Annotated in this window: 53 protein-coding genes (2 of these 53 cut by a window edge); 47 read left to right on the forward strand and 6 right to left on the reverse strand. The window is 36.2% G+C overall.

All coding sequences use genetic code 11. The annotated features are described in order from the left end of the window. The 9 genes from typA to holA form a co-directional block, all read left to right on the forward strand. On the forward strand, positions 1 to 1,821 hold the 3' portion of the coding sequence (gene typA, locus EGT49_RS00290; protein ID WP_135370960.1) for a translational GTPase TypA. The gene continues 39 nt to the left of window position 1, outside the view; the window shows 1,821 of its 1,860 coding nt (coding positions 40–1,860); its start codon lies beyond the left edge, outside the window; the stop codon is at positions 1,819 to 1,821. 123 nt (positions 1,822 to 1,944) lie between these two features. Continuing rightward, entirely contained in the window at positions 1,945 to 3,123 is a 1,179-nt protein-coding gene (locus EGT49_RS00295) for an FtsW/RodA/SpoVE family cell cycle protein (RefSeq protein ID WP_135370961.1), read from the forward strand. A 4-nt stretch (positions 3,124 to 3,127) separates the two neighbouring features. Next, positions 3,128 to 3,397 carry a DUF2129 domain-containing protein gene (locus tag EGT49_RS00300; RefSeq protein ID WP_135370962.1) on the forward strand — a complete coding sequence of 90 codons (270 nt, stop codon included), beginning with the start codon at positions 3,128 to 3,130 and terminating at the stop codon, positions 3,395 to 3,397. Beyond that, positions 3,394 to 3,948, forward strand: a complete 555-nt coding sequence (gene rsmD / locus EGT49_RS00305) for a 16S rRNA (guanine(966)-N(2))-methyltransferase RsmD (protein WP_135370963.1) — start codon at positions 3,394 to 3,396, stop codon at positions 3,946 to 3,948. Before EGT49_RS00300 ends, rsmD begins: the two co-directional genes overlap by 4 nt. Before the next feature lies 1 nt (position 3,949). After that, the gene (gene coaD, locus EGT49_RS00310) at positions 3,950 to 4,441 is read left to right on the forward strand and encodes a pantetheine-phosphate adenylyltransferase (RefSeq protein ID WP_135370964.1); all 492 of its coding nucleotides are present in this window, start codon (positions 3,950 to 3,952) and stop codon (positions 4,439 to 4,441) included. 4 nt (positions 4,442 to 4,445) lie between these two features. Continuing rightward, a complete protein-coding gene (locus EGT49_RS00315) occupies positions 4,446 to 5,492 on the forward strand; it encodes a SepM family pheromone-processing serine protease (RefSeq protein WP_135370965.1) in 1,047 nt (348 codons plus the stop codon). 49 nt (positions 5,493 to 5,541) lie between these two features. Then, positions 5,542 to 6,135, forward strand: a complete 594-nt coding sequence (locus EGT49_RS00320; RefSeq protein ID WP_135370966.1) for a helix-hairpin-helix domain-containing protein — start codon at positions 5,542 to 5,544, stop codon at positions 6,133 to 6,135. A 1-nt stretch (position 6,136) separates the two neighbouring features. Beyond that, on the forward strand, positions 6,137 to 8,371 hold the full coding sequence (locus EGT49_RS00325) for a DNA internalization-related competence protein ComEC/Rec2 (protein ID WP_135370967.1): 2,235 nt from the start codon (positions 6,137 to 6,139) through the stop codon (positions 8,369 to 8,371). Next, positions 8,349 to 9,371 (forward strand): DNA polymerase III subunit delta, encoded by a 1,023-nt coding sequence (gene holA, locus EGT49_RS00330; RefSeq protein WP_246013763.1) that lies wholly within the window; start codon positions 8,349 to 8,351, stop codon positions 9,369 to 9,371. The genes EGT49_RS00325 and holA overlap by 23 nt, the downstream gene beginning before the upstream one ends. Positions 9,372 to 9,439: 68 nt before the next feature. On the opposite strand, the gene rpsT is transcribed toward holA, so the two are convergent. Next, a complete protein-coding gene (gene rpsT / locus EGT49_RS00335; RefSeq protein WP_135370969.1) occupies positions 9,440 to 9,688 on the reverse strand; it encodes a 30S ribosomal protein S20 in 249 nt (82 codons plus the stop codon). Positions 9,689 to 9,902: 214 nt separating this feature from the next. On the opposite strand from rpsT, the gene rpsO reads away from it, so the two are divergent. The 7 genes from rpsO to yihA all read left to right on the forward strand — a co-directional run bounded on the left by rpsO (position 9,903) and on the right by yihA (position 17,931). Beyond that, positions 9,903 to 10,172: a 30S ribosomal protein S15 gene (gene rpsO, locus EGT49_RS00340; RefSeq protein ID WP_135370970.1), complete on the forward strand. Its 270-nt coding sequence runs from the start codon at positions 9,903 to 9,905 to the stop codon at positions 10,170 to 10,172. A gap of 173 nt (positions 10,173 to 10,345) precedes the next feature. Then, entirely contained in the window at positions 10,346 to 12,043 is a 1,698-nt protein-coding gene (locus tag EGT49_RS00345; protein ID WP_135370971.1) for a ribonuclease J, read from the forward strand. A gap of 31 nt (positions 12,044 to 12,074) precedes the next feature. Then, positions 12,075 to 13,022, forward strand: coding sequence for a tetratricopeptide repeat protein (locus EGT49_RS00350; RefSeq protein WP_135370972.1), 948 nt, complete (start codon positions 12,075 to 12,077; stop codon positions 13,020 to 13,022). Positions 13,023 to 13,227: 205 nt separating this feature from the next. Next, the gene (tuf, locus tag EGT49_RS00355) at positions 13,228 to 14,418 is read left to right on the forward strand and encodes an elongation factor Tu (protein WP_135370973.1); all 1,191 of its coding nucleotides are present in this window, start codon (positions 13,228 to 13,230) and stop codon (positions 14,416 to 14,418) included. A 209-nt stretch (positions 14,419 to 14,627) separates the two neighbouring features. Then, positions 14,628 to 15,914 carry a trigger factor gene (gene tig / locus EGT49_RS00360; protein ID WP_135370974.1) on the forward strand — a complete coding sequence of 429 codons (1,287 nt, stop codon included), beginning with the start codon at positions 14,628 to 14,630 and terminating at the stop codon, positions 15,912 to 15,914. Positions 15,915 to 16,050: 136 nt separating this feature from the next. Next, positions 16,051 to 17,298: an ATP-dependent Clp protease ATP-binding subunit ClpX gene (clpX, locus tag EGT49_RS00365; protein ID WP_135370975.1), complete on the forward strand. Its 1,248-nt coding sequence runs from the start codon at positions 16,051 to 16,053 to the stop codon at positions 17,296 to 17,298. Positions 17,299 to 17,346: 48 nt separating this feature from the next. Then, on the forward strand, positions 17,347 to 17,931 hold the full coding sequence (yihA, locus tag EGT49_RS00370; protein ID WP_135370976.1) for a ribosome biogenesis GTP-binding protein YihA/YsxC: 585 nt from the start codon (positions 17,347 to 17,349) through the stop codon (positions 17,929 to 17,931). A gap of 151 nt (positions 17,932 to 18,082) precedes the next feature. On the opposite strand, the gene EGT49_RS00375 is transcribed toward yihA, so the two are convergent. Next, complete coding sequence (locus EGT49_RS00375; RefSeq protein WP_135370977.1) at positions 18,083 to 18,661, reverse strand: histidine phosphatase family protein; 579 nt, start codon at positions 18,659 to 18,661, stop codon at positions 18,083 to 18,085. Positions 18,662 to 18,988: 327 nt separating this feature from the next. Between EGT49_RS00375 and tyrS the strand changes: the two genes are divergently transcribed. The 7 genes from tyrS (at position 18,989) to EGT49_RS00410 (ending at position 26,117) form a co-directional block, all read left to right on the forward strand. Continuing rightward, positions 18,989 to 20,233 carry a tyrosine--tRNA ligase gene (gene tyrS / locus EGT49_RS00380; protein WP_135370978.1) on the forward strand — a complete coding sequence of 415 codons (1,245 nt, stop codon included), beginning with the start codon at positions 18,989 to 18,991 and terminating at the stop codon, positions 20,231 to 20,233. Between the two features lie 261 nt (positions 20,234 to 20,494). Further along, the gene (locus EGT49_RS00385) at positions 20,495 to 21,391 is read left to right on the forward strand and encodes an aspartate carbamoyltransferase catalytic subunit (protein WP_135370979.1); all 897 of its coding nucleotides are present in this window, start codon (positions 20,495 to 20,497) and stop codon (positions 21,389 to 21,391) included. A 3-nt stretch (positions 21,392 to 21,394) separates the two neighbouring features. Further along, on the forward strand, positions 21,395 to 22,663 hold the full coding sequence (locus EGT49_RS00390; protein ID WP_135370980.1) for a dihydroorotase: 1,269 nt from the start codon (positions 21,395 to 21,397) through the stop codon (positions 22,661 to 22,663). A gap of 12 nt (positions 22,664 to 22,675) precedes the next feature. Next, entirely contained in the window at positions 22,676 to 23,368 is a 693-nt protein-coding gene (gene pyrF, locus EGT49_RS00395) for an orotidine-5'-phosphate decarboxylase (protein WP_135370981.1), read from the forward strand. Next, a complete protein-coding gene (gene pyrE, locus EGT49_RS00400) occupies positions 23,368 to 24,003 on the forward strand; it encodes an orotate phosphoribosyltransferase (RefSeq protein ID WP_135370982.1) in 636 nt (211 codons plus the stop codon). Before pyrF ends, pyrE begins: the two co-directional genes overlap by 1 nt. Beyond that, the gene (locus tag EGT49_RS00405; RefSeq protein ID WP_135370983.1) at positions 24,003 to 25,151 is read left to right on the forward strand and encodes a quinone-dependent dihydroorotate dehydrogenase; all 1,149 of its coding nucleotides are present in this window, start codon (positions 24,003 to 24,005) and stop codon (positions 25,149 to 25,151) included. Before pyrE ends, EGT49_RS00405 begins: the two co-directional genes overlap by 1 nt. 132 nt (positions 25,152 to 25,283) lie before the next feature. Next, positions 25,284 to 26,117 (forward strand): Cof-type HAD-IIB family hydrolase, encoded by an 834-nt coding sequence (locus tag EGT49_RS00410; protein ID WP_135370984.1) that lies wholly within the window; start codon positions 25,284 to 25,286, stop codon positions 26,115 to 26,117. Position 26,118: 1 nt separating this feature from the next. Here EGT49_RS00410 and EGT49_RS00415 read toward each other — a convergent pair whose 3' ends face one another. Beyond that, positions 26,119 to 27,708, reverse strand: a complete 1,590-nt coding sequence (locus EGT49_RS00415; protein WP_135370985.1) for an L-lactate permease — start codon at positions 27,706 to 27,708, stop codon at positions 26,119 to 26,121. 513 nt (positions 27,709 to 28,221) lie between these two features. Here EGT49_RS00415 and EGT49_RS00420 point away from each other — a divergent pair. Both EGT49_RS00420 and EGT49_RS00425 read left to right on the forward strand, forming a co-directional pair. Continuing rightward, positions 28,222 to 28,572, forward strand: coding sequence for a PadR family transcriptional regulator (locus EGT49_RS00420; RefSeq protein WP_135370986.1), 351 nt, complete (start codon positions 28,222 to 28,224; stop codon positions 28,570 to 28,572). Then, a complete protein-coding gene (locus tag EGT49_RS00425; protein ID WP_167849705.1) occupies positions 28,565 to 29,905 on the forward strand; it encodes a DUF4097 family beta strand repeat-containing protein in 1,341 nt (446 codons plus the stop codon). The genes EGT49_RS00420 and EGT49_RS00425 overlap by 8 nt, the downstream gene beginning before the upstream one ends. Positions 29,906 to 29,964: 59 nt before the next feature. On the opposite strand, the gene EGT49_RS00430 is transcribed toward EGT49_RS00425, so the two are convergent. Next, positions 29,965 to 30,504 (reverse strand): hypothetical protein, encoded by a 540-nt coding sequence (locus EGT49_RS00430; RefSeq protein WP_135370988.1) that lies wholly within the window; start codon positions 30,502 to 30,504, stop codon positions 29,965 to 29,967. A gap of 153 nt (positions 30,505 to 30,657) precedes the next feature. On the opposite strand from EGT49_RS00430, the gene EGT49_RS00435 reads away from it, so the two are divergent. The 14 genes from EGT49_RS00435 (at position 30,658) to EGT49_RS00500 (ending at position 46,989) form a co-directional block, all read left to right on the forward strand. Then, positions 30,658 to 32,163: a YfcC family protein gene (locus EGT49_RS00435; RefSeq protein ID WP_135370989.1), complete on the forward strand. Its 1,506-nt coding sequence runs from the start codon at positions 30,658 to 30,660 to the stop codon at positions 32,161 to 32,163. 13 nt (positions 32,164 to 32,176) lie between these two features. Further along, positions 32,177 to 33,514 carry a M20 family metallopeptidase gene (locus EGT49_RS00440; RefSeq protein WP_135370990.1) on the forward strand — a complete coding sequence of 446 codons (1,338 nt, stop codon included), beginning with the start codon at positions 32,177 to 32,179 and terminating at the stop codon, positions 33,512 to 33,514. 175 nt (positions 33,515 to 33,689) lie between these two features. Then, entirely contained in the window at positions 33,690 to 34,994 is a 1,305-nt protein-coding gene (gene aroA / locus EGT49_RS00445; RefSeq protein WP_167849706.1) for a 3-phosphoshikimate 1-carboxyvinyltransferase, read from the forward strand. Between the two features lie 105 nt (positions 34,995 to 35,099). Beyond that, positions 35,100 to 35,918: a Cof-type HAD-IIB family hydrolase gene (locus EGT49_RS00450; protein WP_135370992.1), complete on the forward strand. Its 819-nt coding sequence runs from the start codon at positions 35,100 to 35,102 to the stop codon at positions 35,916 to 35,918. A gap of 224 nt (positions 35,919 to 36,142) precedes the next feature. Continuing rightward, positions 36,143 to 36,451, forward strand: coding sequence for a PTS sugar transporter subunit IIB (locus tag EGT49_RS00455; RefSeq protein WP_135370993.1), 309 nt, complete (start codon positions 36,143 to 36,145; stop codon positions 36,449 to 36,451). Between the two features lie 98 nt (positions 36,452 to 36,549). Beyond that, complete coding sequence (locus EGT49_RS00460; RefSeq protein ID WP_135370994.1) at positions 36,550 to 36,882, forward strand: PTS lactose/cellobiose transporter subunit IIA; 333 nt, start codon at positions 36,550 to 36,552, stop codon at positions 36,880 to 36,882. Between the two features lie 3 nt (positions 36,883 to 36,885). Continuing rightward, the gene (locus EGT49_RS00465; protein ID WP_135370995.1) at positions 36,886 to 38,331 is read left to right on the forward strand and encodes a 6-phospho-beta-glucosidase; all 1,446 of its coding nucleotides are present in this window, start codon (positions 36,886 to 36,888) and stop codon (positions 38,329 to 38,331) included. Between the two features lie 18 nt (positions 38,332 to 38,349). Further along, entirely contained in the window at positions 38,350 to 39,807 is a 1,458-nt protein-coding gene (locus EGT49_RS00470; RefSeq protein WP_135370996.1) for a 6-phospho-beta-glucosidase, read from the forward strand. A gap of 136 nt (positions 39,808 to 39,943) precedes the next feature. Then, positions 39,944 to 40,717 (forward strand): MurR/RpiR family transcriptional regulator, encoded by a 774-nt coding sequence (locus EGT49_RS00475; RefSeq protein WP_135370997.1) that lies wholly within the window; start codon positions 39,944 to 39,946, stop codon positions 40,715 to 40,717. 141 nt (positions 40,718 to 40,858) lie between these two features. Continuing rightward, positions 40,859 to 42,154: a PTS cellobiose transporter subunit IIC gene (gene celB, locus EGT49_RS00480; protein ID WP_135370998.1), complete on the forward strand. Its 1,296-nt coding sequence runs from the start codon at positions 40,859 to 40,861 to the stop codon at positions 42,152 to 42,154. 20 nt (positions 42,155 to 42,174) lie between these two features. Continuing rightward, positions 42,175 to 43,260 (forward strand): DUF871 domain-containing protein, encoded by a 1,086-nt coding sequence (locus EGT49_RS00485; protein ID WP_135370999.1) that lies wholly within the window; start codon positions 42,175 to 42,177, stop codon positions 43,258 to 43,260. A gap of 57 nt (positions 43,261 to 43,317) precedes the next feature. After that, entirely contained in the window at positions 43,318 to 44,478 is a 1,161-nt protein-coding gene (locus tag EGT49_RS00490; protein WP_135371000.1) for a GNAT family N-acetyltransferase, read from the forward strand. Between the two features lie 142 nt (positions 44,479 to 44,620). Next, positions 44,621 to 45,748 (forward strand): GGDEF domain-containing protein, encoded by a 1,128-nt coding sequence (locus EGT49_RS00495; RefSeq protein WP_135371001.1) that lies wholly within the window; start codon positions 44,621 to 44,623, stop codon positions 45,746 to 45,748. A 113-nt stretch (positions 45,749 to 45,861) separates the two neighbouring features. Continuing rightward, positions 45,862 to 46,989: a GGDEF domain-containing protein gene (locus EGT49_RS00500; protein WP_135371002.1), complete on the forward strand. Its 1,128-nt coding sequence runs from the start codon at positions 45,862 to 45,864 to the stop codon at positions 46,987 to 46,989. An 83-nt stretch (positions 46,990 to 47,072) separates the two neighbouring features. Here the strand turns inward: EGT49_RS00500 and EGT49_RS00505 are convergent, their stop codons facing one another. Continuing rightward, complete coding sequence (locus EGT49_RS00505; protein WP_135371003.1) at positions 47,073 to 48,416, reverse strand: uracil-xanthine permease family protein; 1,344 nt, start codon at positions 48,414 to 48,416, stop codon at positions 47,073 to 47,075. Then, positions 48,406 to 49,710: a guanine deaminase gene (guaD, locus tag EGT49_RS00510; protein WP_135371004.1), complete on the reverse strand. Its 1,305-nt coding sequence runs from the start codon at positions 49,708 to 49,710 to the stop codon at positions 48,406 to 48,408. The genes EGT49_RS00505 and guaD overlap by 11 nt, the downstream gene beginning before the upstream one ends. 392 nt (positions 49,711 to 50,102) lie before the next feature. Here guaD and EGT49_RS00515 point away from each other — a divergent pair, with 392 nt between their 5' ends. The 8 genes from EGT49_RS00515 to EGT49_RS00550 all read left to right on the forward strand — a co-directional run. Continuing rightward, positions 50,103 to 51,056, forward strand: coding sequence for a glycosylasparaginase (locus EGT49_RS00515; RefSeq protein WP_135371005.1), 954 nt, complete (start codon positions 50,103 to 50,105; stop codon positions 51,054 to 51,056). 12 nt (positions 51,057 to 51,068) lie between these two features. After that, on the forward strand, positions 51,069 to 51,785 hold the full coding sequence (locus EGT49_RS00520) for a GntR family transcriptional regulator, LSA1692 subfamily (RefSeq protein ID WP_135371006.1): 717 nt from the start codon (positions 51,069 to 51,071) through the stop codon (positions 51,783 to 51,785). Between the two features lie 17 nt (positions 51,786 to 51,802). Continuing rightward, the gene (locus EGT49_RS00525) at positions 51,803 to 53,107 is read left to right on the forward strand and encodes a Sapep family Mn(2+)-dependent dipeptidase (protein ID WP_135371007.1); all 1,305 of its coding nucleotides are present in this window, start codon (positions 51,803 to 51,805) and stop codon (positions 53,105 to 53,107) included. A gap of 45 nt (positions 53,108 to 53,152) precedes the next feature. Then, on the forward strand, positions 53,153 to 54,493 hold the full coding sequence (locus tag EGT49_RS00530; protein WP_135371008.1) for a PTS sugar transporter subunit IIC: 1,341 nt from the start codon (positions 53,153 to 53,155) through the stop codon (positions 54,491 to 54,493). A 13-nt stretch (positions 54,494 to 54,506) separates the two neighbouring features. Next, positions 54,507 to 55,028 (forward strand): GrdB-related putative oxidoreductase, encoded by a 522-nt coding sequence (locus tag EGT49_RS00535; protein ID WP_135371009.1) that lies wholly within the window; start codon positions 54,507 to 54,509, stop codon positions 55,026 to 55,028. Positions 55,029 to 55,048: 20 nt separating this feature from the next. After that, complete coding sequence (locus EGT49_RS00540) at positions 55,049 to 56,101, forward strand: M42 family metallopeptidase (RefSeq protein WP_135371010.1); 1,053 nt, start codon at positions 55,049 to 55,051, stop codon at positions 56,099 to 56,101. A 12-nt stretch (positions 56,102 to 56,113) separates the two neighbouring features. Continuing rightward, on the forward strand, positions 56,114 to 57,208 hold the full coding sequence (locus EGT49_RS00545) for a M42 family metallopeptidase (protein WP_135371011.1): 1,095 nt from the start codon (positions 56,114 to 56,116) through the stop codon (positions 57,206 to 57,208). Between the two features lie 89 nt (positions 57,209 to 57,297). After that, a protein-coding gene (locus tag EGT49_RS00550) for a Cof-type HAD-IIB family hydrolase (RefSeq protein WP_135371012.1) crosses the window boundary here: on the forward strand, positions 57,298 to 57,671 show its 5' end (the start). It continues 397 nt past the right edge of the window; the window shows 374 of its 771 coding nt (coding positions 1–374); its start codon is at positions 57,298 to 57,300; its stop codon lies beyond the right edge, outside the window.

A 57,671-nucleotide genomic window follows, 5' to 3' on the forward strand; every position in this document is an offset into this window, starting at 1 on the left:
ATTAGAAACATTGCTATCATTGCTCACGTTGACCACGGTAAAACTACATTAGTTAACGAAATGCTAAAACAATCAGATACGCTAGGAAAGCACTATGAGATCCAAGATCGTGCGCTTGATTCGAATGCTATTGAAAGAGAACGTGGTATCACAATCCTTTCTAAAAATACAGCTGTTGATTACAAGGGCAAGAAAATTAATATTTTGGATACACCAGGACACGCGGACTTCGGTGGTGAAGTTGAACGTATCATGAAGATGGTTGATGGTGTATTGTTGGTCGTTGATGCTTACGAAGGTACAATGCCTCAAACACGTTTTGTTTTGAAAAAAGCTTTGGAACAACACTTGACACCAATCGTTGTTATTAACAAGATTGATAGACCAGGTGCTCGTCCTGCTGAAGTTGTTGACGAAGTTCTTGAATTGTTCATCGAATTAGGTGCTGACGATTCACAACTAGACTTCCCAGTTATTTATGCTTCAGCTATCAACGGTACATCAAGTTACTCAGATGACCCTGCTGATCAAAAACATACTATGGATCCATTGTTCGACACAATTCTAAAGACTATTCCTGCACCAATCGATAATTCAGATGAACCATTGCAATTCCAAGTTGCTTTGCTTGATTATAATGATTACGTTGGTCGTATTGGTATCGGTCGTATCTTTAGAGGTAAGATCAAGGTTGGTGACAGTGTTACTGTTATGAAGCTTGATGGTTCAACTAAGAACTTCCGTGTAACTAAGTTGTTTGGTTTCATGGGCTTGAATCGTGTTGAAATCAATGAAGCTAAAGCCGGAGACTTGATTGCTGTTTCTGGTATGGAAGATATTTTCGTTGGTGAAACTGTTACACCAGTTGATCATCAAGAAGCACTTCCATTATTGCGTATCGATGAACCAACATTGAAGATGATGTTCTTGCAAAATAACTCACCATTCGCTGGTCGTGAAGGTACAGAAGTTACTGCTAGAAAGATCGAAGATCGTTTGAAGAAACAACTTCATACTGATGTTTCACTTAAAGTTGAAGATACTGACCAGGCTGGTGCTTGGATGGTTTCAGGACGTGGTGAACTTCACTTGTCAATCCTTGTTGAAGAAATGCGTCGTGAAGGCTTTGAATTACAACTTTCACGTCCAGAAGTTATTTACAAGGACGTTGATGGCAAGAAGTGTGAACCATATGAGGAAGTTACAATCGATACTCCTGATGAGTACGTTGGTTCAGTTATTGACTCAATGGCACAAAGAAAAGGCGATATGAAGAACATGGAGAGTACAGGTAACGGTCAAACAAGACTTATCTTCTCCGCTCCTTCACGTGGTTTGATCGGTTATGCTACAGAATTCTTATCAATGACTGGTGGTTATGGTATCTTTAACCACACATTCTCAGAATACAAGCCAGTTGTTAAGAACTGGAACCCAGGTAGAAGAACTGGTGCTTTGGTTTCAATCAACCAAGGTCAATCAACAACTTACTCACTACAATCTGTTGAAGATCGTGGTACATTGTTCATTGGTGCCGGTGTTGAAGTATACGAAGGTATGATCGTTGGTGAAAGTAGTCGTGATCAAGATATCGCTGTTACTGTTACTAAGGGTAAGAACCTTACAAATACTCGTGCTGCTGGTAAGGATCATGCTGCTGCTATCAAGACACCTAAGGATATGTCACTTGAACAATCAATCGAATTCCTAAACGAAGACGAACTTTGTGAAGTAACACCTAAGAGTGTCAGATTACGTAAGAAGATCTTGAACACAAACGAACGTAAGAAGTTTGATAAACAAAAGAAAAATACTAAGTAATAATTACTTTGAGTCAGGGGCTTGCCTCTGACTTTTTTTTTATGCCTAAAGTGCAATTGACACAAGTTTTTTCTGAGATTATTTGGTGGTATAATCTTATTATTAGATTTTAGGAGTTAAATTGTGAAAAAATTAAGAAAAATTGACTTATGGATTGTTATTCCATATATCCTGTTGTTAGGTATCGGAATCGTTATGGTTTATTCAGCCAGTTTTTACAATGCGTTGATGGTTGGAGCAAGTACAACGACTTATTTATTCAAACAATCTTTATTTGCCGTTGTAGGTTTAATCAGCTGCTTTTTTGTCTTTATTTTAAAAGCCAAAGTCTTCCGAAGTCGCCGTTTAGTTAAATGGTTATTGAGTCTTACACTTTTAGCTCTTATTTTTGTGTTAATACTGGGAGTAATCAAGCCTAGTACTAGAATCAATGGTGCGGCAGCGTGGATTCCCTTGGGATTTTTCAGTTTGCAACCACTGGAAATTGCTAAAGTAGTTTTGATTTTGTATTTATCAATGGTTTTGACTAACAAACAGGAACGAATTTTGGCCCATCAAGGACTAAGAGAAGTTGTTTCAGAAGTTCTGCCACCAATGTTGGTTGTTATCGCAATTGTCTTTCTGTTGATTTGTCAGCCTGATTATGGTGGGGCAATGGTAATCGTCTTGATTACCTTGATTCTTTTGGCGTCATCAACCATTCCGGGCAAATACATTCTTAGATTGAGCATTTCCCTAGTTGTGGGACTGGCATTAATGATTGGTGCCATCTTCATGGTTAATCCAACTTTCATTACGAAACGTTATCAATATCAACGAGTACTAGCAATGTTACATCCATTCCAGATGGAAAAGACGGCTGGTGCGCAATTGGTTAATTCATTTTACGCTATCAGTAATGGTGGTATCTTCGGGGTTGGTTTAGGAAACGGGATTCAAAAGAGAGGGTATTTACCAGAACCGCACACCGACTTTATTATTGCGGTTATCAGTGAGGAACTTGGTTTAGTAGGTGTAATTGTTGTTTTAGGTTTATTGGCAATCATTGTGATTCGAATTATCCAAATTGGCATTAGAGCTAAGAAAAATTATGATTCATTAGTTTGTTACGGAGTCGCAACTATGTTTATGACACAGATAATTTTAAATGTCGGCGGATCCATTGGGTTGGTACCACTGACTGGTGTTACTTTGCCATTTTTAAGTTATGGTGGTTCAAGTATGCTAATTTTATCTATCGCTTTAGGAATTGTTTTAAATCTCGACGCAACTAGAAAGTTTGAAAATATGAAAAAAAGGTGATTTTATGTTTAAAAAAGTAGAACGTCAAGCGCTCTACGTCTGGATGTACTCACTCAAATGGCGTAAAAAGTTACAGCGTTATGGCACAATCTACTATACTTCTCCTAAAATGAAGTATGTAATGATGTACGTGAACTCTAATCGAGTAGCGGAAGTTAGAAAAGAACTTAATTCAAAAAATTATGTTAAGCGAGTTTCTCTGGCACATCGCAAAGAGCTCGATGAACACTTTGTTTTAAAATCTTCTGAAAGTAAACGCGAGGAAAAAGAATGAAAGTAGTATCAGGCAAATTTCGCGGACTGAATTTAAAAGCAGTTCCCACCAATAATACGAGACCTACATCTGCAAAGGTTAAAGAGGCTGTCTTTAGTATGCTGACACCTTATATGGTTGACTCAGGAGTGGCTTTAGATTTGTTCGCGGGAACAGGTAGCTTAGGAATCGAAGCTGTCTCACGTGGCTTTGAACGTGCTTATTTAGTTGATAAAGCTTATAAGGCAATTAATACGATCAAGGAAAATGTTGAAAAGACCCGCGCAAAAGATCAATTTGTGGTTACGAAAGCTTCCGCGGTCGATGCATTAAAGAAATTCCAAAGTGATGGAGTTAAGTTTGATTTAGTCTTTTTGGATCCTCCTTATCGAATGAAGATCACAGAACAAATCATCAAAGATTTAGTCGAAAACGAACTCTTGAATCCAGGAGCAGTGATTGTTGACGAAACGGATTATGAAATTGATTTAAGTGACTTTGAAAGAATTGAGTTATTGAAAGAGAAAAGTTATAAAGATACTCGTGTGGCACTTTATCAGTACGGAGGTTAACATGTCAGAGAAAATTGGACTGTATGCTGGTAGTTTTGATCCAATCACCAATGGACATTTAGACATCATCAGACGAGCTGCAAAATTATTTGATAAATTATACGTTGCGCCTATGACGAATACTTCCAAGCATTATCTTTTTTCATATCAAGAGAAAAAGGCTTTAATAGAAGATGAAATCAAAGATTTGCCAAATGTTTTTGTGGTAGATGGCAAGTCGGAGCTTTCGACCAATTTAGCTGAGCAATTGGGTGCTAAATTTTTAGTTCGATCGATGCGAAATCCGGATGATTTTGGTTATGAATCGGGAGTGGCTTCGATCAATAAGGTATTGGATAAAAATATTGAAACGATATTTCTCCTCGCAAATGATAAGTATGCTACGATATCATCATCAATGATGAAGGAAGTAGCTAAATTTGGTGGAGATATTTCCGAATTCGTGCCTCAAAGTGTTGCTCTTGAATTGATAAATAAATTGCGGAAGGAATAGAATTTTGAGATTTAACAAAACTAGAAACAAAATCTTTGGTGCTATATTTATTTTTATTGTTGTCGTGGCATTCTTTTTTACACCAACTGGTTATTATCTAGAGGTACCAGGTAGTGCTGAAGATACTTCTCAATTTGTTAAAGTGGATGGTAAGCACGATACAAAGAAAGGTAGCTTATTATTGACTACTGTAGGAATCGTTACCGGAACACCTTTTACGATGTTAAAGTCCTTAGGTAATGATTTTGAGACGGTGTATTCCCAAGAAGAATTGATGGGAAATGAAAGTAATCAGGAGTACATGCAGGTTCAACAGTATTACATGAAGTCAGCAACTAACAACGCAATTCAAGCGGCTTATTCAAAGGCTAAAAAGCCGTTTACGAAGAAGTACTTGGGCGTTTATATTATGGACATCACTGATAATTCTGATTTTAAGAATAAATTAGCTGTGGGTGACACGATCACTGCCATTAATGATTTCAAATTTAAAAATGCTGATCAGTTTATCAATTATGTTAAGAAATTAAATAAGCATTCGACTGTTCGAATTGATTTCACGCGTGATGGTAAAAAGAAAACTGCTAGTGGTAAATTAGTCAAGTTGGCTGGAACTAAACGTCACGGTTTGGGAATCACTTTAACTGATAATACTGAGGCAAAAGGTACGCCAGCAACTAATATTAACGCTGGTGATATCGGTGGTCCTTCAGCTGGCCTGATGTTTACGCTACAAGTTTACTCACAGATCACTAATCAAAATCTAAAAGCAGGTCGAACGATTGCTGGAACGGGAACTATTGCTCCTGATGGCACCGTTGGTCCAATCGGTGGAATCGAAAAGAAGGTTTACGCTGCCTCAGCAATGGGAGCAACTGTCTTCTTTGCCCCAGATGATCCGGTTACGAAATTGATTAAAAAGTATGAACCAGGTTATGTAAATAACTATAATCTAGCTAAGCGAGCTGCTAAGAAGATTCACACCAAAATGAAGATCGTACCAGTCAAGAATCTCGACGATGCGATTAATTACTTAGAAAAGACAAAATAGTCCGATTCGGGCTATTTTTTTTGCGTAATTTTATTTGAGGTGATTGAAGATGGGAAAAATTTATCAATTATTCCAAAAAAATAAAGTTATCGTTTTGGGTATTTTAGTAGGATTAGTTTTTGTAGGTTATTTGGTTATAAATAAACGGCCAACTAATAATGAACCGGTTAAAACCCAAGTTTTAGCTGATAAGAAATCAGCTTCAAAGGAAGAAATAAAATCGGCTGAAAAAACTATTGTTGTAGACGTTCAAGGAGCGGTTAACAAGCCCGGAGTTTATCACTTAAAAGAGCGAACGATTGTTTTAGATGCTTTGCAAATGGCAGGAGGAACAAAGAATGACGCTGATTTAAAGCAAATTAACCAAGCTAAACGTTTAAAAGATCAGATGCAGATCTATGTACCTAATAAAACCGAAAAACGGTCAACTGGTTCTGGATCGGCTGAAAAAGAAGCGGTTAATATTAATACCGCCACGGTTGATGACTTTAAAAAAGTCACTGGAGTAGGTCCTAAAAAAGCCGAAAAGATTATTGCATTTCGTGAACAGCACGGTGATTTCAAGGATTTAAATGATTTGAAGAAAGTTTCCGGTTTTGGGGAGAAGACGATTGAAAAACTAAAAGATCAATTGACGGTTTAATATGAAAGGCAAATTAGTTTTTTTAACGCTATTTATTGCAACTCTGTTAGGATTCTTGACTGGTTCGAAAGTGATGTTAATTTTCTTGATTGTTTTAATAGTTAGAATACTTCTATTGAAAAATTGGTCGCTAGTTATTTGGTTATTGCTTTTGACATTTGTTTTTTCACTTCGATTGCAAATGTTTCAAAGGCCAGCTAAGCCAACAGAAGTTACACAAGCAGTCATTTTTTCAGATCAGTTTTCGGTTAATGGTGACAGCCTCAGCGGACAAATGCGTTTAAAGAAACAAGTAGTTCGCTTTAATTACCGATTAAAGAATCAAACTGAACAAAAAAGTTGGCAGAGTATGTCGGGAATGTACGCGGCAAAACTTAAAATTGAAGAGATAAAAGAATTCGATGGTCCAAGAAATCCAGCTGAATTTAATTTTAGTAAGTATTTAGCCAATAAGGGGATCTTTTACCAAGTTCGAGTCAGTGAATTTCAAGCAATTGAAAAAGTCGAAGCTACTACGTTAATTGATAAAATAAATGTTTTACGAACACAAATTATTCAAAAATTAACACGGCTGCCAAAGTGGCTGCGGATTCATGCTCAAAGTTTGATTGTTGGTTATACGCAGTCGTCCGACAAAGATTTTCTAAAAATCCTTAGTTCATTGGGAATAATTCATCTTTTTAGTTTATCGGGACTGCACGTGCTGATTATTTTGACGATTGTAACTAAATTGACCTCGTTATTGAAGATTCCCCGTGAGTGGGTGGAGACAGCAATGTTAATGATCTTGCCATGCTACGGGATGTTGGTTGGTTCGAAAAGTGGGATTTGGCGGGCAATCGTCTTAGTAATGGTTGGAATAATTGTGAGAAAATCAAAAATAGCTATCAGTCGGTTAGACCTTTTCAGTATTACGATGCTGATTTGCCTGTTTATTTATCCTTTTGCCATCATTGAAATGGGTGGTCAGTTGAGTTTTTTACTAGCTTTTGCAATTCTTTACTTATACAAAGAAAGTAATTTTTTTGAAGCGACTTTAAAAATGAATTTAGTCAGTTTACCGATTATTTGTTATTACACTTTCCAAGTAAACTGGTTAACGCTGTTAGTTAATTTGATCTTTATTCCAATTTTTTCTTATGTGATCTTACCAATTACCTTATTGTCAGCCTTCACAACCCGCTGGTCATTTTGGCAATTCATTAATGAAATTTTTGAAAAAATGTATTCTTTATTGGATTATTTTGCTAGCAATCCGAATTTCATGCTTATTACAGGTCAAATATCTAGTTGGTTTGTCATTATTTTGCTGACCATTAGTTTATTCTTGGTGGAGAGTAAAACAATCTTTAACAAGTATTTATGTCAGTACGTCATATTACTGTTAGTCTGTGTGGGCTTAAATAAGTTTCCGGTATTTGGTTCCGTGAATCTGATTGATGTCGGTCAGGGAGACAGTATTTTGATAATGACGCCTTTTTTAAGAAAGACTTATTTGATCGATACGGGCGGTAAGCTGCAGTTCAATTCAAAGCTTTGGGCCCAGCACGAGTCACTCAATCAGGTTGAGACCAGCACCATTCCATATTTGAGGTCTAAAGGAATTAGTCGAATTGATCGGTTGTTTTTATCGCATAAAGATCAAGATCATATTGGTAATTTGGAAACCTTGTTAGCTAAATTTCCGGTCAGTGAGGTTAATTTTGGCATTGGTCTCGAACAAAACAAGCGGATTCAAAACTTGATTAAAAAATATCCGCAGATTAAATTTGTTGCCAGAAAGCAAGGAGAGGTAATAAAAGATGCGATAGATTTTCAAGTCTTGTGGCCTAAGCAGAAGGGTTTAGGTGAGAATAAAGATTCTTTGACGCTTTTGACTAAAATTAAAGATAAGAATTGGCTGTTTACTGGTGATTTAGATGTGGCTTCTGAAAAAAAGATTTTGAAAGATTATCAGTTTAAAGTGGATTATTTAAAGTTAGGCCATCATGGATCAAAAACTTCAACTAGCGATGAATTATTGGCAGCTACAAAACCAAAATTAGGTTTTATTTCCGCAGGAGTCAATAATCGTTATGGGCATCCCAACAAAGAAACTTTAGAACGTTTAGAAAAGCATCAGGTCAAATATTTAAATACGGTTGAATATGGTATGATATTTTGGTATTATAATTTCTTCGATGACAAAGAAGAAATAACAACTTTTTTAAAGGGTGACTTGTTTGAGGATAATTGAATTAAAGAAAAATTTAAAACAGGGTAATTTGGATAATGTATACTTGGTGACTGGTCAGGAACAAGTATTTATTGAAGATATTCAAAAATCCTTTAAAGAAATTATGACACCAGAAGAAAGAGATATGAATTTTTCCAATTTTGATTTGGAAGAGGTTTCGTTAGCAGATGTCATTAATGAAGCTATTTCAGCACCATTTTTTGGTGAAAGAAGATTGGTTTTTGCCCAGAATCCGTATTTTTTAACTGCTGAAAGAGTTAAAAATGCTGTCGATCAAAATACTGACCTTTTATTGAAGTATATTCAAAATCCAACTCCATCGACCATCATGGTGATTTTTGCGACTTATGAGAAATTAGATGCTCGAAAAAAGCTTGTTAAACAACTAAAAAAGTCGGCGACGCCAATTGATGCTGGACAAATGGAAGGTCCACAATTGAATCGAGCTATTAAACAGAGTTTACAAAAGGATGGTTTTCAAATTGAACCCCAGGCTTTGGATCTGTTAGTCAACAAAACTAAATCAAATTATTCACTGATTGTTAATCAACTAGAGAAATTGAAGCTATATGCTCTGCAAACTAAGATGATCGATCAAAAAGCTGTTTCTGAATTAGTACCGCAGTCGTTGGAAGATAACGTTTTTGATTTGATGAATCAAATTTTACAAAAGAATGTTTATCAAGCAGAAGAATTGTATCGACAGTTTTTATTGCAAAAGATTGATCCAATTTTGTTAATTGCAATTTTGACTTCTCAAGTACGATTATTGATTCAAGTCAAAGTTTTAACAGAGAAGGGTTTGACTGAAGCCACGATTTCAAAAAACTTACGATTGCATCCGTATCGAGTAAAACTGTCACACCGACAAGCAAGATCTTTAAAATTGCAACAGTTGACGCAGATGTATCAAGATTTAGTGAACCTAGATTATCAGGTTAAGTCTGGTCAAGGGGATAAGGAACTGCTATTTGACCTCTTTATTGCCAAATTTGCATAGAAAAAAGGAGCCCAGTTAAACTGAGCTCCTTTTTAGCAAATAAAAAAGCAACCGTAAGGTTACTTAAATTAGTTTAATTTTGCAAGTCTTGACTTATCGCGAGCAGCTTTGTTAGCTTTGATTAGACCTTTTGCTTTAGCCATATCAATTGCACGAACTGCTGTTCTGAACATATCGTCCTTGTTGTCAGCATTGTTAGCTGCTGAAGTTTCAAAGTTCTTGATAGCTGAACGCATTGCGCTCTTTTGTGAATTGTTGCGAAGAGTAGCTTTGTTAGCTGTCTTTACACGTTTCATAGCTGATTTAATTTGTGGCATCAATTTCACCTCCGATTACCTAGTAAGCTTAAAACTCAATACATAGAATTATACATAAATAGCATTATCAATGCAATAAATTGTCGTTTTTTTTTCAGTATTGCAAAAATGTCCAAAATGTAGTAAATTAATTAAATGTGTTAACCATGCTCTGTTTGACGAATCACCAACGCAGACATAGTTTGGCTAAATATATAAGGAAAAGGTGAATGAAATGGCTATTTCAAAAGAAAAGAAAAACGAAATTATCAAGCAATATGCTCGTAAAGATGGAGACACAGGTTCTCCAGAAGTACAAATTGCTGTATTAACATATGATATTAATTCTCTAAACGATCACTTGAAAGTTAACAAGAAAGACCACCACTCATACGTTGGTCTATTGAAGAAGATTGGTCACCGTCGTAATCTTTTGGCTTACTTACGTAACAAAGATGTTCAACGTTACCGTGAATTGATCAAGTCACTTGGTCTACGTCGTTAATATCGACTAAAGAAGTTTCCAGCAATGGAGCTTCTTTTTTTTTGCTTAATTTTTAATAATCCGCTTTCGTATGGTAGAATAGCAGACAGGTATAGCTTAAATAGTCTTAAAAGACTTCAAAATCACAATAGAATATTATGATCTATGCTATTTTAATGAAATGAGAGATGAAAATGAGCAAAAAAATTAAAATAATTTTGTTAAGTGGCGTACGTGAAAACGGAAAGAATATGTACGCGGTAGAAGTAAATGATGAGATCTTTATCCTCGATATTGGCCTACAATATCCCGATAATGACTTGTACGGAATCGACGTTGTGGTTCCAGATATGACTTATATTAAGAAGAATATCGACAAAGTTGTTGGTATTTTCCTATCTCATGGACACGCTGATGCAATTGGAGCTTTGCCATATTTGATCAGTAACTATGATATTCCGGTCTTTGGTTCAGAGATGACAATTGAATTAGCCAAAATCGTTTGTTCAAATGATAATCGTAGTCGAAAATTCAATGATTTTCATGTAATTGATGAAACAACAGCAATCGATTTTGAACAAGCTTCAGTTTCTTTCTTTAAGACAACACATTCAATTCCTGGTTCTTTAGGAATTGTTATCAAAACTGATGAAGGACAAATCGTTTATACCGGCGATTTCAAGTTTGATCAGGCAGCTGTTCCAGTTTATAAAACTGACTATGGTCGAATCGCTAAAATTGGCAGTGAAAGAGTTCTTGCTTTATTGAGTGATTCAGCTAATGCCGAGTCTCCTTATGAAAATTCTAGTGAACGTGATATCTATGAATATATTTTAGATACCTTTAGTTATCACAATGGTCGCATTATCGTGGCTCAAGTTGCTTCAAATATTCAAAGAATGCAACAAATACTTGATGCTGCAGATAAGACAGGTCGCCACGTCTTTTTGTCCGGAACTGACGCTGAAAAAATCGTCAAGACGGCAATGAAATTAGGTTATTTAAAGATCAAGAATAAAGAGTTGCTCCTAAAGCCTAAAGATTTGAAGAGTTGTGACAAGAATAAATTAGTTGTCGTTGAAACTGGTAAGATGGGTGAACCAGTCAAGGTCTTACGGAAAATGGCAAATCCAGCTGCTAAGACAAAGTTCCAAATTGAAGAAGGCGATTTAGTCTTTATTGCAACCACGCCATCACACGCTATGGATACAACGGTTGCTAAGGCTCGTGATGCCATTTATCGTACTGGGGCAGAAGTTAAAGCTCTTAGTGACGATAAGCATTCTTCAGGTCATGCGAATAAGTCTGATTTGCAATTAATGATCAACTTGTTGAATCCAGAAAATGTTATTCCAATTCAAGGTGAATATCGTCTTTTGGACGCACATGCTAGAATTGCCCACGAAACTGGTATTCCATATCAAAACATTTTTCTAACTAAGAAGGGTGACGTCCTTAATTATGAAAATGGCCAATTTTATTTAGCCAAAGGTGTTGATGCTGGAGATACGATGATCGATGGTAAAGGTGTCGGTGATATCGGTAGCATTGTCTTGCGTGACCGTGAATTATTGGCTGAAGACGGCGTTTTCATTGCGGTAGCTACAATTGATCGTAAGAAGAAAAAAGTCGTTGCTAAGCCTAAAATAACGGCTCGTGGCTTTGTTTATATGCGTGCTAGTCGTGACTTGTTAAGCGAAAGTTCTGATATCATTGTCAAAACGATCGTTGACTACATGCAAAATAGCAAAGATTTCGATTGGTCTGATTTGAAACAAGGTGTTCGTGACAAGTTGAATCACTTCTTGTATGAACAAACAAATCGTCACCCGGTAATTCTTCCTGTCATTATGGAAGTTAACCAAAACAGACATCGTAAAGCTAAAAAATAAGTAACTAGTTCAAATATTGTTGAGGTATTGTATGAACGATTCAGATAATCTAAAAAGAATTATTGATGAAGCAGATGAGGCTTTTGAGCAAGGCAGTTGGTCTGAAGCGGTAGATTTATATACTCAAGCATATGCAATGCAGCAGTCATTCTCAATTAATAAGGGGTTGGCTGCTTCTTTGTTGAACCAACAAAGGCCAGGAGATGCCGAGGCAGTAATTTTAGATTATTTCAATTATTACCTCAGTGAAGTTGAAACGGCTAAGCTGGCTGTGGACATTATTTTAGAAAATAATGATTTTTTGTTGGCCAACCAAATGCTTAATTTTTATCAAGTTGAGGAATTGCCACATATCAAACCGGAATTTATTGATGAAGTGACTAAACGGATTGAAATTGCTCAGGATCGACACGAACGTTCTTTTAAACCTGAAAAAGAGAAATTAGAAAAACGAGTTTACTCGATCGTAACTGATGCGACACCAGATCAAATTCAATTGCTACGTAGTCTACGACAATTTACGAGGGATGATTATGTAAAAATCGCCAAGGTTTTATTAGTTAATCCGTTGCTACATCCACTTTTGAAGAGTGAAGTTTTGGAAAATTTATTGAAGCTCGGACTTGATGAAGAGCTCGATATAAATTTTTATGGTAAAAATAAAACTTGCAATCCAAGCAAGTTAATGCCTATTATGACAACTGATGTCTATTTGAAAATGTGCGACGAATTAGAAAAATTGCTATCGGATGATGACGAAGTACAGCTAGATAATTTCAAAGGAGAACTTTCTCTTTACGCTGCTTTTGTTTATCCGTTTGGTCATGAAATAATAAAAGAGCCGAGACTCTGGACAAATGCCATGCTTTTACGGTATGGTTTAGTGGATGAATCACAGATAAGTGATAATCAGGGGTTGGAAAACGTAAAAGAATGGTTAAAAAGGTTCGATGAACTAATAAATGCCTTTCAAGAGTGAAATATTTGAACTTTTTTCGGTTTGAGTATTTACAATTTCGTTTACTCCCCGTATAATCCAAAGAGTATATTTTTAGTCGGTGATTTGCGTTGAATTGATTTGCTTTCACCTCTGAAAGTAGTATAATTTTTCAGTAAAGAGTCGTCTAAAGAACATTTTCTTTGGATCAATCTTATGAAATGAAATTTTAGGAGGATTCTTTGTAATGGCAGAAAAAGAACATTATGAGAGAACAAAGCCCCATGTAAATATTGGGACAATTGGTCACGTTGACCACGGTAAGACTACTTTAACAGCAGCAATCACAAAGATCTTGGCTGACAAAGGTTTAGCTAAGGCTGAAGATTACGCTGATATCGATAAGGCCCCAGAAGAAAAGGAACGTGGGATTACTATCAACACAGCTCACGTTGAATACGAAACTGAAAAGCGTCACTATGCACATATCGATGCTCCAGGACACGCTGATTACGTTAAGAATATGATCACTGGTGCTGCACAAATGGATGGTGCCATCCTTGTTGTTGCTGCTACTGATGGTCCTATGCCACAAACTCGTGAACACATCTTGCTTGCTCGCCAAGTTGGTGTTGAATACATCGTTGTCTTCTTGAACAAGACTGACCTTGTTGATGACCCAGAACTAGTTGACCTAGTTGAGATGGAAGTTCGTGAACTTCTATCAGAATACGATTTCCCAGGGGATGACATTCCTGTAGTACGTGGTTCAGCTTTGAAGGCTCTTGAAGGAGACCCTGAAGAAGTTAAACATGTTGAAGAACTTCTTGATGTTGTTGATGAATACATCCCAACACCAGAACGTGATAATACAAAACCATTCATGATGCCTGTTGAAGATGTCTTCACTATCACTGGTCGTGGTACTGTTGCATCTGGTCGTATCGATCGTGGTGAAGTTAAGATCGGTGACGAAGTTGAAATTGTTGGTTTGAAGCCAGAAGTTGAAAAATCAACTGTTACTGGTCTAGAAATGTTCCGTAAGACATTGGATCTTGGTGAAGCTGGAGATAACGTTGGTATTTTACTACGTGGTATTAACCGTGACCAAGTTGAACGTGGACAAGTTCTTGCTAAACCAGGTTCAATCCAAACTCACAACAAGTTCAAGGGTGAAGTTTATATCATGAGTAAAGAAGAAGGTGGACGTCATACTCCATTCTTCTCAAACTACCGTCCACAATTCTACTTCCATACAACTGATGTTACTGGTGTTATTGAACTACCAGATGGTGTAGAAATGGTTATGCCTGGTGACCAAGTTACTTTCGAAGTTGACTTGATTGCTCCAGTTGCTATTGAAAATGGTACAAGATTTACTGTTCGTGAAGGTGGCCGTACTGTTGGTGCCGGAGTTGTTACAGAAATCTTAGACTAATTTCTAAGTGGTAATGATTAATAAAAAGAGTTGGTTAATCCAGCTCTTTTTTTTATGGCTGAAATGTTTAAAAATGCTGTAAAGTGTCATATAATATACAAATGATGTCTTAAAAACAGCTATTAATCACGTCGAATGTTTACAATATCACCATTTTAAGGTAATATTACAAAGTATGAGATTGTTGAAATACCGGAGGGATAATATAAATGTCTGCTAAGGCTAAATTTACAAAAAAAGAAAATAATACTGGTGAATTAAAATTTGAAATTGACCAAGATACAATTAAAAAAGGTTTAGATACTGCTTTTAATCGTGTTAAAAAGAGTTTGAACGTTCCTGGATTCAGAAAGGGAAGAGTTCCTCGTCAAATCTTCAACCGTATGTATGGTGAAGAAGCATTGTACGAAGATGCATTGAACGCTGTTTTACCAAATGCATATCAAGCTGCTGTTGACGAAACAAAAGTAGAACCTGTTGACCAACCACAAATCAGTGTTGAATCAATGGAAAAAGATCAACCTTGGGCAATCACAGCTACAATTACTGTTAAACCAGATGTAGAACTTGGTGATTACAAGGGTATCGAAGTTAAGAAGCAAAAGCGTAATGTTATGAAAGCTGACGTTGAAGAACGTCTAGAAAGCTTACGTAAACAACAAGCTGAATTGGTTCTTAAAGATGGTAAAGCTGAAAACGGCGATACTGTTATTATCGACTATGTAGGTTCAGTTGATGGTAAGGAATTCGATGGTGGTAGTGCTCAAAACTACTCACTAGAACTTGGTTCAGGTTCATTTATTCCTGGCTTCGAAGACGAATTAGTTGGTCATGCTGCTGGTGAAGATGTTGACGTTAACGTTACATTCCCAGAAGATTACCAAGCAAAAGAATTAGCTGGCAAGAAGGCTATCTTCAAGACAAAGATTCACGAAGTTAAGTCAAAAGAACTTCCAGAATTAGATGATGATTTTGCTAAGGATGTTGACGAAAACGTTGATACTCTTGAAGAATTGAAGACAAAACTTCATGACGAAATCAGAGATCAAAAGAAAGAAACTGCTGAAGAAAATATTCAAGAAGAAGCAATTTCTGGTGCAGTTAAGAATGCTAAGATCGATTCAATTCCACAAGCTATGATCGACACAGAAGTTGATAACCAATTGAACCAATACTTAGCAAACTTACGTCGTCAAGGTATTGATCCTAAGTTGTACTATCAAATGACAGGTACAGACGAAGCTAGTTTGAGAAAGCAATTTGCTAAGGATGCTGAAGAACGTGTTAAGACTGACTTAGTTATCGAAGCAATTGTTGCTAAAGAAAACATCAAACCTACTGAAGACGAAATCAAAGAAGAAGTTAAGTCACTTGCTGACGAATACAAGATGGAAGAATCAGCTGTTAGAAACGCACTTAGCGATGACATGTTAGCTCATGATATCGGTGCTAAGAAAGCTATCGAATTAATCGTTGATTCAGCTGTTGAAAAGTAGTAATTATTTGAATTAAAATATAGGAAGCCGCAAGGCTTCCTTTTTTTTAAAAGGTGGCTTCAAACTAATTACTTTACTAGCGTGTATTACAATGCTAGACTTTCAAAGTAATTGGAACTATTGAAGGAGAATAACTATGTTTGATAGTACAGAAAATACTGGCACGATTAGCTGTTCATTCTGTGGTAAAACACAAGATCAAGTAAAGAAAATTGTTGCTGGACCAGGTGTGTACATTTGTAACGAATGTATTGACTTGTGTAAAGAGATCATTGATGAAGAATTGAGTGATTCAACACCAATGGATCTAGATAACATTCCTACACCCGTAGAAATTAAAAATATTCTTGACGAATATGTGATTGGTCAAACTGATGCGAAGAGGGCGTTGTCAGTTGCCGTATACAATCACTATAAGAGAATTAACAAAATGGAACATCTTAAAGATGGTGAAACTGAATTACAAAAGAGTAATATTGCTTTGATTGGACCTACTGGTTCAGGTAAGACCTTCTTGGCTCAAACTTTAGCTCGTATTTTGAAAGTACCATTCGCCATTGCCGATGCTACAACTTTGACCGAAGCAGGTTACGTTGGTGAAGATGTCGAAAATATTCTTTTAAAACTTTTGCAAAATGCTGACTTCGATGTCGACAAGGCCGAACACGGTATTGTTTATATCGATGAAATTGATAAGATTGCTAAGAAGAGTGAGAATGTTTCTATTACTCGTGATGTTTCTGGTGAAGGTGTCCAACAAGCTCTCTTGAAGATTCTTGAAGGAACGATTGCTAGTGTGCCACCACAAGGTGGAAGAAAGCATCCTCAACAAGAATTGATTCAAATCGACACAACCAATATCCTCTTTATTGTTGGTGGTGCCTTTGATGGAATCGAAACAATTGTTAAAAACCGTTTAGGTGATAAGACAATTGGTTTTGGTGCTGAACAAAAGGCTAATGTGGCTGAAGAGAAGAGTTTGATGCAACAAATCATCCCTGAAGACTTGATGAAGTTTGGAATCATTCCTGAATTCATTGGTCGTATTCCAATCGTTACAGCCCTTGAAAAGCTTACAGAGAGTGATTTGGTCGAAATTCTAACAAAACCAAAGAACGCTTTGATCAAGCAATATAAGGAACTAATGAGTCTTGATGGTGTTAACTTGATCTTTACCGATGGTGCTCTAAAAGAGATTGCGAAAATGTCGATCGAAAGAAATACTGGAGCCCGTGGTTTGAGATCAATCGTTGAAGAAACTATGCTTGATACAATGTTTGAAGTCCCAGGACGTGATGACGTTGAAAGTGTCAAAGTAACCAAAGATGCTGTTAGAAAAATTAAAGAACCAGAATTGATTCTTAAAAATGGAGAAGTTGCCTAGTGGGCAGCTTTTTTTGTTTATGGTAGAATTACTCTATTGAGGTGAATTATGCAGGTAAATAATGTATCGATGAATTTGAGTGCCGTAAGCTCAAAACAGTATCCAGATGAAGGATATCCCGAAATCGCCCTTCTAGGCCGTTCTAACGTCGGGAAATCATCTTTGATAAATACTCTTATTAATCGTAAAAAGTTTGCGAGAACGTCCAGTACGCCAGGTAAGACCCAAACGTTGAACTTCTACAATATCGAAGATCAACTGTATTTAGTTGACGTTCCCGGTTATGGCTTTGCTAAAGTTTCAAAAAAGCAACGTGAAGAATTCGGTGTGATGATCGAAGAGTATTTGACAACTCGCCAAGTTTTAAAGGGAGTAGTGATTTTAGTCGATGGCCGTCACAAACCAAGTGACGATGATATCTCGATGTATCAATTCGTCAGTTATTACCATATCCCAACATTGGTAGTCGCAACGAAAATGGATAAAATCAAAGGTAATCAGTGGAATAAAACCATCAGCCAAGTGAAAAAGACGATGGAGTTAAATCAAACTGATGATTTACAATTATTCAGTTCTGAAACTAAATATGGCAAAGATCAAGTTTGGGATTGGATCGAAAACCATATGAACTAAAAATTATAGTTTTTATTCTTTGATTGATGATGAATAGTAAAAAAGAAGCCCTACTAATGAATGATATTTCACTAGTAGGGTTTCTTTTTTGAATTAATAGGGCAAAAAATTCTCTATTTAATTTGTTCCAAAAGACAGCAATTTACAATATTTAGTCTTTAAAATTTACAATATCTTGAAAATGGAACTGATCATCATCGTAAGTAAATTTCAGAATACTGCAATTGCCAAAGCCAGAATCTTTAATTTTTTCAATATCGGTGAATTGGCCTGTGAAATTCATAATAGAACCAGCGTGGCTAACAATTAAGACTGATTGATTGTCTTGATTCATAATGTCGGTGATGGTCTTTCTGACCCGATCCTTATTTTGTTGAGCACTTTCACCGCCATATTGAACGAAGAAATCACCATATTGCTTGTTAAAATCAGTGATTTTGGGATTGAGATATTCATGTTCACCCTCAAATTTACCAAAAGACATCTCACGTAATCCCTTGAGTCTGGTGTAAGGCATGTCGGTAACGAGTTCTAAGGTATCGCTGGATCTTTCAGCTGTCGAACAAAAGGCAGCATCGAAGTGAATCTGATTTTTTTTAAAATATTTTTTAGCCTGTTTGGCTTGTTTGATACCCTTTTTGGTCAATGGTGAGTCACACCAACCTTGAATTTTTTCTAAAACGTTAAAAAGTGTCTGACCGTGGCGCATCAGATATAAAGTTTTTTGCATATTTTTCCCTCCATAAAAGCACTTACATTATACAATATGACCCGGATATTAAAAAACACTTGAAAAAGAATTAGTGTCTGTGTATCATCATATTTATAAATAGTTTTAAACAAGTAGTAATTTACTTCAGTGTTCAGAGAATTGACGGTTGGTGTGAGTCAAGCAGGGTAAATTATCAAATACGAAACTATCAATCGCAATCCTGTTTATAGGAATAAAGAGAGCAAGTACTTAGTACTTGAATTTGGGTGGTACCGCGCGTAAGCGTCCCTGCATATATTTGCAGGGACGCTTTTTTTATAAACAGGATCTCTAGGAGGAATAATTATGAATATAATTGACGAATTATCATGGCGTGGCTTGATCAATCAACAATCAGATGAAGAGGGTCTTCGTAAACTAGTTGATGAAAAGGCAATTTCTTTATACTGTGGAATGGATCCAACTGGAGATTCAATGCACATTGGACACTTGTTGCCATTCATGACTTTGGAAAGATTTGCTAAAGCAGGACATCATCCTTACATCGTTATTGGTGGAGCAACTGGTTCAATTGGTGATCCAAGTGGTAAAAAAGCTGAACGTCCTATGCAAACAATGGAGCAAGTTGATCATAATGTCGAAGCTTTGAGCAACCAAGCTAAGAGAATTTTTAGTAATTTCACGATGGTCAATAATTACGACTGGACTCATCAAATCGGCATTCTTGATTTCTTGCGTGATTACGGTAAATTATTCAACGTCAATACAATGTTGAACAAAGAGATCATTGCTAGTCGACTCGAAGTCGGAATTTCCTTTACTGAATTCACATACCAAATCTTGCAATCAGTAGATTTTCTAACACTATACCGCAAACATAATGTTCAATTACAAGTCGGTGGTGGTGATCAATGGGGTAATTTGACAGCTGGACTTGATTTGATTCACAAGGCAGAAGGCCCAGATACTAAAGTTTATGCGTTGACAATTCCATTATTGTTGAAAGCTGACGGAACAAAATTTGGTAAGACTGCTGGTGGCGCTGTTTGGCTTGATGCAAAGAAGACTTCACCATACGAATTTTACCAATTCTGGTTCAACCAAGATGACAAGGATGTAATCAATTTATTGAAGAAATTTACATTCCTATCACGCGACGAAATAGAAAAGCTGGCTGAATCGGTTAAGAATGAACCTGAAAAACGTCTCGCTCAAAAGACTTTGGCTCAAGAAGTAACTAAGTTTGTTCACGGAGAAGCTGCTTTAAAGACGGCCGAAAAAATTACTGAAGTCCTCTTCTCTGGTGAAATTGAGGAGTTAACAACTGCCGAAGTTGGTGAAGCTTTCCACGGTGTTCCTAGTGAAGAAATCGCTAATGAACCAATTAATTTGGTTGATTTATTGATTGCTGTAAACGTTGATAAATCAAAGCGCCAAGCTCGTGAAGACATTCAAAATGGTGCTATTAGAATCAATGGTGAACGTTTGACAGATACAACGATGGAAATCGATCCTAAAGATTCATTTGATGGCAAGTACATCGTTATTCGTCGTGGTAAGAAAAAGTACTTCTTAGCTAAAATTAAATAAAACCATTGACTGAATATGTAAAATCGTTTATATTATTTGCAACGAAAACTTTTAATCGGGTCCTGTGAGGCTTGGAAGGTTAAACACATTTAATAGCCAAAAGTGTAAACTTCCTTTCCTTGTGGGATAGGGAGTTTTTTGTTTACTTAAAAAAACTAGGGAACTTTTAAACAGATCCAGTGAGGTCTAAAAGGTTTATGGAATAAGTCTAAACTTTTTAGGGTAGCTGGAGAAGCTGCCCTTTTTAATTTGGAGAAAACAATGAAAAATATACTTTCTATGTCACAATTATCGAATCAAGATGTTCAAAATTTTATCAACTCAGCTTTAGAGTTTAAAAATGGTCGGACTTCGGATATTGGGAAAAATAAATTTGCTGTTAACATGTTTTTTGAAAACAGTACACGAACAAAATCAAGTTTCCAAGTAGCTGAAATGAAATTAGGGATGCAACAAATCGTTTTTGATGCTGGAAAATCTTCAACTAAAAAAGGTGAAAGCTTATACGATACTTGTCGGACTTTAGAAAGTGTAGGAGCTAACTTGGCAGTGATTCGTCACAGTCAGGATGAGTATTATCAAGAATTACTCAATAAAAACTTTAATATTCCTTTGATCAACGCTGGCGATGGTGCTGGTCAACACCCTTCACAGTCATTACTAGACTTGATGACGATTCAAGAACATTTTCATCGCTTAGATGGTTTGAAAGTTGCAATTATCGGTGATTTAAGTCATTCAAGAGTCGCTCATTCTGATGCAGAGATCTTGACACAACTAGGATCACAAGTTTACTTTGGCGGCTTGCAAGCTTGGTATACTTCAGAATTTCAAGCAATTGGACCACATAAGACAGTCGATGAGCTTTGTAAAGAAATGGATGTCGTCATGTTACTAAGAGTTCAACACGAAAGACTTTCGCAAGAAGAAAATGCTGAATTTTCTAAAGAGAAATATTTTGAACAATATGGATTGGATATGCGCCGGGTTAATTTGATGAAAGAAAATGCCATGATCATGCATCCCGCACCAGTTAATCGTGGAGCTGAAATTGCGGACGAAGTTGTTGAATGTGATAAGTCGTATATTTTCAAGCAGATGGTCAATGGTACCTTTATCAGAATGGCAATGATCGAAGCAGTTTTGAAGGGAGAATAAATTATGAAAACAGTAATTAAAAATGGTCAAGTTTTTTATCAAGGTTCACTTCAAAAAACTAATTTGTTGATTGAGGATGGCAAAGTAAAAGCTATCGGTTATAACGGGTCTGCGGATAAAGAAATTAACGCCCAAGATAAATTAGTGACACCTGGATTAGTTGATATTCATGTTCACTTTCGCGAGCCCGGACAAGTCCACAAAGAAACGATTGCTACTGGTACTAAAGCTTCAGCCCATGGTGGCTTTACGACCGTTGGTGCAATGCCAAATGTTACTCCCGTACCCGATGATTTAGAGAAGTTTGCCAAACAAGTTGAGTTAAATCAAAAGAATTCCCTAATCAAAACTTACCAATATGCTCCGGTTACCAAAGATGAAACTAGTGACCAAGTAGTCGACATTGAAGGCATGAAAAAAGCTGGTGCCTTTGCTTTTTCAAACGATGGTCACGGAATTATGAACGCTCAGTCAATGTATTCAGCAATGGAAAGAATTGCTAGTGTCAATAGTCATTTGGCAGCCCATGTTGAAGATAAAAATCTCTTTAACAAAGGAGTCATCAATTTTGGCTCAGCTTCACAAAGACTTGGCTTGCCAGGAATCAAACAAGTTGCGGAAACTTCTCAATTAGCGAGAGATTTAGTTTTAGCCAAAGAAACTGGCGTTCACTATCACGTTTGTCACATTTCAACTAAAGATGGCGTTGAATTAGTGCGCATGGCCAAAGATGCTGGGATCAACGTTACTTGTGAAGCGTCACCCCACCATTTGTTACTGAGCGATGCTGATATTAAAACCGACGATGCTAATTTCAAAATGAATCCTCCTTTACGAACACCAATGGATCGAGAAGCTCTTTTAGCGGGAATTGCCGACGGTACGATCGATATGATTGCAACTGATCATGCGCCACATGCAGAAAATGAAAAGAATCAAGGTTTTGAAAAGAGTGCCTTTGGTATAACCGGCATTGAAACTTCATTTCCACTGATGTACACCCACTTAGTTAAAACTGGTTTGATCAGTTTAGAGAAATTGTTGGCTTTAATGGCAACAGATCCAGCAAGAATTTTTGGTCTAAAGCAAGCTGGCAAAATTCAGATTGGTCAAGCGGCTGATTTAACTGTAATCGACTTAAATCAAGAATTTACGATTGAAAAAGCCGATTTTCTATCAAAAGGAACCAATAGTCCCTTTATCGGGCAAAAGGTTTTCGGCCAAGTGGAACAGACGTTAGTAAACGGACAAACTGTCTACGAACACAAATAATGGGGGATAAAAATGGATAAACCAGTTATAGTAGCACTAGATTATGCGGATGATTTTGAATGTATAAATTTTTTGAACCAGTTTCCTAAAAATCAGAAATTGTTTTTAAAAATAGGTCTGGAAATGTTTTGCCAATTCGGTTACCCGTTCGTAAAAAGTTTGCGTGAACGTGGTTACGAAATTTTCTTGGATTTAAAGTTGCACGATATTCCTAATACTGTCAAACGGACTTGTCAGATGATCGCCAAATGGGATGTTCAATTATTGACGATTCATGCCAGTGGTGGAGCAGAGATGATCAAAGCTGCCAAAGCTGGTTTAGCCGGTTCGAATACGAAATTATTAGCGGTGACTCAGCTGACTTCCTTAGGACAGACCGAGTTAGTCAATGAATTGAAAGTTCCTTTAAAGTCACAAGATTACGTAACTCACTTAGCTAAATTAGCTTTTGACAATGGTGCAGACGGGGTAATCTCATCCGCACTTGAAGTTCCGATGATTAAAGAAGTAACTAGTCAAGATTTCTTATGCATAACGCCAGGAATCAGGCCCAAGACTGAACAAGCAGGCGACCAAAAGAGAGTAGCGACTCCGTCTCAAGCTAGAAGTTTAGGCAGTGATGGTATTGTCGTCGGCCGTCCCATCACGCAAGCAAAAAACAGTTTGAATGCTTATATGAACATCGATAAGGAGTGGGATAAATAATGGATAAAGAAATTGCCAGAGATATTGCAAGTCAATTATTAAAAATTAAAGCGGTGACTTTAAGTCCCAAAGAACCTTTTACGTGGGCAAGTGGCATCAAATCACCAATTTATACCGATAATCGTTTGACGATTGCTTATCCAAAATTCCGTCAAACTATTGCCGATGACCTAGCAGTTTTAATCAAGGAAAAATATCCTGATGTTGAAATTATCGGCGGGGTGGCTACAGCAGGTATCCCTCACGCTACAGGGGTTGCTAATGCCTTGGGATTACCACTTAACTATGTTCGTCCTAAGAAAAAAGACCATGGTAAGAAAGGTCAAATTGAAGGTCGCTGTGAAGCTAATGATAAAGTTGTTTTGATCGATGATTTAATTTCAACCGGTGGCAGTATTTTAAAAGCAGTCGATGCGGTCAAAGAAACCGGTGCACAAGTTATCGGTACAGTGGCGATTTTTTCTTATGACTTGCCAGAAAGCAAGACCAATTTTGCCCAAAAAGATCTGCAATTATTCACTTTAACTGATTTTCCAACACTGATTGAGGTTGCTCAAGAACTTGATTATGTTGAAAAAAATGATACAGAGTTACTTCATGAATGGTACAAAAATCCCGAAGGCTGGTGTAAATAATGGATTTATATAAAGCAGTTCGTCCCTTAATTTTTAAAGTTGACCCAGAAGTTGATCATCATCTAGTAGCTAACGGGTTAAAGATGTTTAATCGCACACCACAAGTTTTAAAGACGATGTTTTTAACTAAGAAACGTGCTGATTTAAAGGTGACCGTCAAAGGAGTAACTTTTGACTCACCAATCGGTATTGCCGCTGGCTTTGACAAAAAAGCTGAATTTTACAATAGTTTGGGTGCTTTAGGTGCTGGTTTTGTAGAAATTGGTAGTGTCACAAAGCACAATCAGCCAGGAAATAAAAAGAAACGAATTTTTCGTTTGCCAGAAGATCAAGCCATTATCAACCGTATGGGCTTGAATAACTTAGGTGTTGAAGAAACAATCAAACATTTGGCTAATACGCCTAAACACACGACAATCGGTATCAGTGTTGCTCCAGGACACGGTTTAACGAGTGATGAAATGATTAATGAAATGGTCGAAGATATTCAAGAAATTCATTCTTTTGCGGACTATATTGCCTTGAATCAAAGTTGTCCTAATCAAAAGGGCGTTACAACTTTACAAGAGATTCCAGTTGCTAAAAAATTGCTTCAAAAGATTCACAACTTACACATTAAAGAACCAATCTTTTGTAAATTTGGTAATGACATTTCAGCTGAAGAATTGATCGAATTGATCAAGGAAACGGATGGTTTAATGGATGGAGTGATTTTGACTAACACAGCTTCAAATCCAAGTTCAGTTCATGATCGACTTCAATCAAGTCATCGAAATGAAGGTGGCGGATTGAGTGGTAAGCCAATTTTCATGAAGTCACTCAGTTTAACTAAAGCCATTCACCAAGCATATCCAAACTTACCAATCATGTTCTCCGGTGGTGTTTTTACTCCCGAAGATGCGACTGCAGCTTTAGAGGCGGGCGCTAGTTTGGTACAAGTTTATACTGGATTTATTTACAATGGACCGTTGTTATTAGAAAAAATTAATCAATATTTATCCAAAAATAAAATTCTTGAAAAATTAGATTATACGAATGTTTCAAAAGCCCCAGTCCGAGATGATCAAGATATTGAAATCACTGAAATTGAAGAAAATGAGAAGGTCGAACTAGATGCCAATTCAGGTGCTTCATTTCATGAGGAATAACTAAAAAATCCCATCATAGCAACTTTTGTTGTGTGATGGGATTTTTTTAGTTTTTGATGTAAAAATTTCCCGAAAGTTGTATCTTTAATTTTCAGAAAATATTACAATTAGTTTTATTTGAGGAGGAAACAAATGAGTTACAAATTAATTACCACAGATATGGATGATACGCTACTTACTACCGCTAAGGAGATATCAGAAAAGAATCAGTTGATGATCAAACAAGCTATGGAAAATGGGGTTAAAGTAGTACTTTGTTCCGGCCGTCCCCATGCCGCCATGTATGACTATGCAAAGTCCTTAGGAATCACCGGTAAAGATAATTATATGATCACAAACGGTGGTGCCATTATTGAAAATATGGAAGGCGAGATCCTTTACGAGAAAACTCTCGACAATGACTTCTACCACGAATTTGTCGCTTATGCTCGTGAACAAATATTGCCATATTGTGTTTTAGATATTCAAGGTAATACTTATACAAGCAATTTTGATTTTATTGATGAATATACGATTGACATGGCTTTTGAAAACAACCGTGGTTTATATGTAAAGGAACCGGAATCATTGCCACGTAATTTTCGAATTACCAAAGCAGTTGTAAACGGAAATGAAAACTTCTTGGATGAAATGACTGAAATTATTAAACGTCGTTTTCCAGATAAGTTCGTCGTCCGTACTGGAGTAGGTTATTTAGAAATCTTCCCCCAAAACGTCAATAAAGGTGAAGCCATCAAGGTGTTGGCTAACAGGCTCCAAATTGATTTGCAAGATGTTTTAGCGGTTGGAGATCGTGACAATGATATTTCCATGTTAAAAGTTGCCGGAAAGGCAGTTGCGATGGGAAATGCCCAAATTGGTGTTAAGGCAGTCAGTGATTTTATAACTAGCGACAATAATCACGACGGAGTTGGTTGTGCAATTGAGAAATTTGTTATCGATGATTTAGCTGTTGAATCACTTTGATTTAAATAAATAATGTAAAGTCAAAACCGACAATTCCGACGAGTAAACTGTAAAGTAAAGCCGGTAAGACAGTTTTACGCAAGATATTACCTTCTTGACCACTCAAGCCAACGACTGAACTAACTGAGACGATATTGTGAACACAGATCATATTACCGGCAGCAGCCCCAATTAATTGGGCAGCTAAAACTAGTTCTTTTGAAACATTTGCATTAACAGCAATGTCAGCTTGAATCTGTCCGAAGGTCAAAGTTGAAACAGTCGTACTTCCAGTAACGAAAGAACCTAATTGACCTAAGAATGGTGCGATAATGATCCAAATTGAAGATAAGTATTTAGAGATGATCTCTGCAATGTACATCGGCATGCTAGGTAATTTTGCTAAATTGATCTCTGAGTTAGTAAAAATTTGTACCATAATCAAAGTTACGATTAAAGCTAGGGCAGTTGATTTCATTGAAAGAACTACTTTTTTAGCAGTTGGCAAGAAACTCTTCAATGATTTAACTTGGATCAAGAGACCGATAATTACGGAGATCGTCAGCAGTGTTCCCGGTGAATAAAGAAATTCCCAATCGGAATTGATCTGTGAATAACCTAAGATATTCTGCCAAGATAAGTTAACATTTTTCACGAGAAATTCTTTTAATGGTTGGATAGTTCTAGTTGCCAATAACATTAAAATAACCACAATGTAAGGTGACCAAGCAGTCAAAAGTGACATTGAGGATTTTTCTTCAGTAACAACTTTTTTGGAAGTTGACCAAGGATTTGTGAAAACTGTTTTAGGAAGAAGAATCTTAAATTTAATCGTGATAATTGCCAAAATAATGGCACCAAATGGAGCCAGAATGGAGACAAATTCATAACTGACCACAAAAGAGATCAATAAGGCTAAGAGGCTATAAGCTAACCCGATGAGGATAGTCCAAGGAATCAAACTGAGAAAATCTTTTTGTTTGTGTTCGTCATTTTTTCCAAAAACGAAGACTAGCATGAAAACGAGGATCAAAGGCATAAAAGTTCCAGCCAGTAAATCTAATTGTGTGATTCGTTGACCAATGGCGTTGAGAAAATCTGCTTTTTCACTGACGTTACTTAAACCAACTGTCAAAGGTGTACCAACAGCTCCAAAGGAAGCAGGAGTTGAATCGGCTACAAGAGCTAGAGTAACAGCTGCCATTGGCGAAAAACCTAAGGCAATCATCAAAGGTGCTGTGACCATTGCTGGAGTTCCAAAACCCGAAACTCCTTCGATCAAGCCACCGAAAAGAAATGCGACTAAAATTAGTTGAATTCGCATATCAGCGGACAAAGTGTGAAAACCTGAATTGATTCGATCAATCGCTCCAGTGTGTTGTAAAACATTGAGCATCATCAAGGCTCCAAATAAAATCCAAAGGATCGGCAAAGCTTTGTGAATGGATTGAAAAATGGAAGCAAGTAAAACCTTAGCTGGCATTTTCCAAAATAAAAATCCCTCAATAAGCACGATCAAGGCACTGATCGACATCCCCTTTGTCGCCGGCATGTTGATTACCCCTAAAAGAATTAAAGGGAGAATCACAGCTGAGAGTGCAACAATAATCATAAGAAACTCCTTTCAAAAACATACTTTTATTATTATATAATTTTTTCCTAATGAAAATGAACAGAAAATATAAAAATATTTTATCTTTACTGAAAATAATAGTGAGATTTGGTTTTTCTGATTCGAGTATACGCATTGGTCAGCCGAAAAAACAAGGGTTGTTGTACTCCAAACTAGACTAGTCGTTTGAAATATTTCAGTCAGTTCTGAAATTGGATAGATTCCTGTTTGAATCAGTGCTTAACTGTTTTGTGGCCTGGATGTGCTGTCATTTTTGATATAAAGAATCTTATTGGTGTCGTAGTAGAATGCGACAGACTAATAAGATTCTTTTTTTCGTTATTATCTCTACTTTGAGCAGTGGTAAGTACAGTGATTATTTTAGAGATTAAACACTAATTCAGAATCGAATTATTATTTTAAAAAATAAAATACTATTTTGAATATATTACTTTGACACACATAGTAATTGGTGATACATTATTGTCATAGCAAAAAAGGTGGGGTAACGAAATGAAACCAATGATTTCTAAGGATATTATTCGTGGCCATACAACGACGATTGTGTTAAACATTTTGAGTCAAACCGACAGTTATGGTTATGAAATCGCCAAACTAGTTAAAGAGTTGAGTCAAGGAAAATACGAATTGAATGAAGCAACTCTCTATACAGTTTTTAGACGATTAGAAAAAAATGGCGATATTGAAAGCTATTGGGGCGATGAAACTCAAGGTGGACGTCGCAAGTATTACCAGATAACAACTCAAGGTAAACAAACTTTAGCTGACAATATAAAAGCCTGGAATTTTGCCAAGAAAGTAATTGATAATTTGATTTTAGGAAGGATAAATGATTATGAATGAAAAATTAAATTCACTAGTAGATGCTAAATTAGATAAAATTTTTGTAGATTATTCGGCAACCAAAGATTTAACGGAATTAAGAGAAGAAGTAGCTTCAGATCTGATTGCTTCAGCTCAAGATAAATTAAAAGATGGCAAGAGTGAAGAGGATGCTGTGGAACAAGCTTTTGCTGACTTTGGCGATATTGAGGAATTGATCAATTCAGTTCGCAACGAAGAAGATGATGGTCAAAAGGAATACCATAAAATTTTTCATGCTCATAATCTAGATGTTGATGAAGATGGTATCAAAATTGACAATGGTAAAATTTTAAATATCAATGATGACGGCATTTCTATTAACGGCGGCAAAACGATTCAAATCAATGACGATGGTATTAAATTGGGGAATATGGTTATTAATGATGAAGGTATCAGTTTCGGTAAGCATCACAAGAAATCTTTTGATAACTTCGAAGCTCATTTTGATAATACGAATTTCAACACTGAAGTCCACGTTGAATCATTACCGTTAGTTGATGAACATGAATTTGATATCACAGATTTGAAAAAAATTGTGATTTCGTATGCCAATGCCAGTTTGAAAGTTGAAGCTAGTGATGGAGAAAAAGTCAAGATTCGTGAATACATGTCACGTAATAATCCTGATTATCAAGTAAGAACTGAATTAAGTTCTGATACTTTAAAGGTCATCCAAGGAAATGTTCCCCACTTCTTGCCGCTGAAAATCAAAGTCCAGATTTTAATTCCTAAACAATTTGCAGGTGATCTACAGATCTTAAATCGCAGTGGGAATTTACAAGTTCAAGGATTAACTAATTTAAACAAAATCAATAGTGATGTTCGTAGTGGTTTAATTTACTTGAATAACATTAAGAATAATCAGTTAATGATCAATGCTAATTCGGGTAAAGTCACACTCGACAATGTATATGTTCAAGGTGCAATGGCGATTGATTCTCGCAGTGGTGTGACTGAATTAAGTTCTGTTTATAGTCCAGATTTCAATATTGAAGCACGCAGTGGCTCAATTAAAGGAGTCGATGTCTCTGGGGCCGGTAAAGTTTTGGCAAAATCAGGTACTATTAAATTGATTTTTAAAGAAATCACGGGAGATATATCCGTTGATAATAGTAGCGGCACAATTAAGATGATGATGCCAGAAAATGACTCTTATGCTTTTGATTTGGAAGCCAAGAGTGGCAGTGTCAAAATGAAACATCAAGCTGATTTTAAACATGACGTTTCCAATCTCAAAGAGGGTGTTGTCGGAAATGACCCACAATATACTTTGACCGCTCGTGCTAAGTCAGGAACAATTAAAGTTGAATAAAAAATTTGTCCACTTAAAAAAGCCCTGTAGTAATCGAAGTTTAATTACTACAGAGCTTTTTAATTTATCTTTGAATCAATTATTTTTAGAACATTACTCAAGCGAAATAAAGTATTCGAATCACGTCTTTGACTTGAAGATAAATCTAAGTCGATCGTTCCATTTTTAATTTCTAGTTCTAGATAGAAAGCTTTTCTTTTCCAAGGCAGGAGTGATTGTTTCGCTGGATTGATGGTTAAAATATCAGCTGAAGTATATTTATGATTGCCTTCAACTACATGATATTTATGGACTTGAGAAAAACTAATGAACTGAAAGTCGGTTTTATCTGGCAAGAGGACCATTTTTAAACGATCACGATAAGAATGCATCTTATAGTAAGAAATTCCGTGTTTTTCAACTTGCCAATGACCGAATAAAGTTCTCAAATTAGTTGGGTAATACCACAAGAGCATAAAACCCAGAATCAATAAAAATAGGCCCAAAGCTAATTTGAGGTTGATAGCTAAAAAAATGCTACCGACGATCAAACTAAGGAGAAAACTAACTATCAAAGGACGACGGTTAATTTTGTTACCAAATTCAATTGAATCAGTCATTTGCGTTATCCTTTCTTTAATCTATCAATATTGTAGCGGTTTGTATGCGCTATCACAAGTAGGCCTGTAGTATTTGTATGGGTTATTGATTGTATTGAGCTTTTTTTTCGTTTATTCTACAGGTATCAAATAAAGAGAAGGAAGTAATAATTAATGTCAAAAAAAGGCAAACAATGGCAAATGCCGTCTGCCTATACAATTTTATTTCTGCTGATCATTTTCGTTGCTGTCTTAACTTGGATTATTCCGGCTGGAGAGTACGCTACCACAAAAGCAGGTAATATAATTGCAGGGACTTATAAAGCTAAGGCAAGCAGTCCTCAGGGTATTTGGGATGTGTTCTTAGCACCGATCAACGGAATGGTTGGAACAAGTGAGACTGAGGGCTCGATTTCAGTATCGTTGTTTATCTTAGTAATTGGTGGATTTTTAGGCGTTGTCAATAAAACCAAAGCTTTAGATGACGGGATCAGTGCGACGGTCAAACGGTACAGTGGAAAAGAAAAGGCTTTGATTCCAATTTTAATGGCACTATTTGCTATTGGTGGATCAGCTTATGGAATGGGTGAAGAGACAATTGCCTTTTATCCCATTTTGATTCCTGTCATGATTGGGGTTGGTTATGATTCAATTACAGCCATCTCAATTGCTTTGATTGGAACACAAGTTGGATGTTTAGCATCAACTGTTAATCCGTTTGCGACTGGTGTAGCTTCACAAACATTGAATATTTCACCAGGAGATGGATTAATACCACGATTGATCTTATTGGTGATCACTACTACGATCAGTATTATTTATGTGATGCACTATGCTGATAAAATTAAAAAGGATCCTTCACAATCATATGTTTTTGATCGACGTCAAAAAGATCTTGAGGAATTCTCGATGCCTGAAAGAAACCTCGATGATAAGTTAAGCACTAGGCAAAAAGCTGTCTTATGGCTATTCGGATTAACCTTTTTGATCATGATCATTAGTTTGATTCCTTGGTCTAGTTTGAATCCTAAGTGGACATTCTTTGAAAGTTTTACTAAGTGGTTAACGAATATTCCATTCTTAGGAGCATTGATCGGTAAGGATTTAGCACCTTTAGGAACTTGGTACTTTAATGAAATTACAACTTTATTCTTATTGATGTCAGTTGTAATTATGTTTGTTTTCAGAATGAAAGAGTCAGAATTTATCGATGCCTTCATGGGTGGAATGAATGAATTTTTAAGTGTTGCAATTATCGTTGCGGTGGCACGAGGAATTCAAGTTGTGATGAATAATGGATATATTACTGCAACGGTTTTGCATGCTGGTGAAACTGGCTTACAAAGCCTATCCAGTGCTGTCTTTATTGTCTTAACTTATATTTTCTATATACCGATGTCATTTTTGATTCCATCAACTTCAGGATTAGCTGCTGCTACCATGGGTATAATGGGACCATTAGGTAAGTTTTCCGGTGTCGATGGGTCATTAGTTATCACAGCTTATCAAGCCGCTTCAGGCTGGGTCAATTTAATTACCCCAACTTCAGGAGTAGTTATGGGAGCGCTAGCAATTGGACATGTATCTATAGTAAAATGGTGGAAGTACATGTGGAAATTAATGGCGATTTTATTTGTCGTCGTTGCCGCATTCTTAGTAGTTTGTTCGATGATAAAATAGGAGGAATTTTGTTATGGAAAAATTTATCACTACCGAGATTCAAGATGAAGCAATTACAGGTTTAAAACAGATTGTGGGTGTTCCATCCTTTAATGAACCAGCTGAAGACAAAGCACCCTTTGGTAAGGGACCTAAAAAGGCCCTTGAAGAGGTCTTAAAAGTTGTTGAAAAATTAGGTTGTAAAACTTATTTAGATCCAGAAGGCTACTATGCTTATGCTGACATTGGATCAGGTGATGAGACCTTTGGTATTGTCGGCCATATGGATGAAGTACCTGCTGGAAACCTTGATGCCTGGGATACTGACCCTTATGAATTAACACAAAAGGATGGTAAGTTGTATGGTCGTGGAACTCAAGACGACAAAGGACCTACCATGGCAGCTATTTATGCGGTTAAAGCTATCTTAGATAAAGGATACAAGTTTAATAAGAAGATTCGCTTCATCTTTGGTTCAGATGAAGAGATTCTTTGGAGATGTTTGGAACAATATAACAAAAAAGAGGCTCCAATCGATTTGGGAATTTCTCCTGATGCCCAATTCCCAGTGATTTATGCTGAAAAAGGGTTACAACAATCATACTTAGTTGGACCTGGTTCTAATGAATTACATCTCAACTTGGAGAATGCCTTCAATGCTGTTCCTGGTAAGGCTGTTTACGATGGGCCTAAACAGGACGAAGTTTTTGCTGCCTTACAAAAGTATAATTTTGAAGCTGATAAGAAGGAAAATTCAATCGAGGTCCATGGTAAATCCGTTCACGCTATGAATGCTCCTCAAGGAGTTAATGCGGTAGTCAGACTGGGTATTGCTTTGAGTGACGTCTATCCTGATATTAAGGTACTGCAATTTTTCAAAAAATTTGGTGAAGATGCCAACGCAACTAATTTATTAGGTGATATTTCGGATGAGGCTTCTGGTAAATTAACTTTTAATATTTCTAGTTTAAAGATCACTGACCAAGAATCACGTGTTCAAATCGATATGCGTATTCCAGTTACAGTTGACCACGATGAATTAGTTGAAAAAGTTACTCAAGCAATCAAACCATTTGAAATGACTTACGAACATTTCGATTATCTAGAACCACTCTATGTCCCAACTGATAGTGAATTAGTCCAAACTTTAATGGCTACTTACAAGGATTTGACTGGTGATACTGACGCTAAGCCTTTGATTTCTGGTGGAGCTACTTTTGCTAGAACGATGAATAACTGTGTAGCTTTTGGTGGGATGTTACCAACGACTCCTGATTTCATGCATCAAGCTAATGAAAATTGGAGTATTGCTGATATGAGAAAAACAATGGAGATTTTTGCGGAAGCAATTTATCGTCTCTGTGTGGAATAAAAATTTAACCAGGCTGAAAAGTCTGGTTTTTGTGTATATTGATAAATTTATAATTTAATGGCTAGTTTTTTGATTTCAGGACAAAAAGTTTGTTTTATATTGCTAAATTCGGTAGCGTAACAGTTAGAACGAAACGGATCAATGAAGGAAAATCAATATTTGAGGTGTAATGAAAATGTTTGATTATAATACTCGAGCATCAAAGTTTAAGTTTCAAGGTGAAGTAATCGTACCGGGTGATAAAAGTATTGCTCACCGGGCAATTGCTTTTGGTGCGCTCGCAAACGGAGTTACACAGATCAGTAATTTTTCGTATTCAGACGATCTAACTGTTACTGCGCAAGTCTTTAAAGAATTAGGCGCCAAGATTCACACCGAGCTTAGCACTAAAGATATGATAATTAAGGGCACAGGTCATAAGTTACAATCGCTTGATCATTCGCTAAACATTGACAACGTCGGTACTTTAGAAAGTATCCTCTTAGGAATACTAACAACGAGTACTAATGAATATACGATTGCCGGTGGCGACTATTTGAGTAAGCGGCCTTTGGAGCGACTGGTTAAACTTTTAACTGCCATGGGTGGTAGTTTTCAACCAATTGGTGAAGACGCACTCCCGGTTAAGACTAAGGGTAGTCATGATTTAAAGGGAATTACTTATCAACAGGATATTTCAAGTGCTCAAATCAAAAGCGGGTTGGTTTTTGCTGGTATTTATGCTAAGACACCTACGACGATTATTAGAAAATTACCAACCCGTGATCATACGGAAGTTTTGGCTAATTTCTTCGGTGCTAATGTGGTAACGACTCCAGAAACAATTACGGTCAACCCAGCTCACACTAATTTGAAGGGGCAAAGTTTAACCATCCCCGGGGACTTTTCTTCTGCTGCCTTGTACATTGCCGGAGCACTACTTTCAGAAGGTAGTGAAATCCATCTACCTAAAGTTGGATTGAACTCAACTCGAATCGGTATGTTGAATGTTGCTAAGCAAATGGGAGCGCACATAACGGTCGAAAATTGTTCAATTAATAGTGTTGAACCCTATGGTGACTTGGTGATTCGTTCACAACAACTACACGGGACAAAAATTTCTGCTAAACAAGTTCAATTCATTATTGATGAGATTCCAATTATTGCTTTAATGGCTTCACAAGCAACTGGTACGACCGTTATTGAAGGAATTCATGACGTTCATTTGCAGTTGAGCGACCGAATTAGAAATATGCGGGTCGAATTGGCTAAATTAGGCATTGTCATGCAAGTTAATGATGATTCCATTGTAATCAAAGGTGAACAGAAGATTAAAGTTAAGGATGACGTTGACAGTCATAATGACCACCGCATTGCGATGATGCTCTGTATTGCTTCAATTTTGACAGAGACACCATTTAAGATTAAAAATATTGAATCGATTGATATCTCGTATCCTAATTTCTTGTCTGATTTGAAGAAAATTTCTGTGGCTAAATAATTTTAGGAACTGAAACAAATTTAATTATGTTTGTAAAGACTTCTTTTTTATTACCTAGTGTCGTATTATTAATGTAATCGGATTATGTAAGGGGTTACTGTATTAATGATTAAGTTTATTGGGACTGACTTAGATGGAACATTGCTGAATAGCTATAGTAAAATTTCTGCCAAAAATGTGCAGGCTATTCGGGATGCTGTCAATTCCGGAATTGTGTTTGCAATTTGCTCGGGGAGAACACTGCATTCAGTTAGTAAATATTTTACGAAAGATTTAAAAGTACCAGGCTACCGGGTCGTCTTAAATGGTGCGGTCGTGGTCAATGCTAAAAATGAAAAGGTAATTGATCGACCACTAGACTCTGAAGTTGTAGCAGAAATTCTCAGACGATCAGAATTTAGTAAGTTTAAAGTTGTTTTAGATGGGTTAAATGATACTTATATCTATGATCCTAATCATCACTGGAATACTTATTTTGAAGGGATGAGTCGCCATCACTTCAAAGCACATTCTATTCAAGAATTGATGGACATTAATAAAAAAGACTTCAGTATTTATAAAGTTTGTTTCAGTTGCCCACCAAAACGGTTACGTGAATTGCAAAAAAAATTAGAATCGTTTACCGCTTTGCCCATTACCATCAGTCGCTCTGGAAGTGACTATTTTGAGATCAATAGTCAAGATGTAACTAAATTGTCCGCATTACAACATATTTCTGAATTGGAAAAAATTCCTATGACTGACTTTATGTGTTTCGGTGATTATGGAAATGATTTAGACATGGTCAAAGAGGCTGGATACGGGGTAGCAATGGAAAATGCTATCGAAAATGTAAAAGATGTCGCCTGGAAAACAACTTTAACGAACAATCAAGATGGTGTGGCAGCAATGATTTCACGAGTCTTAAAAAAAGAATTTGACTAAGAAAACCTTTGTGGCTGTAGCAAAATATTTGTTACAGCTTTTTTGATTGTGAAAAATCAGGATGGAAATTTGTTAATCAGTATAATTTTCAAATGTTTTTTATTAAAAACATCTTGATAAATTTGGAAACTAGTTATACAATTTAATTGTTCTATGAAAGCGTTTTAAGCAAACGTTTTTAAATAAAAACAAATAAATATTTTAATTCAAAGGGGTATTTGATTATGGCTGAAAAGACAATTATGTTATGCTGTGCTGCCGGTATGTCAACAAGTTTACTAGTTTCAAAGATGCAAAAGGCTGCTGAAAGTGATGGTGTTGATGCTGAAATCTTCGCTACTGCTGCTGCCGATGCTGATGCAAAATTGGAAGAAAAACATCCTAACGTATTAATGCTTGGACCTCAAGTAAGATATCTTGAAGGACAATTCAAAGACAAGTTAAGCATTCCTGTTGAAGTTATTAATATGCAAGACTACGGAATGATGAACGGTGAAAAAGTTCTAAAACAAGCTCTATCACTAATTAAGTAATCATTTCAAATACTAAAAAAAGGGCGCATATTAGCACCCTTTTCGTTTTTTAAAAGTAAAGTAAGCGCTTAAACACATTGAGAGGGAGAATTTTTAAAATGGCTGAAGAACATGATGAACAACTAGAAACAATTATGGGATTGATTGTCAACGGAGGTAACGCTAAGAGCTCAGCTTTTGAAGCTATCAACGCTGCCAAGAAAGGTCACTTTACAGTGGCTGATCAAAAATTAAAGGAATCAGATCACTTCTTAGTTGAAGCACATAACTCACAAACAGATATGCTAACTAAAGAAGCTAATGGTGAACATGCTAAAGTTTCATTGTTAATGGTTCACTCACAAGATCACATTATGAATGCTATTACATTTAGAGATTTAGCTGGAGAAATTGTTGACTTGTACAAGAGACTTGATAAAGAAGGAGACTAATTAATGAGTGAGGGAATTCAAATGCCCGAAGGATTCCTTTGGGGAGGCGCCGTCGCAGCACACCAATTAGAAGGTGGCTGGAATGAAGGCGGTAAAGGAGTAAGTATTGCCGATGTCATGACTGCTGGTGCTAAAGGCGTTGCTAGAAAAGTTACTGACGGCGTTAAGGATGGAGAAATTTATCCTAATCATTGGGGTAATGACTTCTATCACAAGTATCCGGAAGATATTAAGTTATTTGCAGAATTAGGTTTGAAGTGTTTTAGAACTTCCATCGCTTGGACAAGAATTTTTCCAAATGGTGATGAGGATGAACCTAATGAGGCTGGTTTAAAATTTTATGATGACATGTTTGATGAATGTCACAAATATGGAATCGAACCAGTAATTACTTTGTCACACTTTGAGATGCCATATCATTTGGTCAAAGAATATGGTGGTTGGAGCAATCGTAAGATGATCGAATTTTTCGATCGTTTTGCTGAAGTTTGTTTCAAACGTTACAAGGATAAAGTTAAGTATTGGATGACTTTCAATGAAATCAATAACCAAACTGATTGGCGAGATCCACATCCATTGCTTCAAAACTCTGGTTTGCAATTAACAAAAGATGATAACTGGGAAGAAGAGATGTTCCAAGCTGCTCATTATGAGTTTGTTGCTAGTGCCAGAGCAGTTCAAATTGCTCACAAGATCAATCCTGACTTTCAAGTTGGGGCAATGATTGCTATGTGTCCAATTTATCCTTTAACATCTAATCCACGTGACATTATGAAAGCTGAACGTGCGATGCAATATCGTTACTACTTTGGTGACGTTCAAGCACTCGGCTATTATCCAGAATGGATTGAAAAGTATTGGGCTAGAAAAGGTTTTAACCTCGATATCAACAATAGTGACTTGGCTACAATTAAAGCTGGTGTTGTTGATTACGTTGGTTTTAGTTACTACATGTCATTTGCAACTAAAGCTCATGATGGTGAAGAACACTTCGACTATGATGAACACAATGATTTGGTTTCTAACCCTTACGTGGAAAAATCTGATTGGGGCTGGCAAATTGATCCAATTGGTTTGAGATATTCAATGAATTGGATGACTACTCGTTGGCACAAACCTTTATTCATCGTTGAAAATGGTTTTGGTGCTTACGATAAAGTTGAAGCTGATGGTAGTATTCATGATCCATATCGGATCCAATACTTCCATGATCATATTTTACAAATGGAAAAAGCCGTTAAAGAAGACGGTGTTAAATTGATTGGTTACACACCTTGGGGACACATTGATTTAGTATCCGCAAGTACTGGTGAAATGAAGAAACGTTATGGAATGATTTATGTTGACGAAGATGATGAGGGTCATGGTAGTCTCAAACGTTCTAAGAAAGATTCCTTCTACTGGTATCAAAAGGTAATCAAGTCAAACGGTAAAGATTTAGACATATAATGTAAGTGAGGTTTTTATATGACTGAAACAACAAAAAGTGGATTAAGAAAAGACTTCCTATGGGGAGGTGCTGTTGCCGCAAACCAGCTTGAGGGAGCTTGGGATGTTGATGGTAAAGGTGTCAGCGTGACTGATATCATGACAGCCGGTGCTTATCAAAAACCACGTGAAATTACTGATGGCGTGATTCCTGGTAAAAATTATCCTAACCATGAAGCAATTGACTTCTATCATCACTATAAAGGTGATATTAAGTTGTTTGCTGAAATGGGCTTCAAGTGTTTTAGAACTTCCATTGCCTGGACAAGAATTTTTCCAAATGGTGATGAAGCAGAACCTAATGAAGCTGGATTGAAATTTTATGATGATATGTTTGATGAATGTTTGAAGTATGGTATTGAACCAGTAATTACTTTGTCACATTTTGAAATGCCTTATCATCTAGTTACTGAATACGGTGGCTGGCGTAGTCGTAAGGTTATCGATTTTTATGTTAAGTTTGCTAAAGTTTGCTTTGACCGTTATAAGGACAAGGTTAAGTATTGGATGACTTTCAACGAAATCAATAACCAAACAACTTACACAAATGACTTTTCAATCGCAACTGATTCTGGTTTGATTTTTAGAAATAATGAATCAGAAGCTGAACGTGAAAAGTTGATGTACTTAGCATCACATCGCGAATTAGTTGCTAGTGCTTTGGCAGTTAAAATTGGTCACAAGATCAATCCTAACTTTGTGATTGGTAACATGGTCAACTTTACGCCTGTATATCCAGCATCTGCCGATCCAAAAGACATTTTGTTAGCTGAAAAAGCTATGCAAAGGCGTTACTGGTGGGCTGATGTTCAAGCTCTAGGTGAGTATCCTGTGGGAATGATTGCTTATCTTGAAAATCATGATTTGATGCCTGATATTACTGCTGAAGATAAGGTCGTCTTGAAAGAAGGAACTGTCGACTACGTTGGCTTCAGTTACTACAATTCAATTACTGTCAAATACAGTGATGACAATCCTGGTTTTAAATTCGTTGGTGATCGCGAAACAGTCAAGAATCCTAATTTGAAGTATAACGATTGGGGTTGGCCAGTTGACCCTGTTGGTTTGAGATATTCAATGAACTGGTTGACAGAACACTATCACAAGCCTGTTATGATCGTTGAAAACGGATTTGGTGCATATGATAAAGTTGAATCAGATGGCAGTATCCATGATGATTATCGTGTAGACTACTTGCGTGCTCACGTCAAAGAAATGATTACAGCAGTAAATGAAGATGGCGTAGATCTTATGGGTTACACACCATGGGGATGCATTGATTTAGTTTCTGCTGGAACGGGTCAAATGTCAAAACGTTATGGATTTATCTATGTTGATAAAGATGATGAAGGTAACGGAACACTTGCACGTTCAAAGAAAGATTCATTCTACTGGTATCAAAAGGTAATCCGTTCAAACGGAGCCGATTTGGACTGAATCTAAACAAATAAGCTGAGACAAAACTAAATCTTGTCTCAGCTTATTTTTCTTAAAAAAATGTAATTTGTTACATCTGTGGTAAAATTAATTTAGTAAAAATGATATATACCAATTGTAAAGGAGGGTGAAAAAGATGTTTCCTTATCAAAAAGTTCATGAGTTGAATCGATTAGAATTGATCGTTTATAAGTACATAATTGGACATACTAAAGAAGTTCAAGATATGACGATTCGTGAGATGGCAAATGCAGCTCACGTCTCGACGACGACAATTTTACGGTTCTTAAAAAAGATGGATTACAGTGGCTTTTCGGAGTTTAAATTTGCTCTCAAGCAAAGCCTTAAACAACCTTCAAAGGCCCAACAAGATCCTAGTATGGAACCGATTAAAAACTTCTTTCAGTTAGTTGCAGATGAAGAACCGTTTGATAATAAAATTGAACAAGCTGCTGATATGATCAATGCTGCCGATCTAGTCTTGTTCTTTGGAGTAGGAAATAGTGGTCGCATTGCCCAATACGGGGCTAGTATTTTGTCTAGCTACGGTATTTACTCTTTGCCGATCATTGACCCGTTTCAACCAGAACCTTTCTCAGATCGCGATTTTAGCAAGACCTTGTTGATTTTAGTTTCAGTTTCCGGGGAGACTGATCAAGTGCTAGAACAAGCACGCTATTACAAGAAAAATGGAGCTGAAACCATTGCTTTAACAGCTAATTCTTATTCAGTTTTGAATCAAATTACAGACTTTGCAATTTCTTATGATACTCCTCAAAATCGAAAGGGACATATCAATGTTACGACCCAAGTACCAATCGTTTATACATTGGAGCAAATCTCAAATTGTGCTTACCATAAGATGGTAGACCAAGTTGATAGTCGATTCTCGGAACATGTCACAGATTAGTGACATGTTTTTTTAAAAGTGAATTTTATGTTTTATTTATAAAAATACATATTCACTGATGGAAAGGGTTACAATAAATGGTATAGGCAGGTTTGTTTGTTCCTGCTTAATGTACTTTCTTATTTTAAAAGGGGTTTTATAATGACTACAAAGAAGACCAACCGTTTTATAAATGACAGAGTCATTCCATTAGCGGGTAAAATGGCCTCTTCACGTCATTTGACAGCTTTGCGTGATGGAATGACTTTAGCCGTACCGATGATTATCATCGGTTCTTTATTCATGATTATTGCGCAATTTCCAATTCAGGCTTATTTAGATTTTATGGCTAGTATTTTTGGCAAGAATTGGGCAACCGTTTTGCAATATCCAACTAATGCTTCGTTTCATATTATGGGTTTAGTTGCTTTAGTAGGTATATCCTACAATTTGGCAAAAAGTTATCAGGTTGATCCAATTTCAGCATCGATCATCTCTTTAGGAGCGTTTATTTTAACGATTCCATTAAAGACTGATCATGGTGCACTCTGGATACCACTGCAGGAATTTGATTCGGGGGGATTATTTACTGCAATCATTGTGGGACTGTTTATCACGGATTTATACGTTTGGATGGTTCATAAGAGATGGACTATTAAAATGCCGGATACAGTTCCGCCAGCAGTAAGTAATTCCTTTGCAGCTTTGTTTCCGGGATTGATCATCTTAATATTAGTCTGGTTGATTCGAATTGGTGTTGAAGCTACGCCAATGGAAAGTATTCCGAATATAGTTTCGTTCTTCTTAGCTGATCCATTGAGTCACTTGAGTAACACTTTCATGGGTGCACTTGTGGCTGAATTTATGATTTCTCTACTGTGGGTCTTTGGAATCCACGGTGCCAATGTGGTTTTAGGAATCATGATGCCAACTTGGTTATCAGCTTTGAATGCTAATCAAGTTGCTTTCAGTGCTGGGAAACCACTGCCCAATATTGTTACGACGGCCTTTTTTGACAACTTCGTTCATATGGGTGGAGCGGGAGCAACGATTGGTTTAGCAATGTTATTGGCTTTTGCATCAAAGAGCAAGGAATTGAAGACTTTAGGAAAATTAGTCGCTGGACCGGCACTTTTCAATATCAACGAACCGATTTTATTCGGTTTGCCAATTGTGATGAACTATAAGATGTTGATTCCATTTATTTTGACACCGTTAGTTAATGTTACGACGACTTATTTTGCGATGGCGGCTGATTTAGTTGCTAAGCCTATGGGAACTTATATCCCATGGTTAACACCACCAATTCTCTCAGGATTTATTGCAACAGGTCACTTATCCGGATCAGTTATTCAACTGATCAATATCGTCCTTGATACGTTGATTTACTGGTATTTCTTCAAGTCAATGGACAGAGAAAAATTAGCGAACGAATTAAGACATCAAAAACGTTTTTAAAAAATTTTGGAGGTTTCGTTTTGAGAAGATTAGGATTATCACTTTATCCTGAACATTCAACTTTAGATGAGGATAAAAAATACCTCGATACAGCAAGTAAATTAGGTTATTCACGTATTTTTGCATCATTACTAGAATTAGGAGCCGATAAGGATAAAACTATCAATCGTTTTAAAGAAACAATTGCCTATGCTAATAAGTTAGGTTTTGTCACGATTGTTGATATGAATCCAAAATTGTTTAAATCTTTGGATATTACTTATGATGATTTATCATTTTTCCATGAATTAGGAGCCTATGGTATCAGATTGGATGAAGGTTTCTCTGGTATGGAAGAAGCTAAAATGACTCATAATCCATTTGGCTTGAAGATTGAAATCAATATGAGTTCAGGAACTCATTATTTGGATAACATTTTGTCATATCATCCTGACACTAACAATTTGTTAGGTTGCCACAATTTCTATCCACAAAGATATACTGGTTTAGGTGAAGAATTCTTCATTAAATGGTCTAACTTCTTCAAAGATCGTAATATCCATTCAGCTGCCTTTGTTAGTTCACATACAGCAACATTTGGCCCATGGCCAGTTCAAGATGGATTGCCAACACTTGAAGATGATCGTGATTTACCAATTGGTACTCAAGTTAAACATTTGTTGCTCAGTGGTGTAGTTGATGATGTTATCATTGGTAATACTTATGCTTCTGACGAAGAATTAAAGGAAGCTGCTGAAGCCTTTTACTCACCATATCCAGTCTTGAAAGTCGATTTTGCTAAAGATACTACTGACCTAGAAAAAGAAGTTATTTTGAAGTCAACTCATGTTTATCGTGGGGATGCCTCAGATTACTTGTTACGTAGTACTATGACCCGAGTGGTTTATCATGATGGCAACTTCCCAGCCCATGATACACAAGACATCAAACGTGGTGACATTATTATTGTCAATGAAGACTATGGACAATATAAAGGTGAGACTCAGATTGGACTTAAAGATATTCCAAATGATGGACGTAGAAATGTCGTTGGACATTTGAATGAAAAGGAAGCATTTCTATTGAGTTATATCAAGCCTTGGAGTAGTTTTAAGTTATCTGAATAATTGCAAAAAAAAGATACTATTCTCAGTGGAATAGTATTTTTTTATAGGGAGAGAAATATGAATAAATATTTACTAGATGATAAAAGTTTTGATAAATTTTATGATTTGTATCTTTACTCATTCAATCGTGAAGACTCAGTGTCAAGAAAACGGGTCTTTAAAGAACGTTTCGACCATTCTTTAGTGTATGGTTTAATGAATGGGAAAAAATTAGGTAGTGGTTTATTCAGTATTCCATTTGACGTTAATTTTCATGGCGTTGACTTCAAGATGAACGGAATCGGCGACGTAATGAGTGCTCCTGAATTTGGTGGCCGTGGTGGGGCATCTAAGATGCTCGATCAAGCATTATTCGATATGTATAAAAATAAAGTTACTTTATCTTATTTAGCCCCATTTTCTTTTGGCTACTATCGTCAATTCGGCTATGAGCAAGTCTTTGATCACACGCAAGTAGCGATTGAAAATGATAAATTACCACGGATCAAGAATAGTAGTAAAGGTTATGTTGAGCGAATTGACGTTAAAGATATTCCTGATGAACTGAAAAAACTTTATTTGGATCAAAACCATTTGGGCGGGGTTAATCGTTCAAAATGGTGGTGGGATCATATGATTGACAAACATGCCGATCATAAAGTGGCTTTGGCTTATAACGAAGATGATATTTTGATAGGCTATATGATTTATTTCCACGAACAAGAAAATTTTCATATTCATGAATGGATCAATCTTAATCCATTGAGTCGTCAACTATTGGCTAAATTTGTTACGAAACATCAATCAATTTTTAAAAAGTTCATTTTTGAATCACCGGATCCTGATTTTAAAGCTGATCTGTTAGCCGATCCATATTCAGCAGAGTTGACCGTTACTCCATATATGATGGCAAGAATTGTCAATTTGGAAGATTTCTTTAATCGTTATCCAGTCCAAGACGATTTAGATGAGGTCTATATTAAAGTAGAAGATACTTTGGAATGGAATGCTCATACATGGAAAATTAGTGTCTACGATAAGAAAGTGTCCGTTGAAATTGCTGATGGTGAAGCAGCAAATATTGAATTAACTATTCAAAATTTGACTAAAGCTATGTTTGGTTATCGTTCACTTGAATCACTGGCTGATTACGGATTCATCAAGGGTGACAGTAATAAAATTAAAGCCCTGGATAAAATTTTAGTTCAAAAAAAGCCAGAATTAATTGATTATTTTTAAGTTTTAGTAAAATATATCGGGTTATTGAAAAATAAATCAGTGAATATTCTTGTATATAATGAAAAAATAAAAAAAATATAGTATTCTTGTCATGGGTAGAGTTTCTTATAGAGGGAAAAACTAATGGGAGGTTTAACGATTATTGACATGGCATGTATGGCACGTTTCACCGTTTATTACCAGTATTTTCTTTATTCTAGGTGTATTCACGTTATATGAAGTTTTGTATGATTGGTTGAAGTCATTTTTTAATTTAAAAAAGTTCAAAATTGACGAAGATCATCTTAATTCCGTATTCGGTATTTTTTACATGCTGATCTTTATTTTTAGTATGCAAGCGTCGTTGTCAGGAAGAGATATTTCTTGGCAATTTATGAATTTTCAGATTATCGCACTGGTTTTTTGTGCATACTTCTTGGATATTAGGGTGCCACTTCGTTATTTCATTCCGATTGTTTTAGTGTATATGACAATTAATGGTTCATTTGGATACTGGGAATCCTGGTGTCACGCTTGGACCGTCATCATAACTTATAACACTTTTAATCGGATTCATCGGATTCAAAATGAAAAGCATCAATTTATCGATTACCTCATAGCTGGGATAGTTTCAGGGATTTTATTGTGGGCCTTTGTGGCTTTAAAATTCGATTTGAGTTTTATGACGGCTCTAGAAGAGTGGTCATACATGATGATTTTTGAAATCTTGCTCTATAGTTACGTCAATATGATTTTGCGTGACAGTAAACTAAAATTACGGCTAGTTGAATTTGCTAACCACGACGCTTTAACTAAGATTTCTAATTATGCCGCCTATGATTCGGAAATGAAATATGTCTTTGGAACTAGTCGGCACAACAAGTTACATCTGTCGATGATGATGTTTGATATTGACCATTTTAAGCGTGTTAATGATACTTATGGTCATTTGGCGGGGGATAAAGTATTGCAGCAGGTAGCGGACGTTGTATCGACTGTGATCGATGAAAATGATCCTTCGGTCAAGTTTTATCGGACTGGTGGAGAAGAATTCAATATTGTTTTTCCAGGCTACGATCTTGATTCAACGAAGACTATCGTTCAAGAAATTTTCTCGGCAGTAAATCATATGCCGGTAAATTATAATGGGACGAAAATAGCCATTTCTATTTCGGTTGGTGTTTCTGAGATTGCCGAAGACGATCTTCATCCAAACGACTTGTATGGTCGGGTTGACGAGAATCTTTATCAATCGAAAAATAACGGGCGGATGCAGATTACGGCAATCTAAAAAATTTCACTACTTTGTCGAATTTTCGCGGGGTAGTGAGTTTTTTTGTGCTATTATTATAAGATATAAATATATTTTTAAAAAAGAATATAAAGTTGGAGGTTAGTGGATTTTTGACTTGGTCGATATGGCACGTTTCACCCTTTATAACGGGTGTTTTCTTCATTTTAGGAATCTTCACACTTTATCAAGTTCTTTATGATGGTTTAAAGACATTTCTACATTCCAAAAAAATAAATGTAGATGACGACAAACTAAACTCGGCTTTTGGAGTCTTGTATATGTTGATTTTTATCTTTAGTATGCAGGCAACCTTAGTGGGGACTCCGATTAGTTGGCAATTTATGAATTTCCAACTAATCGCCTTGGTCTTTTGTGCTTATTTCTTAAATATCAGAGTTCCATTTTTTGTATTTTTTCCAATTATGATTTTGTACATGATGTTCAATGGCTCGATCGGTTACTGGGAGTCATGGTGTCATGGATTTACTTTAATGTTGTTTTACCTCAGTTTGAATCAATTACGTAGAGATCAAAAAATAAACCGTTCCTTTATCGCTTACATGTCATTAGGGACTTTCTTCGGAGGACTTTTATGGCTCTTTATGAAGGTTAAATTTGATTTCTCGTGGTCAACTTATTTGCAAGAATGGTTGTATTTAATCATCTTTGAAGCGTTACTTTTCAGTTACGTTGGGATGATCTTGCGTGACAGTCAATTAAAGTTAAAACTATTGCGCTTTGCTAACCACGATGCTTTAACGAAGACAGAAAACTTTGCCGCTTATAAGTCTGAAATGGACCGTTTGTTTAGCAATAGCACCGTTAACAAACTTGATTTATCAATGATGATGTTTGACATTGATCACTTCAAGCAAGTCAATGATACTTATGGACATTTAGCAGGTGATAAGGTTTTGCAGCACGTAGTTGATGTTGTGCAGACAGTAATTTCTGAAAATGACCCAAATGTTAAACTTTATCGAACAGGTGGCGAGGAATTCAACGTCATCTTTCCAGGATATGATTTAGATGCGACCGAACCAATCGTGCATCAGATTTTCGCTGCTTTGAACCATATAGATGTAGAAATTAATGGGCAAAAGATCAATATTACGATCTCAGTCGGAGTTTCAATGATTTCTAAAAAGGACTCTCAACCAAACGATTTCTATTCACGAGTGGATGGCAATCTTTATCATTCCAAACGCAATGGTCGTAAACAGATTACAGCATTGTAGATGTTGATTCAGACTAAATAAAGAAGCTGAACTAATGCTATTTGCATTAATTCAGCTTCTTTTTAGTTTTGTGGTTTTTTCTTTTATGCTGCCTTAACTTGTTTAGCTGATTGTTTAGGCATAACAAGATTCAAGATAATTGCAGCAATTGCGGCCACTGCGATTGGTGAGCCTAGTAAGTATTGAAGAATTTGTGGAGCATTCTTAGTTACATTAGCAGGTAGTAGAACTAAAGCCAATGTTAAGATAATTGGAATACCGATGATATAAAGATCTCGATCAGTCGTTTCAATTCCACGAATAACATTTAAACCATTTAACATGATAGTTACCGTGATAATTGCGAAGACACCACCGATAACGGGAGCAGGAATTGCGGCAAGAAAGGCTGACAATTTACTGAAGAAACCTAAAATTGAGAACCAGATACCAGCGAATAAGAAGACCCGTTTTGAAGCTACACCAGTGATGGAAATAACACCGGCATTAGTTGAATAACCTGTAACAGGAGTTGTACCAAGTAAAGCGGCTACCATACAGCTTAGACCTTCACCGATAATACCGTGGTTCCATTGTTTGTTAGTAATTTCGTGATTAGTAACAGCACCCATGGCGAACCAAGTACCAGTAGTTTCTGTTGTGATTACGGCATAAATGATAATGAAAGTGATGATAGCTGAAGGTGAGAAGTTGATGCCCCAATGTAAGATAGTTCCGTTAGGAACACCGAACCAAGGAGCGCTTGTGACAGTTTTCCAGTCGAACATACCCATCATCGTTGAAACAAGTGTACCAACACCTAATGCTAAGATAATTGAACTAGTTCTAAAGAAACGTTCAACTTTTTTAAATTTCAAACTAATAGCGACAGAAACAAGTAGTGTCAAAGCTGTAACCGCTGCTAAAATCATATTTTTATTGATATTTCCTGGAGCGTTGAAGATGTTACTGTTTAAAGCTGTAGGAATCAGTGATAAGCCAACACAGGTGATAATTGTACCTCCGACAAGTGCAGGGACAAGTTTGTTGATGATCTTTTGGAAGACTCCGGTGGCACCTAAGATGATCAAAATGATCGAACCGACCAAGAGGGCGCCGATCAAAGTACCCATACCATTACCTTTGAGACCACCTGAACCTAAGACAACTCCGGCAGCCGCACCGAGTGGAACGAAAGATGGACCTTGTGAAACGGGCATCTTCATGAAAATAAAGGTTTGTAAAATCGTACCAATTCCCGCAGCCAGAAAAGTAGATTGGAGCAGATTCATTTGATCACCGACACCCATAGCCATCATTCCGGCTAGAATAATTGGTGGAACGTAAATATCCATTGCTAAGACGTGTTGTAGTCCTAAGAAACCAGCTTCAGTTGCGCCGATTTTATCGTCAGGACCGACTAATAAGGTACTTTTTTTATTTTCCATTTTTCTCTCCTAAATTGTTATGAACTAATTTTCCTGAGACGTAAACTTGTAAAATATTCTCTTTATTAGTGTGATATATCAATCTTTCAAAAATATCCTGACTTCGATTTGAAGAAACTTCCTTAAAAGAATCAGAAACTATTTGCAGATCAGCTTGATAACCAGGCTTGATCTGACCAGTTTTAACGTGTAAAGCTTCTGCACCACCAATAGTAGCAAGATAAAAAGCATTACTAGCAGTTAAGCGACTATTCAGGTTAGTTTGGTCTTTAAGAATCTGTGAGGACATGATTGCTTGTTGCATATTTTTATAAATGCTTGGGGAGAAACCACCGGAAATATCTGTTCCAAGGCCAACCTTAACCCTTTGTTCGTGGGCTTTTTTGATTGGGGCTACTTGATTTCCAAAATAAACGTTTGAAATCGGGCAATGTGCTAGAGCAGTTTTACGGTTTGAAAATAATTTTAAATCAGAATCGTTTAATAATGTGCCATGTGCCATGACCGCTTTATCAGTCAAAAGGCCAAAAGAATCAAGCACTTGAGCATCACGCTTTTGGAAGTTCTCTTGAGCAAAACCATCTTCCCAGATGCTTTCACTGCAATGAGACTGGATTGGTAAATCGTATTTCTTAGCTAATTGTCCGAGGCCCTTTAAAGTTTCTGGAGTACAGCTGGGGACAAAGCGTGGCGTGATTACTGGTGTCAATTGCGCACTAGTCTGCTTTTGCAGATCGAACATTTCTTGAATGAACTTTTCTGTTTCCAAAAGTCCTTGGGCTGCTGAACTGTCACGATAATAATCGGGCGTTTGTTTTGGATTATCCATGTTGACTCGACCGATAAAGGCACGTTGTCCATATTCGGCACAAATTTTAGCTAAAACTAGATTAGCTTTTGTATCGAGTGAACCAAAGAACAAGCCAGTAGTTGTACCATTAGCTAGTAGTTCTTTGATCAAACTTTTGTAAACTTTCTTGGCATAAGCTAAATCTTTAAACTTAGCTTCCAACGGGAAAGTATAAGTGTTAAGCCATTCATTTAACGGCTTATCTAAGGCAAGACCTGCTTGAGGCCATTGCGGTGCATGAATATGTAAATCAGTGAAACCTGGTAAGAGATAATTACCAGGATGAACGATACGAAGAGTATCTTGATTAATTGCAGCTTGTTTGACAGACTGATAATCAGAATCAGTAGCGGAAATTACGCGGTCAATAATGCCTGACTGGTCTACACATATAAGAGCTTTTGGTGTAAAATCCGCCTTGTCAAACGTCGCCGAGGTAATCATAGATCCCTCAAAAACAATTTGATAGGTGATAATCTAACACTTCCTTAAATTTATTAATATTAGGTTAACATGAATGATAATGTAAATAAACAGTAAATTGTTCGTATTTAACTCAGAAAAGAGAAACCTCATTTCCAAAAACGGGAAATGGGGTCTTTTTTTGCTATGATAATAATTTTGTATGCCATTCCAAAAGCTATTAAAGCAGTATTCTGTTTTTTTAGGTAAAAGATATTTAAATTCTTCAAAATAAATTTGCCTAACGTAAAAAAATTCTCAAAAAGTCTAATTGTAAAGTTTAATTTACATAACTTAGCATAATTTGTTCTTGATTGTATATACAATCCTGATTATACTAAATTATGAAATCGATTACAAAAAGGAGTGATCAGATGACTTATGCAATGATTGGAACTTGGAGAATGGCTTATGAAGGTCTCTCTAAAGGACTCGATTTATTGAAAGGTGGTGGTACTAGCGGCGATGCTGTTGAATCTGCTATTAAAAAAGTGGAGGATTATCCATTCTTTAAATCTGTTGGTTACGGTGGTCTACCAAATGAAAATGGTTTGGTCGAACTAGATTCAGCTTTTATGAGTGGCGATACTTTTGGCGTTGGAGCCGTGATGGGAATAAGTGATGTTAAGAACCCAATTTCTATCGCTAGAAGTTTGAGTCATGAACACTTTAATAGTGTTTTAGTAGGTGAAGGTGCTAGTCAATATGCAACTAAGAATGGTTTTGAAAGAAAGAACATGTTGACGCCTAGAGCCAAGAAAATTTGGGAGAAGCGAAAAGCTGAGATTGCCGAAAAGAATCTCTCACCATACGACGGTCATGATACGGTTGGGATGGTCAGCTTAGATCAAACAGGTTCGATGTCAGTCGGAACTTCAACTTCAGGACTATTTATGAAAAAAGCTGGTCGGACTGGCGATTCAGCCTTGGTCGGTGATGGTTTTTACGTTGATAGTGACATTGGAGGTGCTGCGGCAACTGGTTTAGGTGAAGACATTATGAAAGGCTGCCTCTGTTACGAAATCGTCCGTCTAATGGGAACCGGTTTGAGTCCACAAGAGGCCTGTGATAAAGCTCTCTATCCATTTTTGAGAAAGCTAAAGAAACGCTTTGGAAAAATTGGAGAGTTCTCCTTAGTTGCTTTGAATAAGGATGGACAATGGGGCGTTTCAACTAATGTTGAATTCACATTTGCCATGGGAACTGAAAAAGAAGCACCAGCAGTTTATATCGCCTATCCAGACGAAAACGATAAGACCAAAATCAGTCCAATCACCCAAGAGTGGATGGATGCATACGAGAAGAGAATTAAAGCACCAATAGATTAAGAGGAATTTTTTATGCCAGAATATTTGTACAGCAAGATAGCGGATAAATTAGAAAAGGTTATCAAAGATGGGGAGTATGGAGTTCATCAAAAATTACCGTCGGAAACAGAATTGTCATTTCAATTTGATACTTCACGTTTAACGATTCGTAAGTCAATTGAAGAATTGGAAAAAAGACAATTAGTTGTTAAAGATCGTAATCGGGGAACATTTGTCTTAGCGCCGGATAGTCGAATTTCCAGTGGTAGTAATGGGTTAGTTGGTTTCTCTGAAGTGGCGAAAAGGATGCACTTAAAGAGCCATACACAAGTATTGTCATTTTTGGAAACATCAGATGTTTCTAACACTGTAAAAGATCAATTAAGACTGTCAGATAAAGAAATGGTTTGGAAAATAATTCGTTTAAGATCAATAGACGATTACTCCATGACCCATGAGGAAATCTATTTAAAGCAGAAGTTTGCAAAAAATCTTAATCGGGAAAAGGCTTCAGGTTCACTCTTTGAAATTATTGAAAAAACAATAAAAATTGCATATGGAAGTCAGGAATTAGAATCGGTTTTATCGAGTGAGAAATTGAGCCATGAAATGAACATAAAAGCGGGTTCACCCGGCTTTTTAGCTCATACAACATCTTATTCTGCTGATGGTTATCCGATTCTTTATGATGAGTCTTTTTATCGTGCTGATAAATATACATTTCATAATATTTTGTATCGACATAATTGAGGAAAGGTGGGAAAATCTTGAACGATGTTCGTGAAGATTTTATTACACTGTATTCTAAATATGAAAAACAGTTCATCGATTATTTTAAAGGTTTAGTATCCATTCCTAGCGTAAAGGGGAATAGAACTTATCAGGCTCCATTTGGAATTGGGCCTAAAAGGGCATTGGAATATATGCTTAAGCTTGCAGATGAGTTAGGATTTCGAGTTGGTCAAATCTCAGATCGAGTTGGTTGGCTAGAATATGGCCCCAATACTGATGAATATTTTGCTGTACTGGGTCATTTAGATGTCGTGGATGTAGTAGATGATTGGAATTATCCGCCATTCGACTTAAGCATTTCAAAACAACGCTTTTTTGGTAGAGGAGTTTTAGATAATAAAGGTCCATTCATTTCTACGGTTTTTGCTCTATATCTAATAAAAGAACAAAATGTACCTTTAAAAAAAAGAATCAGAATAATTTTTGGAACAGATGAAGAATCAGGTAGCAATGATATTCCATTCTATTTAGATAAGGAAATTCCACCATATGCTGGATTTACTCCAGATTGTAAATTTCCTATTGTTTATGGTGAGCGGGGATTGTTAGATTTAACCATAAATTGTGCAATAACCGATGATTCTCTTGAGCAAATTGAAAAGATCAGTGGGGTATTTGATAAGAGTTTTATTCCAGACGAGGCATCGATAACAATTGACGGAATAGCAACTGACTTTAAAGGAGAAAAATCGCCAAGCAATGCTCCTGATATGGCCAAGAATGTACTACCTATGTTAGTCAATAAAGCCAGTTCATTGAATGGACAAAGTGGAGAAACTTTTAAATGGATAAATGATAAGTTTTCAAATCAGACGGACGGTAAAAATTTGGGACTTAATTTTGAAGATGCTAAATCAGGTAAATTACAATTATCATTTTATAAAATAGAAAAGAAAAATAATTTGTTGAGTATAAGCTTTTCAATGCGTTATCCAGTTTCAATAACGTTTGAACAAATATTAAAGCAATTAGAAACAGAACTCTTATCAAATATGACAGTTGAGATTAATAGAAATATGCCTTCAGTTGTCAAAAGCACGGATCAGAATTTTATTAAAAGCTTTTCTAAAATTTATGAGAATGATACTGGTTTAAATGGTAAACCAGTTACTACTACTGGAGCGACATATGCACGTAGCATGCCAAATATAGTAGCATTTGGACCATCATTCCCAGGGCAAAAGGGAATTGCACATAAAGGTGATGAATGGCTAAATGTGAAAGATTGGCAAATGATGATGGAAATTTATTACGATTGCTTAAAAAATGAATTGTGTTAAGGAGTCTTTATAGAGATAAATAAATTAATTAAGAGGTGAAACGCCATGTTTAACAAGTTAGAAAGCGGCTTAATGCCAGTGGCTGAAAAGCTGGGCAGAAACAAGATTTTAGTTGCCATCAGAGATGGTTTTTTAATCACTACCCCATTAATTATTGTTGGTTCATTTTTCTTACTATTTTCAAATTTTCCAATACCAGGTTGGGAAGGATTCTGGAATAATATTTTAGGTGATAATTGGTCATCATGGTTTACAAATGTTTCAGGAGCAGTTTTTGACATGATTGGTTTCTTATCATGTATGGGGACTGCTTATGCTTATGGTAGACAATTAAAAGTTGACGCAATTCAAGGAGCAGCCGTTGCAATTATCGGTTATTTGATTTTGACACCTTTACAAATAACGGCAAAAGGATTGAAAGATCCATTGAGTGCGATTGATATGCAATATCTTGGAACTAACGGAATATTTTTAGGTTTAGTAGTGGCATTGCTTTCTGTTCAAGTTTATGCCTATGCAACTAAAAAGGGATGGACTATTAAGATGCCTGATGGTGTCCCACCAGCAGTCACTCAATCATTTGCTGCTTTAGTACCAAGTGGAATTGTTATGGTTATTTTCTTCTTTATTAGAATTGGCTTTGAATTTACAACATTCCAAACATTCCATAATTTTATTTTTGAAATTTTACAAACACCGTTAAAGGGTGTCGGTAATACGTTAACTGCTCAGATTGTATATTCCTTAGCATGTACAATTTTCTGGTTCTTTGGAATTAATGGACCAGCAGTTGCAAATTCAGTTTTTGGCCCAATTACAAGGGTTCTTACGATGGAAAACTTGGATGCTTTTCAGGCAGGGAAAGCCTTGCCTAATATTTTTACTGATCCATTCTCAAACTTCTTCACAAACTTTGGCGGTGGGGGAAGTACCTTGTCGCTGATTATCATTATGATATTTTTCTGTAAATCTGAAAGAATTAAAAAGTTAGCTAATTTGTCATTGGTGCCTGGAATTTTTGGTATTAATGAACCAATTATTTTTGGACTTCCAATTGTTTTAAATCCAATTATTATTATTCCATTTATATTAGTTCCTACGATGAATTTGATTTTGTCAACTATTGTTACAAAGATTGGATTAATTCCTTACACAAATGGTGTGGCCTTACCGTGGACCACTCCAATAGGATTTTCAGGTTACTTATCTACAGGTAGTTTAGTAGCCTCGTTATGGCAATTCGTTCTATTGGCTTTAGGATGTTTAGTTTACTATCCATTTATAAAAACATTGGATAAGCAATATTTGAAAGAGGAAGCTGAAGCTAAAAAATCAAAAGAAACAGATGATTTATCGTTTGATGATCTTTCGTTAGACGATTTATAGAGAGGTGAGCGCTATGAAAATTATTTTTATTTTTGATCAAATTCAAGCTGGATTAGGTGGTAAAGAAAACGGAAACGTTGAGTTAGGTGGAAAAAAACTTGGAATTGGATCTACCAATATGTTTGATTCGCTTTTAAAAGAGGATAATTCGGAAATAATTGCAACTTTATATAGCGGTGATGATTACTTCTTGAAAAATCATGAAATTGTATCTAAAAAAATGGCGGCTATGGTTAGGAAATTACAACCTGATATTGTTATTTGTGGTCCAGCATTTAACTATGAAAAATTTGGAAAAATGTGTGGAGAAGTAGGATTCAAGATTGAACAAAAGGTTCATATTCCGGTGGTTGCTGCAATGTCTGTAGAATGTACTGAAGCAATTTCTGAATACAAAGACAAAATTGATATAGTAAAAATGCCTAAAAAAGGTGGAACTGGACTAACTGCTTCTCTCAAGAATATTATTGATTTAGCAAAGAAAAAGGTTCAGAAGGAAGATTACTCTGATTTGAAGAAAGAAATCTGTTACTGAGGAGATTAATGATGAATTCGATGGTAGATAAAACATTATTAAATGAGGTTATCAACGCACCAGGGGTTTCCGGAAATGAAAAGGCCATTTCACAAGTACTTAGAAATGAATTTAAAAAGTACTCTGATGAAATTATATATGATAATTTGGGGTCAATTTATGCAGTAAAAAAGAGTAAACAAAAAAATGCTCCACACGTTTTGATTTCTGGTCATATGGATGAAGTGGGATTTATTATTAAAAAATTCAATGAGAACGGAACGGTAAAGGCACTTTCCTTAGGTGAAATTAATAAAAATTGTTTATTAGGAACAGCAGTTCTACTACCAGCTCGGGATTTACATGGTACTATTTTAGGATTCGATGTTGAGGGTAATGCATTAGATTCTAAAGGAGATGTGCTCATTGATTTTGGGTTTAGTAATTTAAATGAACTAGAAGAAAGTGATATTAAATTAGGTGATAGAGTTTCTTTTCTTCCAGTTCTGAATAAAAATGAAAACTCAAGTAAAATATTTGCTAGTAATTGGAATGGAAGATATGCTCCTCTAATGGAAATTGAGTTTCTAAAAGAAATACAAAATGAATCATTTGATTTTGATTTGTTTGTTGGGTGTACTGTCCAGGAACAAGTTGGGTTACGAGGTGTTCAAACTGCTACGAATTTGGTTAAACCAGACTTGGGAATTGTACTGGATACAGATCAGGCCTTTGATTATCAAGAAAAAGTTGATGATAGAATTGGTTGCTTAGGAAAAGGACTATTAGTTAATTTTTATGATAAAACGGTTTTGCCAAATCGATTACTAATTTCTGAGCTTAAAAAATTGTGTCGTAATAAGAGGATTCCGTTCCAATTTTATTATTCAATGGAAGGGTCAGATGCAGCCTGGATTAATAAGCTAAGAACTGGATGCCCAACACTATTTATAAATGTTCCTATCAGAAATATGAATACCCCTAACTCTGTTCTTGATTTAAATGATTTTTCATCTGCCAAAGAAGCACTTTTAGATTTTGTTGGAGAATTGAATACAGATAAAATTCAATCATTTAAAGAAGAGAATAGGTAGGTGTCAGTAAAGATGGTTAAATTTAATGAAGTAGATTTGAATTTGTTAAAAAATCTATCTGAAGCTGATGGAATTGGTGGAAGAGAAAGGGAAGTTAGTAGAGTAGTAACCTCATTTGGTGAAAAGTATTCTGATGAAATAGAATATGATAACTTGGGGTCAACTATTTTAAAGTCCTATGGTGATAAAAAAGGGCCAATAATCATGTTGTCTAGTCATATGGATGAAGTTGGGTTTATGGTTAGAAGTATTACTGATGATGGGTATATAAAATTGCTTCCTGTTGGAGGCTGGTGGGGACATGTTATGCCAGCGCAAGAAATGACGATCACCACTGAGGATAATAAAAAAATTATTGGAGTGGTTGGATCAAGAGCACCGCATGGTCTACCAGATAGTATTAAGAATAAAGTGATTGCACCCAAAGATTTATTTTTAGATATTGGTGTTCCGTCGAGAAAATATGCAGAACATTTAGGTATTCAAATTGGAGATATGATTACCCCAAATGTAAAATTTAGACAAATGAATGATCCTAATTATTTAATGGGAAAAGCTTTTGATGATCGTTTAAGCGTCGGAGCTGCATTGGAAGTGATGAGAAATCTTTCTATGGAAAGTCATTATGCCGATGTCTATCATGCCGCAACGGTTCAAGAAGAAGTTGGTATACGTGGTGCTAGAACAGCAGTTCATACCATTAAACCCGATATCGCGATTGCTATGGATGTTACCACTGCAACAGATACACCAATTGATGATGAAGGGATGAAACTAGGCGGAGGAGTGATTCTATCTGTACTGGATTCATTAACCATGGCAAACAATGGTTTGCTTCAAACAATGGAAGATATAGTTTCTGATTTGAATCTAGATGTAAGATATGACTTTATGACTGTTGGTGGAACCGATGCATGTAACATTCACAAGATGCTGGAAGGTGTTTTAACGATGACAATTTCAATGCCGACCCGTTATATGCATTCACCAAGATTGATGGTTCATAGACGTGACTATGAACAAACTATAAAATTGATAACAGAATTTTGTCGACGTGCTGATTGGTCAACAGTAGATAAATTAAAGAAATCAGCAGGAATAAAATAATTTGGAAAAGTGGTTGAATTTATTAGATTCAGCCATTTTTTTATGTAAAGGATTACAATTGAAGTAAAAGTAAAACAAAGGAGAAGATTATGGACATAAAAATGATTGCCATTGATATGGATGGCACTCTTTTGGATGATAAAAAGAAAATTTCCGCTGATAATAAGCTAGCAATTAAAAAAGCTTTGGATCAAGGCATAAAAGTTGTTTTGAATTCAGGTCGTTCTTATGATGGCATAATTGATAGCTGCCATGAATTAGGGATATCAGGTGGTGATCAATATATTATCGAGTTTGGCGGTAATATAATTGAAAGTTTAAATAAGAAAATTCATTATCGAAAAGTTTTAGAAAATACCACTTGTCAAGAAATTGCTGAGCAATTAACCGATGAAAAAATCACGCATATTTTAATCGATACTAAAGGAAATATTTACGACTCCTATCAAGAATGGATGGAGAA

This window comes from Companilactobacillus suantsaicola, from assembly GCF_004745525.1.
Classification (GTDB): domain Bacteria; phylum Bacillota; class Bacilli; order Lactobacillales; family Lactobacillaceae; genus Companilactobacillus; species Companilactobacillus suantsaicola.

Coding starts and splice junctions, on each gene's coding strand:
- EGT49_RS00300 (WP_135370962.1), top strand. CDS start 3,128: ATGTTTAAAAAAGTAGAACGTCAAGCGCTCTACGTCTGGATGTACTCA.
- rsmD (WP_135370963.1), top strand. CDS start 3,394: ATGAAAGTAGTATCAGGCAAATTTCGCGGACTGAATTTAAAAGCAGTT.
- coaD (WP_135370964.1), top strand. CDS start 3,950: ATGTCAGAGAAAATTGGACTGTATGCTGGTAGTTTTGATCCAATCACC.
- EGT49_RS00320 (WP_135370966.1), top strand. CDS start 5,542: ATGGGAAAAATTTATCAATTATTCCAAAAAAATAAAGTTATCGTTTTG.
- EGT49_RS00325 (WP_135370967.1), top strand. CDS start 6,137: ATGAAAGGCAAATTAGTTTTTTTAACGCTATTTATTGCAACTCTGTTA.
- rpsT (WP_135370969.1), bottom strand. CDS start 9,688: ATGCCACAAATTAAATCAGCTATGAAACGTGTAAAGACAGCTAACAAA.
- rpsO (WP_135370970.1), top strand. CDS start 9,903: ATGGCTATTTCAAAAGAAAAGAAAAACGAAATTATCAAGCAATATGCT.
- EGT49_RS00345 (WP_135370971.1), top strand. CDS start 10,346: ATGAGCAAAAAAATTAAAATAATTTTGTTAAGTGGCGTACGTGAAAAC.
- EGT49_RS00350 (WP_135370972.1), top strand. CDS start 12,075: ATGAACGATTCAGATAATCTAAAAAGAATTATTGATGAAGCAGATGAG.
- tuf (WP_135370973.1), top strand. CDS start 13,228: ATGGCAGAAAAAGAACATTATGAGAGAACAAAGCCCCATGTAAATATT.
- tig (WP_135370974.1), top strand. CDS start 14,628: ATGTCTGCTAAGGCTAAATTTACAAAAAAAGAAAATAATACTGGTGAA.
- clpX (WP_135370975.1), top strand. CDS start 16,051: ATGTTTGATAGTACAGAAAATACTGGCACGATTAGCTGTTCATTCTGT.
- yihA (WP_135370976.1), top strand. CDS start 17,347: ATGCAGGTAAATAATGTATCGATGAATTTGAGTGCCGTAAGCTCAAAA.
- EGT49_RS00375 (WP_135370977.1), bottom strand. CDS start 18,661: ATGCAAAAAACTTTATATCTGATGCGCCACGGTCAGACACTTTTTAAC.
- tyrS (WP_135370978.1), top strand. CDS start 18,989: ATGAATATAATTGACGAATTATCATGGCGTGGCTTGATCAATCAACAA.
- EGT49_RS00385 (WP_135370979.1), top strand. CDS start 20,495: ATGAAAAATATACTTTCTATGTCACAATTATCGAATCAAGATGTTCAA.
- EGT49_RS00390 (WP_135370980.1), top strand. CDS start 21,395: ATGAAAACAGTAATTAAAAATGGTCAAGTTTTTTATCAAGGTTCACTT.
- pyrF (WP_135370981.1), top strand. CDS start 22,676: ATGGATAAACCAGTTATAGTAGCACTAGATTATGCGGATGATTTTGAA.
- pyrE (WP_135370982.1), top strand. CDS start 23,368: ATGGATAAAGAAATTGCCAGAGATATTGCAAGTCAATTATTAAAAATT.
- EGT49_RS00405 (WP_135370983.1), top strand. CDS start 24,003: ATGGATTTATATAAAGCAGTTCGTCCCTTAATTTTTAAAGTTGACCCA.
- EGT49_RS00410 (WP_135370984.1), top strand. CDS start 25,284: ATGAGTTACAAATTAATTACCACAGATATGGATGATACGCTACTTACT.
- EGT49_RS00415 (WP_135370985.1), bottom strand. CDS start 27,708: ATGATTATTGTTGCACTCTCAGCTGTGATTCTCCCTTTAATTCTTTTA.
- EGT49_RS00420 (WP_135370986.1), top strand. CDS start 28,222: ATGAAACCAATGATTTCTAAGGATATTATTCGTGGCCATACAACGACG.
- EGT49_RS00425 (WP_167849705.1), top strand. CDS start 28,565: ATGAATGAAAAATTAAATTCACTAGTAGATGCTAAATTAGATAAAATT.
- EGT49_RS00430 (WP_135370988.1), bottom strand. CDS start 30,504: ATGACTGATTCAATTGAATTTGGTAACAAAATTAACCGTCGTCCTTTG.
- EGT49_RS00435 (WP_135370989.1), top strand. CDS start 30,658: ATGTCAAAAAAAGGCAAACAATGGCAAATGCCGTCTGCCTATACAATT.
- EGT49_RS00440 (WP_135370990.1), top strand. CDS start 32,177: ATGGAAAAATTTATCACTACCGAGATTCAAGATGAAGCAATTACAGGT.
- aroA (WP_167849706.1), top strand. CDS start 33,690: ATGTTTGATTATAATACTCGAGCATCAAAGTTTAAGTTTCAAGGTGAA.
- EGT49_RS00450 (WP_135370992.1), top strand. CDS start 35,100: ATGATTAAGTTTATTGGGACTGACTTAGATGGAACATTGCTGAATAGC.
- EGT49_RS00455 (WP_135370993.1), top strand. CDS start 36,143: ATGGCTGAAAAGACAATTATGTTATGCTGTGCTGCCGGTATGTCAACA.
- EGT49_RS00460 (WP_135370994.1), top strand. CDS start 36,550: ATGGCTGAAGAACATGATGAACAACTAGAAACAATTATGGGATTGATT.
- EGT49_RS00465 (WP_135370995.1), top strand. CDS start 36,886: ATGAGTGAGGGAATTCAAATGCCCGAAGGATTCCTTTGGGGAGGCGCC.
- EGT49_RS00470 (WP_135370996.1), top strand. CDS start 38,350: ATGACTGAAACAACAAAAAGTGGATTAAGAAAAGACTTCCTATGGGGA.
- EGT49_RS00475 (WP_135370997.1), top strand. CDS start 39,944: ATGTTTCCTTATCAAAAAGTTCATGAGTTGAATCGATTAGAATTGATC.
- celB (WP_135370998.1), top strand. CDS start 40,859: ATGACTACAAAGAAGACCAACCGTTTTATAAATGACAGAGTCATTCCA.
- EGT49_RS00490 (WP_135371000.1), top strand. CDS start 43,318: ATGAATAAATATTTACTAGATGATAAAAGTTTTGATAAATTTTATGAT.
- EGT49_RS00505 (WP_135371003.1), bottom strand. CDS start 48,416: ATGGAAAATAAAAAAAGTACCTTATTAGTCGGTCCTGACGATAAAATC.
- guaD (WP_135371004.1), bottom strand. CDS start 49,710: ATGATTACCTCGGCGACGTTTGACAAGGCGGATTTTACACCAAAAGCT.
- EGT49_RS00515 (WP_135371005.1), top strand. CDS start 50,103: ATGACTTATGCAATGATTGGAACTTGGAGAATGGCTTATGAAGGTCTC.
- EGT49_RS00520 (WP_135371006.1), top strand. CDS start 51,069: ATGCCAGAATATTTGTACAGCAAGATAGCGGATAAATTAGAAAAGGTT.
- EGT49_RS00530 (WP_135371008.1), top strand. CDS start 53,153: ATGTTTAACAAGTTAGAAAGCGGCTTAATGCCAGTGGCTGAAAAGCTG.
- EGT49_RS00535 (WP_135371009.1), top strand. CDS start 54,507: ATGAAAATTATTTTTATTTTTGATCAAATTCAAGCTGGATTAGGTGGT.
- EGT49_RS00540 (WP_135371010.1), top strand. CDS start 55,049: ATGGTAGATAAAACATTATTAAATGAGGTTATCAACGCACCAGGGGTT.
- EGT49_RS00545 (WP_135371011.1), top strand. CDS start 56,114: ATGGTTAAATTTAATGAAGTAGATTTGAATTTGTTAAAAAATCTATCT.